The organism is uncultured Victivallis sp., assembly GCF_944391105.1.
In the GTDB taxonomy this organism is placed as follows: domain Bacteria; phylum Verrucomicrobiota; class Lentisphaeria; order Victivallales; family Victivallaceae; genus Victivallis.
In genome coordinates, this window is sequence record NZ_CALXSK010000023.1 from 1 (window position 1) to 53,019 (window position 53,019).

Consider the following 53,019-nt stretch of genomic DNA (forward strand, 5'->3'; position numbering starts at 1 on the left):
TTATACACGTGACCATCGGAATGGGTTCCCTCCTCTGGGCATTTGTGACCCCAAATGTGACCCCAAATGTGACCCCAAATGTGACCCCAGATTATGCCGTAGCGGGAAAAAAGACGCATTCACACGAAAATACTGGAAGGGGAAAATAAAAATGGCATCTCCAATGGGAGTCGAACCCATGTTGCCGGGATGAGAACCCGGTGTCCTAGGCCACTAGACGATGGAGACGCATCTCTCGTGATGTCCTTTAATATAGCCGGATTCCGGCGAATGTCAACCCCGGTTGTGGAAAAATTTCGTTTTTTGCGCGGAGTTGCCCCGTTCCCGGTCGGAATCGGTTGCATTCACACGCTCCCGGCTGTACATTAATGAGAATCGAACATCGTAAAAATTAACCCGGGAATCCATTATGTCCGAACAAACCGTCAGAACCAGATTCGCTCCGAGTCCGACCGGATTCATGCACGTCGGTAACCTCCGAACCGCCCTCTACGCCTTCCTGCTTGCACGCTCGCAGAAGGGAAAGTTCATCCTCCGCATTGAGGATACCGATCAGGCCCGTTACGTTGACGGCGCCGTCGACGTCATCTACAAAACCCTCGCCGCCGCCGGGATCTCCCACGACGAAGGCCCCGATGTCGGCGGCGATTACGGTCCCTACGTCCAGAGCGAACGCAAACATCTTTACCTCCCGTATGCCGAGGAGCTCGTGAAGAAAGGCGCCGCCTACTACTGCTTCTGCGACAAACACGAGCCCGCCGAGCCCGCCGATGCGGAGGGCGTGGTCTCCTCCGGTTATGACGGCCACTGCCGCAACCTCGACCCCGAAGTCGTCAAGGCGAACCTCGCCGCCGGAAAACCCTACGTCATCCGTCAGAAGATCGACAAGGAGGGCGTCTCCACCTATCATGACGCGGTCTTCGGCGAGATCACCATCGAAAACAAGGTGCTCGACGATCAGATCCTCATCAAACGCGACGGAATGCCCACCTACAACTTCGCGAACGTCATCGACGACCATACCATGGGCATCACCCATGTCGTGCGCGGCTGCGAATACCTTTCCAGTACGCCGAAGTACAATCTGCTCTACCGCGCTTTCGGCTGGGAGATCCCCGAATATGTCCATCTGCCGCTCATCATGGGGCGCGATGCCGACGGCAATGTCTCGAAACTCTCGAAGCGGCACGGTTCCGTGAGCTTCGAGGGGCTCGTCGCGGACGGATACCTCCCCGCCGCCATCGTGAACTACATCGCGCTGCTCGGCTGGTCGCCGAAGAACGACCGCGAGATCTTCCCGCTTTCCGAGCTTGAGGAGATCTTCAACGTGCGCGGTCTCAACAAATCTTCGGCCGTTTTCGACTACGACAAGCTGACCTGGATGAATGGAGAATATCTGAAAGCGCTCTCCCCCGCGGAGTTCGCGCGCGTCTCCCAGCCGTTCTCCGGCGTCGCGGGAACGGAACTGGAACCGAAGTGGCCGCTCATCGCGCCGCTGCTTCAGCAGCGCGTCGGCCGCCTCACCGAGATTCCGGAGAAGATCGGCTTCCTGCGCGAGCAGCCGGAATACACCTCCGAACTCTTCTGCAACAAGAAGAGCAAGTCGAATCCCGAGACCGCAAAGGCCGCATTCGCCGCGCTGATTCCGGAATTCGAGGCGCTCGCTGATGCCGACTGGGACGTCGAGGCGCTCAACGCGATCATGACCCGTTATGCGGAAACACTCGGGGTGAAAATCGGCCAGCCGATGTGGGCGATCCGGATCGGCGTCTCCGGCCTCGCCGTCACTCCCGGCGGTCCCGCCGAGATCATGGCGATTCTCGGGAAAGAGGAGTCGCTGCGCCGCCTGCGCGAGGCTGCCGCGAAATAATCCGCGTCTCACGGAAAGAACATCACTGCCGCGCCGCTCCGGGAGTCCGGAAGCGGCGCGTTTTGCATCGGTCAGGCGGCAGTCAGATGTTCGAGCAGGATCTTGAGGCCGATGAGCACGATCGCCGTGCCGCCGACCATGAGCATGACGCGCTCACCCGCGAGTTTGCCGAGTTTCCGCCCGAGCAGCACGCCGACGATCGAAGCCGCCGCAGTCACGACCCCCATCGCCGCCGCCGGCAGCAGAATCGGGCTGCGCGCGAATGCGAGCCCCGCTCCCACAGCGAGAGCGTCGAGGCTCGTCGCCACCGCCGGCATGAAAAGCGCTTTCGGTGCGAAGAAGTCCGCGTCTCCCCCGTTGCCGTTTTCTCCGGACTCCGCCTCCGCTTCTCCGGATTCTCCCCTGGCTCCCTCGTAAATCATCTTGCCGCCGACGATCCCGAGCAGAACGAACGCGAGCCAGTGGTCGAGCACCTCAACCAGACCGGCCAGCTGCGTAGCGGCGAAATAACCGATGAGCGGCATCATGACCTGAAATCCACCGAAAAACAGCGCCGCATGCAAGGCGTTGCGCCATTTGCGGCCCGTGCGGTCGCCGAGCGCACCGCCGACCGAGACCGCGAACGCATCGATCGATACGCTCACCGCCAGAACCAGAATTGCAAAGAGTGACATCGATTTCTCCGGAAAACGGCAAAAAAAGGAGCGGCTTTTTCAAACCGCTCCCGGAAGGTTATTTCATCAGCAGACTCATGACCGCCTTCTGGACGTGCAGCCGGTTCTCGGCTTCATCGAAGACGATCGACCGCTTCGGGTCGTCCATGACCCCGGCGGCGACCTCCTCCCCGCGGTGAGCGGGCAGGCAGTGCAGAAACTTCGCGTCGGGTTTCGCGACCGTGAAGAGCTTCTCGTTGACCTGGTACGGAATGAAGAGCTTCATGCGCCGTTCACGCTCCTCCTCGAAGCCCATGCTGACCCAGACGTCGGTGTAGAAGTAGTCCACATCGCGCGCGGCCTTCATCGGATCCGGCTCCCAGGAGATGTTCGAGTATCCCTGGTAAAGCGACACTTCCGGCTGCTCTTCGGCCGGGGCGCACAGCACGAGTTCCATGCCGGTCAGCCGCGCCGCGAGGATCAGGGAGTTCGCGATGTTGCTGCGGGCGTCGCCGTAGAACGCCATCTTGATCGAGCCGTCGATGCGGCCGGAGTACTCCTTGATCGTGAGCAGGTCCGCGAGGATCTGGCAGGGATGGTACTCGTCGGTCAGCGCGTTGATGACCGGAATCGTCGCTTCCCGTGCAAGCTCCTCGACTCCCGCGTGGGAGAACGTGCGGATCACGATCCCGTGCAGATAGCGGCTGAGTACTTTCGCGGTATCAGCGACCGTCTCGCCGCGACCGATCTGCATTTTGCTCTGGTCGAGATAGAGCGGCCGTCCGCCGAGCTCGCCGACTCCGACCTCAAACGAAACGCGCGTACGCGTCGAAGACTTCGCGAAAATGAGCCCGATGCTCTTGCCCGCGAGCGGCGTGAACGCGACTTTGCCGCGCTCGGCCTTCAGCTTCGAGGCCAGTTCGAAAATATTCGACAAATCATCCCGGGTGATGTCCCGGAGGGTCAGCAAATCTTTCTTCATTTTCTCATCCCTTCTGTATGAGCGTGTTGAGCTCTTCGAGCGCGGCGCTGATCCGGGCGATCCCCTCATCGGCTTCGGCGCGGGTGAGGTTCAGCCGCGGCAGCAGCCGCAGGACCGTCTCCCCGGCGGTCAGTACCACGAGATTCTGTTTGAGGCAGAGTCCGGCGAGAGTCGCGGCTTCCCGGTCAAGCACGACGCCGATCATGAGCCCCATGCCGCGGACTCCCTTTACAAACGAATATTTTTTACCGATTTCGGCGAGCCGCGTGCGGAGGTATTCCCCCTGGATCCGGCAGTTCTCAAGCACGTTCTCACGGTCGAACGCCTCCTGTACCGCGAGCGCGGCGGCGGAGACGAGCGCTGTTCCGCCGAATGTGCTTGCGTGAGTTCCGGGCGTCAGCGTTTCGGCGTATTTGCGTTGCACAATGAAGCCGCCCATCGGCAGTCCGTTCGCAATCGCCTTGGCCATTGAAAACGCATCGGGTTCCACGCCGAAGCTCTGCCACGCGAATCGCGTTCCGAGCCGGCCCATGCCGCACTGGACTTCGTCGAAGAGCAGCAGGATCCCTTTTTCGTCGCAGAGCGCACGGACCTGCTTGAGGTATTCCGGGTCGGCGGGCAGAATGCCGCCTTCGCCCTGCACGGGTTCGAGCACGACCGCACAGGTCTTCTCCGTGATCGCGTTCCGCAGCGCGTCGATGTCGTTGAACGGAACCTGTTTGAAGCCCGGCATATCCGGCTCAAAACCTTTCCGGTATTTCGCGCGTCCGGTCGCGGCGAGCGTCGCGAGCGTCCGCCCGTGGAAGGAGTTGTCCATCGAGATGATCTCGTTGCGTCCGGTGGCGTTGCCGATTTTGCGCGCGAACTTGAACATCCCCTCATTCGCCTCCGCTCCGGAGTTTGCGAAGAAGACCACCCCGTCGAAGCAGTTCGTGATGAGTTTTTCGGCGAGGCGGGGCATGACTTCGTTCATATAGAGGTTCGAGACATGCACGAGCGTGGCCGCCTGTTTCTGAATCGCGGCGGTGACGCCCGGATGGCAATGTCCGAGGTTGCATACGGAAATTCCCGTGGCGAAGTCGAGATATTCGCGCCCGTCCGCATCCCAGAGTCGCGCGCCTTCGCCTCGCACGAAGAGAATCTTCGGGGCGTAGGTGGGCATCACATACTTCCGGTACCGTTCGACGGTCGCCTCATACAGGTTTTCCATGATTGTTCGACTCCTATGTTTGAAAACCCCATCGCTATCGATGTGGAAATTGTTACTATATCACGCTTTTGAAAAAATGCAAATCGCGCGCGAAGAAATTTTGGGAGGAGAAAAGTTTTCCCTCCCCTTGCGTTTGTTCGAACAGCGGTTATATTACCTTGAACCCCCCGGAGTTTCCGGTAATTTAGACAGGGAAAGGATGTTCCGCCATGCATGGAGAAGAGAGTTCCGCCGCAATGTCGCCGAAAATGATGCTCAGTCGTTTCGCCATTCTGCTTCTGGTCAGCATCGGGGTGGGGGTCGCCGGCGGGACCACCGTGCTCGAGGCGCATCAGGCGACGGCGGTGGGGGTGTTTCTCGCGATCATCATGGGGACGCTCTTCTTCTGGAGTTTCCGGCTGGCGATCGCGTTTCTCGGGCTGGCGGTGCTCATCTGCACGAATTCTCTCTCCGTGGCGCAGTTCGTGCAGTCCTCGGCGCTGGAGGTGATCCTGTTTCTGGTCGGCATGATGATCGTGGTCGGAGCGCTGCGGGACCTCGGATTCTTCACCTGGGTCGTGCAGTTGATCGTCTCGATGCCGAACATCTCAGGGAAAAAGTTCATCGCGGTGACGGCGGTCGCGTCGGCTCTGCTCGCGTGCGCGGTGGACGAGGTGACTTCGATCATCTTCATTTCGACCCTGATCTTTCAGGTGTGCGACCGACTGAAACTCAATCCGACCCCTTACATCCTGATCGCGGTTCTCGCGACGAACGTCGGTTCAGCCGGGACGATGATGGGCAACCCGGTCGGCATCTACATCGGGACGAAAGGGGGATTGACGTTCGGTGATTTCATGCTCTGGTCGTTCCCGCTTATGCTGCTTGCGCTCGCAGTGACGATCGCGTTTCTGCTCTACTGCTACCGGAAAGATCTGCGGCAGTTCGACATCAATCTGCAGGAGCGGTTGAGCCGGAATCTGTCGCTTGCGCCGGTGGTGGAGGTGCCGTACAAGCGCGGGCTGGCGCTGCTGATCTTCACGATTTTCGCGATCGCGTCGCACCATCAGCTTGAGACGCTGCTCGGACTCGGTCGGAACAGCGTGCTGCTGATCGCTCCGCTGGTCTGCGCGGGGCTGGTCATGATTCTGCGTCCGGAGCGGGCGCGCCATTACGTCGAGCGCGAGGTGGACTGGTGGACGCTGCTCTTCTTCATGCTGCTCTTCGCGATCGCCGGAACGCTTGAGCATACGCACGTCGACCGGGTGATGGCGGACTACTTTACGCAGGTCTGCGGCGGAAGCCCGGCGATTCTGATTCCGTTCATCCTCGTCACGAGCGCGATCGGTTCGGCGTTTGTGGACAATGTGATTTTCGTGGCGGCGTTCTGCCCGGTGATCGAGCAGCTCTCGGTCTCGGTGAAGGCGTTTCCGCTCTGGTGGGCGCTGCTGTTCGGAGCGTGCATCGGCGGGAACATCACGATGATCGGCAGCACCGCGAACATCGTTGCACTCGGCATGCTCGAAAAGAAAGCCCCGCATCAGATGGGATTTTTCGCCTGGCTGAAAGTCGGGGCGGTATCGGCGCTGCTCGCTTGCGGCGTGGTTTGGATCGGTTTGACGCTGACTTCGCCGCTCATGCCGGACCGGCCGTCGAAGGTCGGCTTCGATCAGCTGGAAAAGCGGTTCGAGAACAAGCTCGTGGAAATCGATGCGATCTGCGCGGCCATCAACCAGGTTGACGGCCGGGAGGAGATCCGGCTCACTCCGCCGGACGGGGAGAGTGAACCGGTGATCGTCGCGATTCCCGAGGTGCCTGTGGCGAAAATGGAACTTGCCCCGGGCAAGCGCGCGATTTTCCGCGGACTCCTCACGGGTGACGGCACGCAGGGCGAAGCGCCGACGCTGCGGCTTCAGGCCGCCACCCCGGTCGGGAAGTCGAAATAGGAACGACGTCACGGTTCCGGGATCGAGTCGGCGGGTTTTGTGCCCGGACCCTCTTCCGTCAGATAGAGGAGGGAAGGCGTGAGCTTTTCGGGCAAACCTTCTGGCGGGATTTTTTCTCCGGTGAGCGTCTCCGCTTCGCCGGCGGTCTCCCGGAGGCATTCGCTTCCCGTGCCGAACGCGGTCCAGAGAGCCGTCACGGCCCGTCCGTCCGGTCGAATCCAACGAGCCTGACGGAGTCGCCCGTCGCCGGTGATGACCGGCTTGGTTGAGCCCGGCGGCAGATTCCGGATCAAGCTCCGGTAGGCCAGTCTGGCGGGTTTGTCGATGAAGTCCCGGTGGAGAATTCCGAAATGCGCTTCGCGTCCGTTGTTCCACTCTCCGGCCCGGAAGCGGTAATAGAACACCTTTTCCACATCCTCGGAAAACGCCAGCAGCAGCTGACGCGGCAGCCGTTGTGTTTGCTCCAGCTCGGAGAAGCTGTCGGTTCCGGCGGAGTCGACCACGGCGATGATGTTCCCTTTCAGGTCGCTGTCCAGTCGGAAGAGTGCGGCTACCGGCATGCGATAGCTGCCGTTGACTCCCAATGCGATCGGGATCATCCGATCGTTTCCTTTCAGATTCTCCATGTTCAGAAACCGCATTCCGGGACGGTGGGTCAGGGTGAGCGAGGGGAATGCCTCCCCCGCTTCCGTCGCGGTGGTGGTGCGGGGAACTTCCGGTTTCACCCAGAACGCCTCCCAGCCCAGATGGAGTTTCGGCAGCAGAGCGTCGTCGATCTGGACTGTGCGGAACAGACCCTCTTCCTCCGATTCGCTGAAATCAAAGTAGAACGGGAGTCCGCCCGGCAGAATGAGCGTCCCGCCGCGCCGGACGTATTCGACCACCGCGTCGATTTGTGAGGCGGGAAAGCCCTCCCGTCCCGGCAGCGCCAGAATCGGGCACTTTGAAACGTCCAGAACCGCCAGATCCTGAAATGAAAGTTCTTTCCGATGTTTCCAGCCGGGGAGATAATCGTCAATGCTGCCGGTGCAGTAGAGTGTCGGAGTATCTGAAAGAACGCCGATGCAGTCCCGCTCCGGAGAAAATCCCAGCAGCTTCAGTGCGGCGGGAACCGTTTCCCGGGCGAGGAGAAACCGTTCCGGCGCGCTGGAGTCACCGATTTCCGTGATCCAGATCGGTTTGTCGATGCCGTATTTTCTCATCAGATTCCGCAGATCCCGGATGCGTAACGGCAGTTGCGACTCCGGTACGTTCCGCCACTGGTAGGGATGAAAATTCATCACATCGAAACAGTCGACCGCTCCGGCCCGGAATGCCTGCTCCACAAATTCCATCGGATTTCCGAAATCGGACATTCCGCTGAACAGAACCCGCGCATCCGGGTCGATGCGCCGGATCGTCCGGAACGTTTCGCGCAGCAGTTGCGCGTAGTTGGCCGGATTCGGCTTTTCGCCCCACGGCCGGTCGCAGTCGGCTTCGTTGATCACCTCGTAGGAGTCGATTCTCCCTTTGTAGCGGCTGACGCACTGTTCCACATAGTTGAGCCAGCGTTCCATATTGCGGAAGGGAGGTTTCCCGTGGGCCGGCAACTCCCCTCCGAGAATGGCCAGAACGGAGACCCCCTGTTTTTCCGCTTCCCCGACCAGGGCGTCCCAGCGCGAGAAATCCCACGTGCCCGGCTGCGGCTCCACCTGTGCCCAGTCCAGATCGGTTCGGACGAAGCCGATGCCGGTCGCCGCGATTCCCGCGAGTTCCCGGCGCATCTCCTCCTGCGGCATCCGGTTCAAATGGGCGCAGACTCCATAGGGGGATTCCGCCGCGGTCAGCGAGAGCGCGAGCGCGGCGAGTATCCCGGCGGCAAACGAACGTTTCATCTCGCGGAAAACTCCAACGTTGCTCCCGGCGCGGCATGGAAATACACGGGCGCGGTACGGGCCTCAAAGAATTTGTTTGAAAGTTTCGTCTCTTCGCCGCAGAGATCTTCGATCCGCACGGCCTCCCCGGAAAATTTCATCCTGCGATCACCCGAGAGCGACCAGACGGCATAGATCCTTTGACCTCCGGGCTGCTGCCAGACCGCCGTCCGGACCCCGGTGGCAGGTTCGGAAATCGTGACCTGACCCGATCCATCCGGATACAGCCGCGTCAGGGTCTGAAAGGCCCCAGCTGCAGGTTTCGGAGAGAAATCCCGGTGCAGAATGCCGAAATTCGCTTCGCGTCCCCGGTTCCATTCTCCTGCCCGGAAACGATAGTAGCAGATCCCCTCGACCCCTGCCGAGAGCAGCAGCAGATATTGGCGAACCAGAAGCGAAGCCTGCTGAATCTCACTGGAGCATTCGTTCATGACACCCGGAATCAGCACCAGATTCCCCTTGAGATCACTGTCGAAACGGTAGAGCGCGGCGACCGAAGCCTTGTACTCTCCTTTGACTCCGTAAAAAATCGGAATCATCCGGTCATTTCCTTTCAGGTTCGCCGCGGTCAGGAATCGCCCTGCGGAGAATTTCCGGGGCGAAAGCTCCGGGAACTCTTCACCCGGAACGACCTCCTGCGTCTCCGCGGGAACTCCGTTCCGCGTCCAGGAGGCCTCCCAGCCGAAATGCAGTTCTCCTGGGCACTGACGGGTGAGCCAGGCGTTCGTGAACATGCCGTCCGACTGCTTTTCCACATTGAAATAGAATGGAATGCCGCCCGGAATTACAACCGTACCACCCCGCTTGACATAATCGCGGACGAAACCGAACTGCCGCACAGGAAACCCCTCCACACCGGGCAGAATCACCACCGGACAAGCCTCCGGTTTGAGCGCGGGAAGTTCAATGAATTTCAGCGTGCGCAGTTTTTTCGCCTCCGGCAGAATCTCGCCGACCTGCATGTGGATGCCGTCGGCATACCAGAAATTTTCGTCGTCGCGTATGATTCCGATCGTCTGCGACGCCGGATCGATCTCCAGCTTTTTCAACGCGGCGCCGACGACCTCCCTTACGAAAGCGACGGGCTGTTCCCCGGAGGAGTTGCCGATCTCCGTGATCCAGACCGGTTTATCCAGGTTGTGCTTTTTCATCAGTTCGCGCAGTTCGGTGATCTTGTGGAGCAGTTGTGCTTCCGGTACGTATTTCCACTGGTAGGGGTGGAAATTGACTCCGTCGCAGGCGGAACCGGCGCCCGCGGCAAACGCCCGGTCGAGAAATCCATAGGGGTTCTGCACGAACGAAACCCCGGAGAAGAGCACTTTCGCCTCGGGATCGGCGGACCGAATCGTCTGCCGGCACTGCTTGAGCAGTTCCGCGTAATGCTCCGGATTCGGTTTTTCCCCCCACGGGCGGTCGCAATCCGCTTCGTTGATCACTTCATAGGCGAATATCTTCCCCCGGTAACGGGTGGCGCACTTCTCCACATAGTTCAGAAAATCCGGAAGATTCCGGTAAGGCGCCCGCACCGGTTTGTGAAGTTCGCCGCCGAGAATCGCCAGAACGGCGACCCCCTGTTTTCCCGCCTCTTCCACCAGCGCGTCCCATCGTGAAAAATCCCATTCGCCCGGTCGCGGTTCCACCTGTGACCAATCGAGGTCCACCCGGACCATCTGAACACCCCGGTCTGCCATCGCCGCAAGTTCGCGACGCATCTCCTCCGGAGACATCCGGTTCAAATGGGCGCACATCCCGAATGGCGAACCGGCCGTGACGCCGATTCCAATCGAACAAATCGCTCCCAGAAGCCATCGATACCATTTCATTTTCATTTTCCCCGAGTTATTCGTTTTTATTGATAGTAATGCGTGACGCCCATCGCCGAGGCCTCCAGCTCCGAGGCTCCGGAACTGGCTGCGTGCCCATCCATATACGCGGCGTTGGCGCGTTTGTTATGAATCAGATGGATACGGGACTGTTCCACATCTCCGCGCGGAGAATAGATGAAAAACGGCGCCTGATTGCTCAGATTGAACGTGTCAACCAGCATGATGAATTCCGTCGGGCGGCGGTTCCGAACCGTGCTGTAAAAGTAGTTGGTCCGGTAAAGCGTCGGATCTTCTCCGTCTGGGGTGAGCAGGAAATCTCCGAAATCTTTTTTGATGCGGATCGCGTAATCCCAGTTGTCGGTGCTGGCGTTCCCCAGGTAGGCTCCGTAGGTATGCGTCTCCCATATTGCGCTCTCCTGAGTCGCGGAACGGGCGGCGTCGGGGCTGGGATTCGAGGGGCAGCTCAACAACTTCCAATCGGAGAGATAACGGTTGTTGTAGAGCGCCCGGCCGAATATCTTGTTATCCGATCGGCCAACCATCAGGCCCCGGGAGTCGTCGCTGTAGAAAATCTGCGCTTTCATGATCTGTCCAAGGCCGTTGAGGCAGCTCGTGCTCCGCGCTCTTTCCCGCGCCTGATTCAGCGCCGGAAGCAGCATTCCCGCCAGAATCGCGATGATCGCAATCACGACCAGCAGCTCGATGAGCGTAAAATCAGCCCTGGTCATCGCCGGACCGCGGAGCGCGGAGCGTACGGTGGAGGTACTTTGCCGCACCTCCCGCATCCGGCCTGCGTCTGGCCGAACTGTCGACACCGGGAGCATCGCAATCTTCTCCGCGGGATTTCCCTCTCGGAATCTTTCATCTGCCGGCCGGGTCGGAGCATTGCCGCTCAGCCGAACCCTTAGTGAGGAAACGGAGCAACACGCGGAACCGGTTGGTCGAAAAGCAGAATGGACCGTTCGATTCATTTTTTTTCTCCTTGCAGTTGAGTTTGATTGAACAGGATTGACGCATAACCGTAGAGCAACGGCAGAATTCCCGCTCCGGTGCAGCGGGATATGTCGATGGTCTCGAGAAGTCGGTTCACCCTGTCAATCAGCGAAGTCGGACATGGATGTTCGTTGCAGAGCGCAATGGTGGCCAGATAGTTGCCGATTCCTCGCAACATCGCGTTCGGATGCGCATATCTTTCCCGGAAAACCGGATTCAGATAGCTCAATCCGCCGAACAGAGCGGAGCTGCCGTCCGGAGCGATTGTCTCCGGAGTCGCTTTCATGGGCAGGTATCTCCAGTTGTCGTACAACGCTCCCCAGTCGCCGTCGAAAGCTTCCGCCTCTTCCAGCAGCGGCATCAGGCGGGTTTGGGCGATCGACGCCGCCATGCGCATGGCCTGGCGGATTCCCTCTTCCAGTTCCGGTGCGATGCCGCTTTCCCGGAAGAAGTTTAACGAGAGCTGCATTTGAATGACCGGCATATCCCACCAGTCCGCTTGCGGATCCATCGTCAGGGTCTGTTTCAGGCCGGTTGCCGCATAATGGCGCATCCATTCGCAGTAACAGGGCTCTCCCGTGACGACAGCGGCAATTCCGTAGATCATCGGCAGCCTCATCGCTTCATGAGGTGCACAATGCCACATTGTTGAAACGATTGCCGGTTTCTCGTCAAGACGCAACAGATTGTAGGCGTTGGCGGGGGTGACGGTTTTTCTGCAGTATTCCGCGACTGAGCGGAGAAATGCTTTCCCGTCGCGTTTCAGACCGGCATCCGGAGATGGATATCCCGTCAGAAACCGCCACATGCCGTAGGTCGCCAGAGTGAACTGGTCGCGTGAGGAGTTTCCGTAGCAGCTGCGTCCGTCGTGCGGACTCAGACCGCGGGCCACAAAACCGGTTTTCCCGTGAACGTTGCCGCATCGAATCAGGCCTGCCGCCGCAAGCCGGGCAAAGTCGGTGTCCGTCTCTCCGCGGAGACGCAGCAGGTCGAGCAGAAACCCGCCGTTCAGCGCGCAGTCCTCCATCCCGGTGCTCCAGCCGCACGGATTCGGGAACGAAAGCGAAATTTCCTCCACGGAGGGGAGATGGGAAAAACGTTCCTCCGGGTCGTCTGCCGTTATGTAGTCATAGACCAGGCCGGTTCCTGGATGAAAAAACACCCGGGTGATCCGGTCCCATGCTTTTTTCTGCCAGGTGATTTTCGCCATGTTCCTGCCTCTCTTCCAAAACTGTAACTTGATTTTTATTTTCTCTTATAGTATAGTGAAATGAACATTTAAAAACAATATTGAAAAATGTTTTTATATTTGAAAAAAAAGAAAAAACATTTGAAAAACAACCATTATGAAACAACTCAATGATCTTTCTCCCTTCCGGTGGAATCCGCTGCCGCCGCCGAATCATTATCACGAGATGGAGTTCTATCACCACCGTTCCCGGCGTTTCTATCGGATGCGAAACTTGTCCCCGGGAGTGCGGGAGGATCAGTTGCGGATCGAGTGCATCTGCGAGGTCGCGTTGCTGCGGCAGGCGCATTATTTGCGTCGCAATGCTCCGTTTCTGTCGATCGAATATGTAAAAAGTGGTTCTCTGCTGGTGCGCCAGCGGGAGTGTGCCTGTGAGTTGGAACCCGGGGAGGTTTTTCTGATGCAGCCGCAGCTGGAAAGTGAATTCCTTTCCGGAGAAGGTGGTTGCCGAAAAATTTCATTGATGGTTTCCGGAATGCTGCTGATCCCTTTTCTGCAGGGAAGCGGTCTGGGGGAAAAGGATATCGTGACCGGCCTGGACAGTCGGTGCATGGAACGAGTTCTGCAGGAGATCGGGGAATTGGCCGACGAAACTCCCGATGTCGGTTCCATTCGCAATACACTGCTTTGTTTTGAGATTCTGCAGCTGCTTCGCGGGAGGCCGGACATCGTTAGTTTACCGCCAGCGCTGGCGGAGCTGCGCATATCGCTTGAACAGCACCCGGAATATGCATGGACGCAGTTGGAAATGGCGCAGTACTGCAATTGTTCTCCCACCCATCTGGTTCGGCTTTTTCACTGCTATTTTCACACGACGCCCCGGCAATATCTGCTGGATCTGCGAATCCACCGGGCCCGACGGCTGCTGGCGGATGAAACATATTCCATCAAGGAAATCGCTGCTGCGGTTGGTTTCGGGAATGCATTGAATTTCTCGACCTGTTTCCGGCATCGTCAGGGAATGTCGCCGCGCGAGTATCGAAAACAACTGACATACTTCTCGTGAAGCAGGTGTTGCGGAAAGACAAAAAAAGAAGGCAGGTTGTATCCACTCGTCAATTACAGTGTACAATAAGCTCAAAAGAGAGCCCGATGCAAATCTTATTCCGAGTATGACCTGCCTTCTGGTATTCACTATATACCTTCTTGCTCAAAAGTCAAGCTTCGTGAGCGGAAAAACTCGGCAATTGAAGCAAAGTTCCGCTTTTTTTGGAAAAAAATCCAAAAAGCATTTGAAAAATGAAAAAGACGCGGTATCTTAAGGAGCTGTTGCCGTCGGTTTTCCGGTGGGTTGATAGCTCAGTCGGTAGAGCATCGCCCTTTTAAGGCGGTGGTCCCGGGTTCGAGTCCCGGTCAACCCACCATTTTTATTGAATAAAAATTGGTTTTAACGATAGAAGCCGACCGGCCGTTTGCGGTTCGGGTCGGGGAAATGAGGAACAAAATGAGCAAAGTCTGCGAAATGTGCGGGAAAGTCAAGGCCAACGGCGGCTGCATCACCCGCAAAGGTCTGGCCAAGAAAGCCGGCGGCATCGGTATGCACGTGGTCAAGAATGTGAAGCGCACTTTTGAAGTGAATCTTCAGAACGTCAAGATCAACGCCGGCGGGACGGTCAAGACCGTCAAGATGTGCACGCGCTGCATCCGCACCGGCAATTACGAAAAAGCGTAAGATCCGTTTTTCGGATTTTTGTCGATATATGAGAGCGGGCGAGTGCGGTTACTCGTCCGCTCATTCTTTTGTAATCCTAAATCTATGCGGTGGAATAAGATGTTCGGACTGGGTGACTTGCAGATCGTTGCCGCGTTGGCGGGCTGTCTCGGGATCACGCTCTTCGGGGTCGTCTACGGAAGCGTGAACTGGAATCGGGGGGCTGATCCGCGCCGGGAAGAGGCGATAATGCGGGCACGCCGCCGTTCCCGGGCGCGCCGCCGCAGAATCGCGGAGGAGCGGCAATGACTCTCTTCGCCTCCGCCGCGGAGAACGGGATGAACGTCTGGATTCTCGGGGCGCTGATCGTGGTTTACATGCTGCTGGTCGGCTATCTCGGCTATCGCGGATTCCGGAAAACCACATCGAACAAGGATTATCTGCTCGCAGGCCGTTCGGTCAATCCGTTCGTCATGGCCATGAGCTACGGCGCGGCGTTCATCAGCACTTCGGCTCTGGTCGGTTTCGGAGGGGTCGCCGGACAGTTCGGAATGGGACTCATGTGGCTGGTCTTCATGAATATCGCGATCGGGATCGTCGTGGCGTTCATCTTCTTCGGGCCGCGGACGCGCCGCATCGGGCTGGCGCTGGATGCGCATACGTTTCCGGAGTTCATGGGGAGGCGGTTCGATTCGAAGTACCTCAAGGTGTTTCTTGCGGCGATCATCTTTCTGTTCATGCCGCTTTATTCGAGTGTGGTGTTGATCGGCGGGGCGCGGTTTCTGCAGGAGGTCATGATGATCGACTACGGCTGGGCGCTTGGAATTTTCGCCGTGATTGTGGCGCTCTACGTCGTCTTCGGCGGACTCAAGGGGGTTATGTACGTCGATGCGATGATGGGAACGGTCATGATCGCGGGGATGCTTTCGCTGCTCGTGATGTGTTACTGGAAGCTCGGCGGAGTGGTCAGCGCGCATCAGGCGCTGACGGATATGGCGCCGCTGGTGGCGGAGCGGCTTCCGGCCGAGGCGGCACTTGGCCATCAGGGGTGGACCTCGATGCCGAAGTTCAACTCGATCTGGTGGTGGACGCTCGTATCGAGTCTCATGCTCGGGGTCGGCATCGGCGCGCTCGCGCAGCCGCAGCTGGCGGTCCGTTTCATGACGGTCAAGAGCACACGGGAGCTGAATCGCGCGGTGGTGATCGGTTCGGTCTTCATTCTCTGCACGGCGGGGGCTGCCTACATGGTCGGGGCGTTGTCGAATGTCTTTTTCTACCATGCCGACAAGGGGATCGCCGAAGGGATTTCCGGGAAACTCGCGATCGAAGCGGCGGGCGGGAATCCGGACCTCATCATTCCGCTCTTCATCCGGCAGGCGCTGCCGCCGGTGGTGCTCTATGTGTTCTCTCTGACGCTGCTTTCGGCGGCGATGTCGACGTTGAGTTCGCTCTTTCACGTGACCGGATCGGCGATCGGGCACGATCTGTTCCGCAACCTCTCGAGCGTGAAGCGCGACAGTGTTCTCGTCACGCGGCTGGGGGTGATATTCGGGATCGTGGTCAGCGTGATCCTGGGGATTGTGCTTCCGCCCGGCATCATTGCGCGCGGGACGGCGATTTTCTTCGGTGTCTGCGCGGCGGCGTTCCTGCCGGCCTACTGTGCGGCGCTCTACTGGCGCGGGGCGACGCGCTTCGGCGTGTGGCTCTCGATTTCGGTCGGGGTGGGGGCGAGTTTGTTCGGGCTGCTGTTCCTGCACCGCAAGGAGTCGGCGGCACTCGGCATCTGCCAGATGCTGTTCGGGCGCGGCGAGTTGATTTCGGCGTTTCCGTGGCCTTATGTGGATTCGCTGGTTTACTCTCTGCCGCTTTCGGTGCTGGCGCTGGTGATCGGCAGCAGGGTTTCCTCGAAGCTCTCCGAGGCGCATCTGAAAAATTGTTTCGAATCTTTTAAAATAGACGGGTGACCCCAAAATGGCTTTCAAAAACATCTCGAATCAGGTTCATTTTCCGGAGCTGGAGTGCGAAATACTCGAATTCTGGCGGAGTTCCGACATCTTCAAGAAATCGCTCGATCAGCGTCGTGGCGGACGGGAGTTCGTGTTTTACGACGGGCCGCCGTTCGCGACCGGGCTGCCTCACTACGGCCACCTGCTGGCCGGGACGATCAAGGATGTCGTGCCGCGTTATCAGACCATGCGCGGCAATTACGTCGAGCGGCGGTTCGGCTGGGACTGCCACGGACTCCCGGTTGAGAATGAGATGGAGAAACAGCTTAATTTGAGCAGCAAGCGCGACATCGAGGCCTACGGCATCGACAAGTTCAACGAGGCGTGCCGCTCGATCGTGCTTCGCTACACCGCCGAGTGGGAAAAGGTCGTGAACCGCATGGGGCGCTGGGTCGATTTCCGGAACGGTTACCGGACGATGGACCGCAGTTTCATGGAGTCGATCTGGTGGGTGTTCAAGACGCTGTGGGATCAGGGGCTGGTCTACGAAGGGTACAAGATCCTGCCGTACTGCCCGCGCTGCGCGACGCCGCTGTCGAATTTCGAGGCGAATCAGGGGTACAAGGATGTGGTCGATCCGGCGATCACGCTGCGTTTCCGGGTGAAGGGCGGGGAGAACGCCTACTTCCTCGCGTGGACGACGACGCCGTGGACTCTTCCGTCGAACCTTGCTCTGACGGTCGGTCCGGAGATCGACTACGTGAAAGTGAAAGACGGAGAAGACTTTTATTATCTGGCCGAAAGCCGCCTCGGAGCGTATTATCGCGAGACGCCGGAGATCGTCTGGCGCGGCAAGGGGTCCGAACTGGTCGGGATGCGGTATGAGCCGTTGTTCAGCTACTTCGCCGATCTTGCCGACGAGGGGGCGTTCCAGGTGCTGGGCGGCTCGTTCGTGAGCACGGAGGACGGCACCGGGATCGTGCACACCGCGCCGGGCTTCGGCGAGGACGACAACGCGGTCTGCAAGGCCGCCGGACTTCCGGAGGTGTGTCCGATCGACGAGGAGTGCCGTTTCACCGCGGAGGTCCCCGATTACGCGGGGCGTCCGGTGAAGTCGGTGGACAAGGAGATCATTCAGCGGCTCAAAGAGGAAGGCAAGCTCATTCATCGCGGGCAGATCAAGCACAGTTATCCGCACTGCTGGCGGGACGACGGGCCGCTGATCTACCGCGCGATTTCGACCTGGTTTGTGAAGGTGGAAGCGATCAAGGATAAGATGATTGCGAACAACCGCACGATCAACTGGGTGCCGTCGCACCTGCGCGACGGCCGGTTCGGGAAGTGGCTCGAAAATGCGCGCGACTGGGCGATCAGCCGCAACCGTTACTGGGGCACTCCGCTGCCGATCTGGCGCAACGCCGAAGGCGAGGTGATTGTGGTCGGGAGCGCCGCGGAACTGGAAAAACTCTCGGGCCGGAAGGTCGAAGACCTGCACAAGCATTTCATCGACAAGATCGAAATTCCGTCTCCGACCGGAAAATCGCCGCTGAAGCGGGTCACGGAAGTGTTCGACTGCTGGTTCGAATCCGGTTCGATGCCGTATGCGCAGCAGCACTATCCATTTGAGAACAAACAGCATTTCGAGGAGAATTTTCCGGCGGACTTCATTGCCGAGGGGCTCGATCAGACGCGTGGATGGTTCTACACGCTGGTGGTTCTCGCATCGGCGCTCTTCAACAAGCCGCCGTTCCGGAATGTGGTGGTGAACGGTCTTGTGCTCGCGGAGAACGGGCAGAAGATGTCCAAGCGGCTGCGGAATTATCCCGACCCGATGGATGTGATCGACCGCTGCGGTGCGGATGCGCTGCGGCTGTTTCTGCTCGGGTCGCAGGTGGTTCGCGCGGAGGATCTGAAGTTTTCGGAGGCGGGGGTGCGCGAGGTGCTGCGCGGAATCATGATTCCGATGTGGAACGCGCTGTCGTTCTTCGTCACCTACGCGAATGTGGACGGCTATGAGCCGGCGCCCGGGGAGGTGAAAGCTCCCGCGAAACCCGCGAATGTGCTCGATCGCTGGATTCTCTCTTCCGCGTCGCAGATGGTCGAGGAGATCCGCGCCGAGATGGATGCGTACAATCTGCAGAAGGCGGCGAACCGGTTCAGCCGGTTCATCGACGACCTCACGAACTGGTACATCCGGCGGAGCCGCCGCCGTTTCTGGAAGTCGAGCGACGACGCGGACAAGAAGGAGGCGTATGCGACGCTGCATTATGTCCTGCTGACCTTTGCGAAAACGGCCGCGCCGTTCATTCCGTTCACGACCGAGGCGATCTACCGGGTATTGCGGACGGCGGAGATGCCGGAGTCGGTGCATCTTTGCGACTATCCGGAACCGGACGCCGCGAGCCGCGACGAGTATCTTGAGCGGCAGATGGAGCTGACGATGTCGGCGGTTTCGTCGGGACGCTTTCTGCGGACGGCGAACAACCTGAAGGTGCGCCAGCCGCTCGCGAAGGCGGTGCTGGCCGCTCCGGACGCCGCGTCGCGCAAAATGCTTGAGGAGACCGCGTGGATCGTCGCCGAGGAGCTGAACGTGAAACAGGTCGAGTTCTGCGACGATGAGGAGGCGCTTGTGAAGCGCTCCGCGAAGGCGAACTTCAAAGTGCTCGGCAGCCGTCTCGGAAAGAATATGAAGGAGGCCGCCGCGAAGATCCAGGCGCTCTCCGGGCGCGAAATCGGCGAAATTCTCGCCGGGAAGCCGTACCGCCTTGCGCTGGCCGATGGGACGACCGCGGAGATTTCCGCCGGCGACCTTGTGGTTCAGCGTGAGGAGAAGCCGGGGCTGGTTGCCGCGAGCGGGGACGGCATCACGATTGCGCTTGCTACCGAACTGACGCCGGAATTGGAAGCGGAGGGATTTGCGCGCGAGTTTGTGAGCAAGATCCAGAATCTGCGCAAGGAGAACGGCTTTGACGTGGTCGACCGGATCCGGATCGAATACCGTGTTCCGGAAAAGTGGAATGCGGCCATCGAGTCGAATCTGGCGTACATCTGCGAAGAGACGCTTGCAAAGGAGCTTGTGCCGGGAGAGGCGGCCGATGGCGTTGACGTCGATGTGAACGGCGAAGCGTGCCGTGTCCGGGTGGAGAAGGCGTAAGATGATGACCGGCCGTACACGGTTCGGAATTGCGCTCGCGCTGCTGCTGCTCGCGGGGATGCTGCTTCTGGTGCTTCAGCTGCTGCACCGGGTTTCGGAGCGGAACACGCGGTTCGATCGGATTTTCCCGGTTATGGGAACGGTGGCGGAACTCACGTTCTTCACTTCGCCCGGGAATGCGCAGAGTGCGGCCGACGCCGTGGTCGACGTGTTCGACGAAGTGACGAACCTCTGCAACGTCCACGATCCGGAGAGCGAACTTTCGCGGTTGAATGCGACGGCGGCGGAGAAACCGTTTGTCTGTTCCCCCGAACTCTGGTTTCTGCTGCTGGAGTCGCGGAAGGCGTATGCATTTTCGGACGGGGCGTTCGACATTACCTCGAAGCCGCTGATGGATCTCTGGGGATTCTATCAGAAGCGGGGCGGCTCGCTTCCGACGGAGCTTGAGATTGCCGAGGCTCAGTCGCGGGTCGGTTTGAACAAGGTGATTTTCAACGACGATGACCGGAGCGTTAAATTCACGGTTCCAGGGATGAGTTTCGACCTTGGAGGCATTGCGAAGGGGTACGCGGTCGATCGGGCGTTCGAGGCGGTTTCGAAGTTCGGGATTCGGCGCGGCGTCATCAATCTCGGCGGCAATCTGCGGCTGTTTCCGGAGCCGCCGCCCGGGAGAAATGCCTACCGGGTCGGTGTGAGAAATCCGGAAAACAAGAGTGAACTCCTGGAGGAGACGCTGGAATTGTGCAATGTATCGCTCTCGACCAGCGGGGATTACGAGCGTTTTGTTACGATCGGCGGCGTGCAGTACGGGCATATCATGAACCCGGTGACGGGCCGTCCGACTCAGGGAACGCATTCGGTGACGGTGATTGCGCCGTCGGCGCTGTTGGCGGACTGGCTTTCCACGGCGATTTTTCTTCAGGGGGAAGCTCTGGCGCACCGGGCGGAGAGCTCGTTCGGCGGCGTGGCGGTGCTTATCGCCCGGCCGACCGACAAAAAACCGTGACGGAAGTTCGCCGGAGAAGGCGGAGGGGGAAACAGGCCATGCATCCGGTTCTGATGTTCATCGCTTCCGGCTGGGGATTCTGGTGTGGTCTGGCCGTGCTGGCAGTCGCGATCCCAGCCGGGCTGCGGGGACGGAGCGGGGCGACGCTCTCCCTGACCGTGACGGCGACGGTGCTCGGGATTCTGCTGGTCGCGCTCTCCTCGACTCCGGTTTCCGGCTGGATCATCTGGCCGCTGTTTGCTGCGGCGTTGGCGATGGTGGTGACTTTACGGTTCGAGACGCCGTGGCGGTACGGCGCTGCGGCTCTGACGGCGGCTCTGGCCGTTTCGGCGGCCGTGCTCGAACTGCCGTACTGGCTGGAGCCCGAACCGCTGGTGTGCCGCGGGAAACTCTGGATCCTTGCCGATTCGATCAGTTCCGGCATCGGATTTGAGGAAGAGACGGTCTGGAGCGAATTGCTGGAACGGGAACATCCGGGGCGGATCGCGAACCGGGCGGTGCCGGGGAGCAAGGTGGGCTCCTCGCTGCGGATTCTCGAGGAGCGCTTCGACTTTTCCCCCGGCGATGTGCTGCTTATTGAACTGGGCGGCAACGATCTGCTCGGAGGGGTTTCCGGCGATGAATTCGCCCGGAAACTGGATGAACTGCTTTCTGCGGTCGCGGCTCGGGAGGTTCCCGCCGTGATGTTTGAGTTGCCGCTGCCGCCGTTTCGCGGGGCTTACCTGCGTGCGCAGCGGTTTCTTGCGGAAAAATACGGAGTGCGGCTGATTCCGCGCCGCCGGTTTGCCGCGGTTCTTCGCGGGAGCGAGTCGGTGGTGGATGGAGTGCATCTTTCGAATTACGGACACGAAAAAATGGCGGAAGTCGTGCGCGGGGGCGTCCGGTTTGACGAACCGCACCGGGCGGCGCCGGAACAGAAAGGGGATTGATATGCGGAATTTCAAGTGGGGATTTTCGACGCTCAGCTGCCCCGCGAACACGCTTGCGGAGGCGGTCGCGCTGGCGGACGAGTTCGATTTCCGCTATCTGGAACTCCGGGCCGTGGAGGACTCGATTCAGCTGCCGCGGGTGTTCGCCGCGCCGGAGAAACGCGTCTTGCTCGTGAAGCTCGGGCAGGAGGGGCGGATCCGGGTGTTCGGCAGTTCATTCGGATTGGCCGCGTCCGAAAACGACCGGGAGGAGCTTGAGGCGCTCGGGCGTCTGGCGGACGAGGCGGGCGTGCCGTATCTGCGGGTGTTCGGCGGCTTCGATTTCCGGGAGGAGTTTTGCGAGGAGAAGGCGGAGACCGCACGGCGGAATCTCGACTGGTTCCGGTCGCTCGGTCTCCGGTCGCAGCTTGCCCTGGAGACGCATGACGGCTTCAGCTCGGCCGCTCGCTGCCGGAAACTTTTTGAACAGCTCGGCGAGGCGTTGCCGGTGGTCTGGGATGCGCACCACACCTGCCGTTTTGCGGGCGAGACTTTCGCGGACAGCTGGGCGATGCTGGCCGGGCACGTCGTCGACGTTCACGTGAAGGACAGCCGCCTGGAGTCAGACGGCAAACTGGTCGCAACGGTTCCGGGGGAGGGGGATCTTCCAGCAGGAGAGCTGCTTGACCTTCTGGAGAAGGCCGACTACACGGGGCCGGTTACGCTCGAATACGAAAAGCTCTGGCATCCGTATCTGCCGGAGTTGCGTGTGGCGCTCGAAGCGGTCAACCGCGTCTGGCGGTGAATGTTCCCCTTTTTCCGTAATTGATGTCGCATAGACGGAACGCGGGTTCCGGGAGGGATTCCCCGTTCAGGAACGCTTCGATGAGTGTGCACGGATCGGGGTCGCGCCCCGCCTCGAGCCAGTGAATTTTGTGTCCCTCGCGTTCGAGTTTGCGGAAGAAGATGTCCTGCCGTTTCGCGAACTGGCGGATGCGGGCGAGCAGAGTGTTGCGCATTTCCGAGAGCGTGCACTCTTTCTTGAGATAGCGCGCGACTTCGCGGTATTCGAGTCCGAAGAATTCGAGCTGCTCCCAGGAGACCTCATTGATTTCGTGCAGGCGTTTCACCTCGTCGACGAGCCCGTCCGTGATGCGGCTGTCGAGCCGGGATTCGATGCGGGCGTGGACTTCGTTGCGCGGATAATAGACGCCGAGCAGCAGCGCGTCGAGTTCGAACGGCGGTTCGAACGAGGGTTCTTCCTCCGGGTTCTGACGGACGCGCGCAACTCCCTTTTCACGCGGCGGAAGGGCTCCGCCGGGGAGGTGATAGCCGTCGATGAGCGCCGCGAGGTAGAGCGCGGTTCCGCCGCAGAGAATCGGCAGTTTGCCGCGTGCGGCGATCTCCCATACGGCACGGTAGGCGTCGCGCAGGAAGCGCGCGAGGTTGTAGACTTCGCGCTGCGGGTCGGCGATGTCGATGAGATGGTACGGAACTTCGCCGTATTCGTCGAGATCCTTGCCGGTGCCGATGTCCATGCCGCGGTAGACCTGGCGCGAGTCGACGCTGACGATTTCCGCCGGGAAGATGCGCGCGAGCTTCACGGCCAGAGCGGTTTTTCCGGTCGCGGTCGGGCCGGTGATGACGACGGTTTTGATTTTTTCAGCCATAAATCCCTGCAAAAAATTGTACAAACGCGGTTTTGCGTATTATATTATGCCCGTGAAGCGAAAAAATCAATCTTGAAAGCGGATGATTCGATGGAAAAACAGCAGACAGTCGTCAATTCGGCCGAATATTCGGGGATTGCATTGCACTCCGGCGCCCGTTCCCGGGTGCGGATTCACTCTGCGCCCGAGAACACGGGGATCGTGTTCCGGCGGGTCGACCTCCCCGGCAAGCCGGAGGTGCGGGCGCTCGCGTCGAACGTGGTTGACGTGCGGCGCGGAACCACGATCGCAAACGGCAACGCCGTGGTGTTCACGGTTGAACACATCATGTCGGCTCTGCACGCGTTCCATGTGGACAACTGCATTGTGGAGATGGACGGCATGGAGCCGCCGATCGGCGACGGCAGTTCACTTCCCTACTGCCGGATGGTGCGCGAGGCGGGCATCGTTCAGCAGGAGGCGGAGGCGAAGGTGTTCACTCCATCGAAGCCGCTCTATGTCGAGGGAGGGCATACGCGGCTTGTGATCGTTCCGGGGGATGTGCTCCGGGTCGTCTGCACGACGAGTTTTCCCGGCTGCCCGATTGATCCGCAGTTCTACGAGTTCACCGCGACCGATCCTGAAGCCTACGAGACCGAGATTGCGGGCGGGCGGACATTTGTCGATTTCCGCGATCTTCAGCAGCTCCTGGCGATGGGGCTTGTGAAGGGAGGCAGCCTCGACGCGGCGGCGATCATCCACGACGGCGCGATCATCTGCAAGGAGGCTCTGCGCTACCCGAATGAGATTGTCCGCCACAAGATTCTCGACGTGGTCGGGGATCTCTATCTTTCCGGCTGCCGGATCACCGGGACGGTCATCGCCGTCAAGCCCGGCCATCCGAAGAACGTCGAACTCGCCGGGCAGCTTCAGAAAGAGATCATGGCAGCGAACAACGCATAAGAAACAGACAGAGGGAAAAGAATGGGTAAGTTTTTTGGACTCCGCGAAATCCGTGCAATTCTTCCGCAGCGCTATCCGATGCTGATGCTCGATCGCGCGGAGCAGATTTCCGATACGCAGTTCGTCGGATTGAAGAATCTTTCGATCAATGAGAACTTCTTTCAGGGGCATTTCCCCGGGCATGCGATCATGCCGGGCGTGCTTCAGCTTGAGGCGATGAAGCAGCTCGGCGAACTTGCGGTGCGTCCGCAGCTCGATCCGGCCGGAGAACTCGATGTCTACATGCGGGTGGTCGAAAAGGTCAAATTCCGCCGCCCGAACAATCCGGGCGACCGGGTCAAGGTCGAGGCGGAAATCCTCTCCGTCGAGAACGGCGAGGCGGTTGTGAAGGCGCAGACCTCGAACAACGGCGGACTCACCTGTGAGGCGAAGATCACGCTTGCGACCCGTCCGAAAAACGGTCCGGCCGCCATGCCGGAACTTCACAACGAGTTCGACAAGTGCGACGCGACTCCGATGGACGTCGAAAAGATCAAGTCGCTGATACCGCACCGTTATCCGTTTCTGTTCATCGACTACATTGCGCGGATCGAGGGGGATCACGTCTTTGCGGTGAAGAATCTCACCGGGAACGAGGAGATCTTCTCGCAGGCCGGGGATTACGCGGTCATGCCGGAGTCGCTGCTGTGTGAAATCACGGCACAGTCCGGTTGCGCGCTCGTGCTGGCGCGTCCGGGCAACGAGGGGAAACTCGGGTACTTCATGTCGATCGATCGTGCGGAGATTTTCGAACCGGTCTATCCGGGCGACCAGTTGATTGTGGATATCGAGCTGCCGCCGGCGAAGGGGCGGTTCGGCAAGGGAACCGGCTGCATCAAGGTCGGTGACAAGGTGGTTTTTCAGATTACGCTGATGTTCGCGATCGTCGACGCGTAACGGAAGTCTGGCATTGAGGAGGCGAATGGGCAGAGAGCCGTCTGTCGTATCTGCGGCGGAGGCCGTTGCGGCGATTGAATCCGGAACGTCGGTTTATCTCGGCAGTTCCGGTTCGGTTCCGCGGATTCTCGTGGAGGCGCTCTGCGCGCGCGGCCGCAAAGGGGTGCTGCGCGATGTCACGCTCCGGCACATTCACACGGGGCGGACGGAGGATTACGCAGCTCCGGAATTCGAGGGGGTGTTCCGTTCGGAGTCGTTTTTCATCGGTGACAACATGCGGCGGCAGGTTCAGCGTGGCGCCGCTGATTACATCCCGATCTCCCTGCATGATACGCCGCAGCTGATCCGGAGTGGTGTGGTCGGCTGTGATGTGGCGATGATCCAGGTTTCTCCTCCGGGGCGGCGCGGGAGGGTTTCTCTCGGGATCTCGGTGGATGTCGGTCTTGCCGCGATTGAGACGGCGAAACTTGTCATCGCGGTCGTCAACCGCAACATGCCCTACACCTACGGGGACGGCGAGATCGATCTCGACCGGATCGACTATCTGGTCGAAGATGACTCCCCGCTTGACGAGACTCACTTTCCGCTGCCGAATGAGATTGAGCGGGCGATTGGCCGCAACTGTGCGGAACTCGTTGAGGACGGCTCCTGTCTGCAACTCGGAATCGGAGCGATTCCGAACGCGGTGCTTTCGCAGCTTTCCGACCGGAAGGATCTTGGAGTTCATACGGAAATGTTTGCGGACGGGCTTCTGCCGCTGGTCGAGGCCGGTGTGGTGAACGGGGCGCGCAAGCGGATTGACCGGGGGAAGATCGTCGCCTCATTTCTGATGGGGTCGCGTCGGGTATACGATTTTGTGAACCGCAATCCCATGGTGCGCATGCGTGAAGCCGCCTACACAAACGATCCGTACCGCATTGCGCGCAATCCGAAGGTGGTGGCGATCAACTCCGCGATTCAGATCGATCTGACCGGGCAGGTGTGTGCCGATTCGCTTGGGATGCGCATGTATTCCGGAGTGGGAGGACAGCTCGACTTTATTTACGGCGCGTCGCGTTCGGAGGGGGGAAGACCGATCATCGCGATGCCGTCGCGCACGACGAAGGGGGTCAGTAAAATCGTGCCGGTGCTTGATTCGGGTGCCGGCGTGGTTACGCCGCGCAGCCGGGTGCATTATGTCGCGACCGAATACGGCGTGGTCGACCTTTATGGGAAACCGCTTCAGCAGCGTGCGCGGCTGCTCATCACAATTGCGCATCCGGATTGCCGCGAGGAGCTCGAGCGGGCCGCCTTTGAGCGGTTCGGCCGCCATTTTCTTCACTGGAAATAGGGGAGAAAAGAGAGAAGAGGAGAGGGGAAGAAAATGAAATTTACGAAAATCGTCGCTACGGTGAACGCATCGACCTGTACGCGGGAATTGCTTCTGGCGCTTTACAAGAACGGCATGGATGTGGTACGCTTCAACACCGCGCACATGGAAATTCCGGATCTGGAACGGGCGGTTGCGCTCGTCCGCGGAGTGTCGGACAAAATCGCGATCATGGTCGATACGAAGGGACCGAATATCCGGACCGGAAATGTTGATGCTCCGCTTCCGCTTGCGAAAGGCGAACGGATCGGTGTGACGGGGAGTCCCGCTTCGGCCGGTCCCCGGGTGGTTCTGGTCAATTATCCGCCGTTCGCCGAGGAGGTTCCGGCCGGCGCCCGTATCGTCTGCGACGACGGTGCGCTCGAACTGCTCGTGCGCGGTCGGAAGGATTCCGTGCTCGAGTGTGAAGCGGCCCGCGAAGGCGTCCTGAAAAATCATAAATCGATCAACGTTCCGGATGTTGAGCTCAACGCCGAGACGCTCACGGAGAAGGATCGGCGTTTTATCGACTACGTGGTCCGGCATGAGATCGACTACATCGCCCACTCATTCGTTCGGAATGCGGAGGATGTGGCAGCGGTGCGCGCGTTGCTCGATGCCGGAAACAGCCCGTGCCGGATCATCGCGAAAATCGAGAACCGGCAGGGGGTTCGGAACATCGCCGGAATCCTGAAGGCCGCCGACGGCATCATGGTTGCACGCGGTGATCTCGGGATCGAGATTCCGCTGGAAGAGGTCCCTTTGATCCAGAAGGAGCTGATCCGTTCCGCCCGCAAGGCGGGGAAGCCGGTCATCACGGCGACGCAGATGCTCCAGAGCATGGAGGAGAGTCCCCTTCCGACCCGTGCCGAAGTGAACGATGTCGCGAACGCGGTTTACGACGGTACGGACGCGGTGATGCTGTCCGGAGAGACCGCGCAGGGACGGTATCCGGTTGAGGCGGTCAGCATGATGACCCGGATCGTCGAGGAGGCGGAGAAATCCTCGCGCAGTTTCTTCAATCAGATCGACGTCGTCGATACCGACGGCGACCGTGAATACGATTTTGTGATCCGTGCCGCGGTCGGAGCGGCGGAAGCGCTGGATTTGCGGGCGATCGTCTGCAACACGGGCGAGGGCAAGTCGGCACGCTGCTGTGCGGCTTACCGGCCGCTTGTGCCGATCTACGCGTTCTCGTATCGGAAGCACGTGGTGCGCCAGCTCGCACTCGTTTACGGGGTCTACGCCGAATACAATGCGTTTGTCGAGGAGATGCTTGAACTCGGGCATGAGACCGCGCGTCGGCTCATCGACGGAAAACGGCTGCGACCGGAGGAGAAGATCGTCATGCTCTCGAAGAACTCTCCCGCGCGCGAAACGAACAATCTGATCTGCCTCGGCGAAGTCCGGGAATTCATCTGACCGACAGGGCGTTCCGGCGCAGCCGGAAGAGCGTGACGGCGTCGCAAATCGCGCGGATCAGCACGGCTGCAAATCCAAGCGCAAGCCAGTAGCCGTTTCCGAAGAGGTAGAGCACGCTGCATCCGGCGAGAAATGCGCCTGCCGGTTTGCTCAGCCGGAACGTCATGGCGATTCCGACGGCCATCGCGGCGATTCCGGCCAGCGTGACCCACGAAAGGTCTCCGAGCCGCCAGAGCATCCGGTACGGCGCGGAGAGATACCAGGCGTAACTTCCGTAAGCCGCGTTCGGAATGCAGAGAATCCAGCCCGCAAGAACCGGAATCGTCCACAGGAAGTCACGGGGTTTGAGTTTTTCCCAGACTTGACACGCCGCGATCGCGAGGAAGAGCGCGGGGTAGGTCGTCAGGATGAAGCGGATCGGGTCGTCGGTTCCGTGGCTGTATCCGTAGAAGAAGAAAATCACCGGAATCGTCCAGAGTGCGAGAATGAGTCGCAGTTTCCGGTCGCGCAACCAGAGGAGCGCGAGAATCGCCGGAATCCATGGCAGCTGGTTGACCGTGCCGTAGAACATGCTGTTGAGCTCGACGAAGATCCAGTCGAGATAGGTGTGGGCGCCTTCGGTGTAGTTCGTATAGGAGAATTTCAACGGATTGTCGAAGAACTTCCAGTTCACCAGCAGTTGCGGGAGGAACCCGGCCAGGAACAGCGCCGCTCCGGTCAGGAAGTATCGGAGGGTTTCCCGGACGGAACGAAAATACTCCGGACGCCGAAGCAGGCAGATTGCGCCGATGGCTGGGACGAACATGATGTTGTTGATCCGGAAGAGACAGGCGACGCCGAAGAGAAACGCCGCCGCCGCCACCGTCCGGTACGACGCTTCCCGGCAGATGAGCAGCGCGAACACCGCAAGCATGAGAAAGGTCGACGGCGTATCGCTCATGGCCGAGAAGCCGCAGCCGATCAGATTGATGTAGTGGCGGTAGGAGAACTCCGCGCTCGGGAATTCAAAGAATGCAATGAAGAGTCGATCCGTAAAATCCGGCCGGTGATGCCAGACGAACGGCAGCACCGCCCAGGCGAACATCGCGAGAAAGGCCTTCCGGTCGCTGCCGGTCAGTTTTCTCCCGATCACATATCCCAGCCAGAGCGAGCAGGGCGCGATGACGAAACCTTCCACCCAAGAGAGCGGAATCAACAGATCGATGAGATTCCGGGTCCCGGAGAGAAGTTCAAACGGCAGATAGAAGAGCGACGTTCCGATGGTGAAATGCCACCGTTCGGAGAAATCCCAGTTCAGGATTCCAAGCAGATTCCGGTAATATCCGGTTTCGTCGGCGGGGGCTGCGATGATGTTCTGCGCCTGGTTCACCAGCAGGATCAGCAGGAACATGCGCAACAGCACCGGCACAAGTCCGATTTCGATCCAGCGCCATGGATCGGGTTCCTTCCGTTTTTTCCAGAGGATCGCGACGAGCGCGGCGAGCGCTCCGCCGATGAGAGCTGCAAGCGGGTAGCGCCAGAACTCCACCACGTTCCCGATTTCGAGCTGCCCGTCCGGATGGAGCAGTGCGGCCGGATGCACATAACCGGTTCGACCGTCGGGAAGACGCACCTCCGTCATCCGGAAATAACGGGCCAGCGGATGGGATTTGATGAGGAACAACCGGGTTTTGCCAGTCGTTTCGAGGTTGGTCGGCTCGGTCGCAACGGCGATGATTTCGCCCGGCATCTCCGCCTCCCGGAAGACGGGAGTTCCCGGTTCGAGTGCGATCGTTCCGGCAAGGGCGGAACATGCCGTGAGAATCGAAAGGAGCTGCAGGAGCCGTTTCATCATCGGATCAGTTTCGAAACGGTTTTGAAGGCCGGGTGTTTCGCGTCACGCAGCAGCAGGAAAAGAATCGACTCCACCGGGAGCACATGTGCTCCCGCCGTCCGCATTTCCGCGAGCGCGAGTTCGCGGTTGGCGGCGCTGCGGCTCGTGACCGCGTCGGCACAGACGATGACCTCGTATCCCGCCTTCCGTGCGTCGTAAACGCTCTGGAGCAGACAGACGTGGGTTTCAATTCCGAGAAATATGAGGCAGTTCTTCGATTTTGCCTTCAGGGCGATGCGGAATGCCGGTTCGGCAAAGACGGAGAATCCGGTCTTGGCAATCGGGGCGCATCCGGGGGGCAGGAGTTCCGCAATCTCCGGAACGGTCGGCCCGAGCCCCGCGGGATACTGCTCGGTCACGATCACGTCGAGTTCAAGAGCGTTTGCCCCTTTGAGCATGAGTGTGGCACGCTCCTGCACGGCGGAATAGTTGTCCATCACGGCCGTGAGTTTCGTCTGGAGGTCGACGACGACCAGCGAGGTGGAATCGATTTCAGGAATGTTCATGAGGAAAGCTCCTTGCCGTTCGCCAGCCTGCCCGCGAAGATCCGGACGGCGGCTGGATTCGAAAGATACGGTTTCAACGTTTCGCAGAATTCCTCGCGGCGGATCGCGCGCAGTTCCGCCTCATGATGCAGACTCTCCATTAGCGGTCTTCCGTAGTGCAGCGAAAGCAGCGAGGAGATCAACAGATTTCCGGTCGATTCGGCACTGCGCGCCGCCGAAAAGGCGGCTCCTTCGAGCGCGGAGTCGAACTCCTCCGGCGACAGCCCCTGTTCAGCAAGGCGGCCGATTTCGGTTTCGAGCAATGAGAGCGCGCGTCTGGCGGATTCGGCCGTGGTTACCGCGTAGAACAAAAGCCAGCCGGGGTGGAATCCGCCGCAGAGCCGCATCCCGGTCGAATATGCGAGTGAATTCTCCTCGCGCACGAGCTTGAATACAGGACTCGAGAGCCCGTTTTCCGCCTGAAAGAGGATTTCGCACAGAGAGAGCATTTCTCCGTTCAACGCCGGTCCGGGCAGCGCGCAGAGCACCATCGTCTGTTCGCGGGGAAGCGGGATCGTCTCAAATTGCGGCCCGGTCGGAAAAACCGGTTTCGGAGGCAGTTCGATCCGGCGGCTGCGCCACGGAACCGCTTCGCTCAATTCGTCGGTCCACTCCGCCGCCTCGGCATCCGAACAGTCGCCGCTCCAGCCGAAAATCGCCTGTTCCGGCACGAGACGGGAGAAATAAAACTCGGCGAGGCGGTCGCGCGTGATATTGGCAAGCTGTTCGATCGTTCCGGTCGTTCCCCATCCATACGGGTGGCTGCCGAACATCAACTTCCGGCAGCGGTCCTCGGCGGCGGCGCGAGGAGAAAGTCTCCGGCTTTTGAGCAGTTCGAGACGGTTCGCCTTCTCGCGGTCAAATTCCGGGAGCCCGAAAGCCGGTGCGGAGACAATCGCCTTGAGCAACTGGAAAACCGCCGCGCGATGACGGCGCGGAAACGTGCATTCGATCGTGAACGAATTGAGTCCGGCGTTGACCGAGAAGTTTGCGCCGCCCGCATCGAGCCGGGTCAGCAGTGCGCTCTCTTTCCATTTGCCCGCCCCGGCATTCAGAAGATCGGCAGTGAGTGCCGAAACGCCTCCGAGTTCCTGCGGTTCGAAGATCGCTCCGCCCGGCAGCGTCAGCGCGAAATCCACAAGCGGGAGCCGCCGGTCGGAAAGCGTCACGAGCCTTGCGCCGTTGCCGAGTCCGGTCAGCCCCGGTTCCGCCCGGAGAGGCCTGGTTTTGCGCACCGTATTCCGCTTCCGGTCTCCGGACGTTTGCCGGACAATGCTGAAACGTTCCGGCGAGAGATAGGTCGCTGCGATCCGGTTCAGATCGTCGAGTGTGAGGCGCCCGAGCTGTTCGAGATAGGCATCGCTGAGGTCGGGCGCCCCGTTCGCGATCACGCCGCCGCCGATGTTCGCGGCAATTTCACGGATGCTGCGCAGTTCGCGCAGATGGTCGGCGTACTGCTGGGTTTTTTCGCGTTCGACTTCGGCCCGCGTGAGCGCGCCGTTGCGGATCGCATCGAGTTCGCGCATCAGGGCCGATTCGAGCTGTTCGAGTTTGCCGGGTGCGGCGGCGGCAGTGACCGCAAGCACTCCTCCCGCTCCCTGGCTGTAGCTGAAACTGCGCAGCGTTACCGCGAGCTGCCGGTCGAGTTCAAGTGCGCGTACGAGTCGCGAGCCGTCCCCCATTCCGAGGATTCCGGCGAGCACGTCGCATCCGGCCACGTCGGCGTGGGAGATTTCAGGAATCCGGACGCCGACGGCCAGACGGGCGAGCGGATCGGCGAAAGAGAAGCCGTCACTGCGCGCAACGCACTGCGCCGGTTCCGGTGGAATCGCGATTTCCTCCAGATTCCGCCGTTCCCAGCCGGCCATTTCGCCCTCGACCAGATCGAACGCATGTTCCGGCTCCACATCGCCGACGATGACCCAGAAACAACGGTCCGGTGTGTAGCGCTCCTCATAGTACCCGGCCATGATGTCCCGGGTGACCTTTCCGATGAGCTCGCGATAGCCGATGATCGGATGGCGCAGCGGATGATTTCGGAAAATCGAGCCGTTCAGGTGCTGGTAAAGCAGCCGGTCGGGATTGTCGCGCCCCATCTCCTCCTCGCGGAGAATCACCTCGCGCTCCTCGGCAAAACGAGTTTCCGGAAATTCCGGAAAACGGATCATGCGCGAAAGAATCCGTACCGCTTCGGGCAGATGCCGCCCCGCGAGGTTCGCATGATAGGCGGTGTGATCGTAGCTCGTATAGGCGTTCATCGATCCGCCGATCCGGTCGATCGCATCGGCCGCAGCGGTTCCGGGATAGTCGCGGCATCCCTGGAAAAGCATGTGTTCCAGAAAATGGGAGAGCCCGTACCCGAGATGCCTCCCCTCATGGATGCTGCCGGTCCGGATGAAGCACTCGACCTCGACCGCCGTCCCCGGCTGAGGGAAGATGAAGATCCTGACGCCGTTATCCAGCGTTCTCGACTGTACGTTCCGATAAAATTGCATGGTTCCTCTCTTACAGCGCCGCAGCGGGCGGCATCAATCGATTTTCGGGGGAAATGCTTGCTGCGTCCCCGGGGCGACGGGAGGATCGGCCAGTTTGAAATCCACTTCAAAATCCTCCGGCGCGTCATCTTTCGAGGCGGAGAGCAACCCGGAACCGATCAGCAGATAGACGATCCTTCCGACGTCTGATGCACTGCGGATTCCCCACTCATAAAGCACTTCGTAGGCGAGCACCCCGAACTCCTGTTTCGCATAGTCATGAACGCCGCCGAGCAGTTCGAGCGCCGAAACGTGGCGATGGGACGGCAGACGCCCGACCGTGAACGTCACGGCGTTGGCGACGAAGGCGTAGGCCTCCTCGGAGAAGCGCGGTTCCCGCTGCATGATCTCCCTGATTTTTGCCTGGATTTCCGTCGGGGTCATCGAAATCGTTCACTCCATTTGAAATTGCTGTTTTTTCTTGCCGGAGACGATCGAACTCGGATCTTCGGAAAGCGAGTCGGCCAGTTCGGTCAGGGCGTCGAGTGTCTGATTCAGCTTGGTCAGGGTATTGGCCAGTTCGTCCTGGCTGAAGGTGATCGCGTTCGACGCGTCCCGGAAGGCGGAGGTGCTCTCGGGAATTTTCGCCTCACGGGTCTCGTTGATGAGCTGTTCGGTCAGGTGATTGACCTTTTCCAGATCCTCCTCCAGAAGCCCCATGAGCCGGTTCAGCCGCTCTTCGCTGAATACGCGGGAGATGGTGCGGCTGCCGAGTTCGAGGTTCTCCGAGGCCTCGTTGATGCGCGCGATGGTCGACTTCAGCGCCGGATCTGCGAGCAGTCCGGAAAGTTCGGACAAACTTCTTTCCAGCCCGTCGGAGATCTCCTCGAACCGGATTCGCGAGATGCGGTCGAGGGAAGTCCCGATCGCCTTGAGAATGTCCCGGAACGGCGACGGTACGGCCGGAATGTAAAGCGCTCCCGCATCAGGGATTCCCGCCGGCGGTTCCGGCAGCGTTTCTCCGGGGGTCGCATAGTAGTCGAAGTCGATGTAACGCATTCCGGTGATTCCGGCATATTCAAGCCGGCAGCGCATCCCCTGTTCGAGTTCGGAGCGGAAAAAGTTCCGGAAATCACTCCGCTGCTGTCCGTGATCTCCCGCCGAGACGAAGTGACGCAGTTCGACGGCCATGTCGACCTGCACAAGTTTATCCGGCACGCGGATCGAGATCTTCGTCACGCTGCCGATCGGCACGCCGCGGTATTTCACTGCCGATCCGACCGTCAGCCCCTGGACCGATTCGCTGAAACAGGTCTGCACCGTCGCTTTGTTCGTGAAGATGTCGGTCATCCCCAGAAAAAAGAGGATCGCCACAAACAGCACGATTCCGCCCGTGACGAAAAGCCCGAGCTTGATTTTTTGTGTGGAGTCATTTGCCATGATTCTGTTTCCTCCGTTATCCGCGCGCCTCGCTGCCGGTCATCTTGAGTCCGTCACGGGTCAGGAATGCGCGCACTTTCTCGTTCGGAGAGGTGTCACGCAGCAGAGCTGGAGGTCCGTTTGCAATGATCGATCTGGTCTGTTTGTCGAGCATGATGATCCGGTCCGCAATCGCAAAGACGCTGTCGAGTTCATGGGTGACGATGACGATGGTCGCGCCGAAGCGGTCGCGCAGCCGCATCAGCAGCCGGTCGAGCTCCGCCGAGGTGATCGGGTCGAGCCCCGCGGAGGGTTCGTCGAAAAAGAGCAGCTTCGGATTCAGCGCCAGCGCCCGCGCGAGCCCCGCCCGCTTGGCCATGCCGCCCGAGAGCTCGGCAGGCATGTAGTCCCCGAATCCCGCAAGGTCGACAAGCCGCAGCTTCGCCTCGACGGTTTCGGCGATCTCCTTCGGCGTGAGGCGGGTATACTCTTCCAGCGGCAGGGCGACGTTTTCGGCGACGCTCATCGAACTGAAGAGCGCGCCGCCCTGATAGGTTACGCCGAACCGGCGCATGATTTCGCGCCGATGGTGTTCATCGGCCTGCACAATGCTGTCCCCCTGGATGAGAATGTCTCCGCTGATCGGTTCATAGAGCCCGATGATGTGCTTGAGCAGCGTGCTCTTTCCGCAGCCCGAGCCGCCGAGAATGCAGAAGATCTCTCCGGAAGCAACCTGGAAGTTCAGGTCCTTGAGAACGATATTTCCGCCGTAACCGATGGTCAGATTCCTGACTTCGATCTCCGGTCTGGTTTTCTTCTCCATGCTTCGACTCCGTGTCAATAACCGATAAATGAGTACAGTATCGTGATGAACACATCCGCCACCACGATGAGAAAAATCGAACTGACCACCGCTTTCGTCGCGCCGCGACCGACTCCCTGCGAGTTGTTTGCCGCGTTGAATCCGCAGTAGCACCCCGCCAGCGTGATGAGCAGCGCGAACGGGACGCTCTTGGCCGCCCCGAGCAGGAAGGTCGTCACATCGAGCGATTCGAGTGTTCTCGTCCAGTAGGCCACGGGCGGAATCCGCATGCTCGTGACCCCGATGAGCATCCCCCCGAGAATCCCGGCCGCATCGCCGAAGATCGTCAGAATCGGCATCGAAACAAGCATCGCCGTGAGCTTGGGAAAGACCAGAAACGACTCCGGACGGATCCCCATCGTTTCGAGCGCGCTGATCTGTTCGTCAAGTTTCATCGTCCCGACTTCCGCCGCAAACGCCGACCCTGCCCATCCGGTCATCACCATCGCGACCATGAGCGGGCCGAGCTCCTTGACCACCACGAGCCCGACCGCGTCGGCCACAAAAATCTCCTGCCCGAGTTTCGAGAGCTGAATCTGCCCGTTGACCGCCATGACCATCCCCATGAGCAGACAGATCAAAAGCACGATCGGCAGCGCCTGAACGCCGCACAGATCCAGGTAGTAACGCAGGTCCCGCTTCCGCATCCCGTTGCGAAGCAACGAAGGTACCTCCGCCGCGATCCTCCCGATGAATTCAAGCGGGCGGGTTCCGTCCTGCAGAAGCGGGCGGAAGCGGCGGCTGATCGCCTTGAGCTGTTCCACTCCGGGATTCAAAATCTCAATACATCCTCTGCTGCACTTTCTGCGGCCTCACTTTCGGCTCTTCCATATAAAGTGCGTACCAGTTGTCGCCGAATCCGGCGTTCGAAAAGTGTTTGTTCCGGCCGTTGACCAGGTTGTCGTAATTGGCGAGCAGCACGGCGTTGTCGGAGTTCTTCTTCGCTTCGACCAGCGCTGCGAGCGCTTTGGCGGCATCGTTCTGCTTGAGTTTGATCCAGGCGTAGACGCAGCTCAGGAACGCTCCGTCCTCGCCCTTGAAGCGGCGGCACTTCTTCCGGTAGAAGGTGTCGAGTTTCGGATCTTCCTTCTTGTACATCCGCACGAGCTTGATCGCAAGAGAACGCGCGTCGAAGAGCAGGCACTTGGGCATGAGTTTGTCGGCCGCGGCAAAATCCTTCAGCTGGAAATAGAGCTGCATCTTCATCGTATTGATCTGTTTGGCGAGCATCCAGTTCCAACGGTAAAACGGGTCGAATGCGGTGGTCATCCGCAATGCCTCATGCAGGGCGTCGTTCTGCATCGATTCGAGTTTCTGCTGCATCATCTTCGGACTGCCGACGGGGCGTTGCTGGAAATTCTGCACCTGCCGGGCGATCCGTGCCTGGGCGGCCTGCATCGTCTGCTGCATGCCGAGCTGGATGCGGTTGAGTTTTTTGCGCAGAATGAGCATGATGACCAGCTGCGAAATCAGAAATGCGCCGATTCCGCAGACGATTCCCCATGTCACTCCGAGATCCCGGCTGGTGAGCGCACCGATCGCAGCTCCGACCACCAGGGAGATAATCATGCTGTACACGAGACTGACTCCTTACCGTTTTTTGCGCTGTTTCGCGCGCTGTTTCTTTGCGAGTTTTGCGAGCCTTTTCTTTTTCTCCTGCTCCTTGCGGGAGAGCGGGGTCGGGCCGCCGAAAAGTCCGCCGAACGAGCCGGGAACTCCGTTGCTCTCCGGAAGCGAACCGCCGGAGAGAAGCCGTCCGAGCGGGCCGCTCTGCTTCATCATCTTGCGCATACCCTCGAACTGTTTTACGAGTCCGCTGACCATTTCGACCGGCACGCCGGAGCCTTTCGCGATGCGCTTTTTGCGCGAGAAGTTCATGAGTTCCGGATTTGCGCGTTCCGCCTTCGTCATCGAGAGGATGACCGCTTCCATGCGCATGAAGTGGCGCGGGTCGACCTCGCTCATGGCGCTGGCGATCTGGCGGCCGCCGGGCAGAAATTTGAGGATGCTCTCCATGCCGCCGAGTTTTTTGATCTGGCGCAGCTGGGCGAGGAAGTCGTCATAGTCGAACTTGTTGGCGCGCAGTTTCTCCTGGAGTTTTCTGGCCTCTTCCTCGTCGATCTCCTCGGCGGCCTTTTCGACGAGGGAGACCACGTCGCCCATGCCGAGGATACGCCCGGCCATGCGGTCGGGGTGGAACACCTCCAGACTGTCGAGTTTTTCGCCCATGCCGATGAATTTGACCGGGCAGTTCGTAACTTTGCGGATCGAGAGCGCCGCACCGCCGCGCGCATCGCCGTCGAGCTTGGTGAGGATGAACCCGGTGAGGTCGAGCGCCTGGTGGAAGTGTTCGGCCACCGAGACCGCCTCCTGACCGAGGGCGGCGTCCGCGACGAGCAGCACTTCGTCCGGATGGACCGCCTGGCGGATGCGGACGAGCTCCTGAACCATCGTGTCGTCGATCTGCAGCCGGCCGGCCGTGTCGATGATGACCACATCGGTTCCGGCGGCGCGCGCCTGGTCGACCGCGTTGGTCGCGATTGCCGCGACATTCACGCTCGTGCGTTCGGCGTGAACCGGAATCCCGATTTCGCGGCCGATGATTTCGAGCTGATCGATGGCGGCGGGGCGGTAGACGTCGCCCGCGACGAGCTGAACTTTCTTCCCCTGCCGTTTCAGCAGCAGCGCGAGTTTGCCCGCGGTGGTGGTTTTGCCGCTGCCGTGGAGACCGACGAGCATGATGACGGTCGGTTTCGATTTGAATTCGAGTTCCGAGGCGCCGCCGCCGAGGAGTTTCACAAGTTCGTCGTGGACGATCTTGACCACCTGCTGCCCCGGCGTCACGCTCTTGATGACCTCCTGTCCGAGGCATTCGCTCTTGACCGCCTCGATGAATTCCGAGACGATTTTGATGTTCACGTCCGCGTCGAGCAGCGCGAGCCGGATCTCGCGCATCGCATCGGTGATGTTGGCTTCCGTGAGCGTGCTTTGTCCGCGCAGTTTGCGGAATACGTCATGCAGCTTGTCGCTGAGCGATTCGAACATACCTTCCTTCTTTCTTCCTTATATTAATCCCATTCTTGAACATAACATCGTTTAATATATCTTGATTCCCGTTCAACTTCAAGAGAACGTTCAAAAAATCCGTAACATTCGATTGCTTTCCCGTCATTGGAATGGTATTTTATGACAACGCAACATGCATTTGAAGGAGAGTAACCATGCGCAGCGATATCATGAAGAAGGGGCTCGAGCGCACGCCGCACCGCAGCCTCATGCGGGCAACCGGGCTCAAGGACGGGGATTTTGAAAAGCCGTTCATCGGCGTCTGCAACTCCTACACGAACATCGTTCCCGGTCACTGCCATCTGAAGAAGGTCGGCGAAATCGTCTGCGAGGCGATCCGCGAGGCAGGCGGCGTCCCGTATGAATTCAACACGATCGCGGTCTGCGACGGCATTGCGATGGGTCACACCGGCATGAAGTATTCACTTGCGAGTCGCGAAATCATCGCCGACAGCGTCGAGACGATGGGTTCGGCCCATCCGTTCGACGCGATGATCTGCATTCCGAACTGCGACAAGGTGGTTCCGGGCATGCTGATGGGCGCGATGCGGCTGAACATCCCGACGATCTTCGCTTCCGGCGGGCCGATGCGCGCGGGCCACACCCCCGGCGCCGCGCATGACACCGACTTCAACTCGATCTACGAGGGAGTCGCCGCCCGCGTGGTCGGCAAGATCGATGACGAGCAGCTGCATGAACTCGAATGCACGGCGTGTCCGGGCGCCGGATCCTGCTCGGGGATGTTCACGGCGAACAGCATGAACTGCCTCTGCGAAGCGCTGGGAATCGCGCTTCCCGGCAATGGCACGATCGCAGCGGATTCGCCCGAGCGGATCGACTTCTGGCGCCGGGCGGCGTTCCGGATCGTAGAACTTGCGAAGATGGAGAATCCGCCGCGCGCGAAGGATTTCGTGACCGCGAAGTCGTTCCGCAACGCGCTCGTGCTCGACATGGCCATGGGCGGTTCGTCGAACACGGTGCTTCATACGCTGGCGGTGGCGAACGAGGCGGGCTTGAAGGTCGATTTGAAGGATCTCGACGCCATTTCGCGCGAGACGCCGAACATCTGCCGGCTTGCTCCTTCGCGCGGCGAGTTCCACATTGTCGAACAGTGCAACAAGGTCGGAGGAATCATGGCGATCTTAAAGGAGATCGCGAAGAAGCCGGGGCTGATCGACGGCTCCGCGCCGACGATTTCGGGCCTGACGCTCGGCGAACAGCTCGCGGCCGCTCCGGATGCGGACGGCACCGTGATCCGCACGCTCGACAATGCGTACAGCGAAAAGGGCGGGCTGGCGATTCTCTTCGGCAACCTCGCTGAAAACGGCTGCGTGGTCAAGGCCGCCGGCGTCGATCCGAAGATGCTGACCCATCGCGGCCCGGCCGTGATCTTCGAGAGCCAGGAGGAGGCGTGCGAAGGCATTCTCGGCGGCAGGGTGAAGGAGGGCGACGTGGTCGTGATCCGTTACGAGGGGCCGAAGGGCGGTCCCGGCATGCAGGAGATGCTTGCTCCGACCTCGTACATCATGGGGCGCGGGCTCGGTTCATCGGTCGCGCTCATCACGGACGGTCGTTTTTCCGGGGCGACTCACGGCGCCTGCATCGGGCATGTGAGTCCCGAGGCGGCGGCGGGCGGGCTGATCGGCCTGGTCGAACCCGGCGACATGATCGAGATCGACATCCCGAACCGTTCGGTGCGTCTGGATGTTCCGGATGCGGTCCTTGCGGAGCGCCGCGCAAAGTGGCAGCCGCGCGAGCCGAAAATCAAGACCGGTTATCTTGCGAAGTACGCCTCGCTCGCGACCAGCGCCGATACCGGCGGCGTGCTGAAGGTTCGCTGAGGCGGTTCCGGAAGAGCGCGGTGAAAGCCGCGCTTTTTCTTTGCCGTTTCGCGGAAATTCTGAGGTGTGATGGCTGAATATTGCAAATCGGCAATTGAAATTTTCCGGAGAGGAGGTATATTAATCGACTGGTGCTTTTGATTTTTTTACGGCGGGCGTCGGAACCGGCCCGGAATAAGTTGCCTTTAACTGGAGTTGGAAACTTAATATGTCATTGTTCAGCAGCGGAAAGTACTCCACCTTGCGGATGCCCGCCCACGGAGAACGGAAAATGATCATCCCGGACGGGTCGTGGGTGAAATGCAAAAGTTGCGGCCAGACCCTCTATACCGACCGGCTCGAGGACAATCTCCAGGTCTGCTGGTATTGCAACTGCCATTTGCCGATGAACGCGCAGACGCGCATCAAAACCCTGACCGATCCCGACAGTTTCGTCGAGATGGATGCGGCTTTGCGCAGCGTTGACCCGCTCGGTTTTGTGGACAGCAAACCCTACGGCGCGCGCCTCGAGGAGAGCGTGAAGAAGACCGGGCTTGGCGACGCGATCGTCTGCGGTTCGGCGACGCTCGGCGGGAAACCGTTCAAGCTCGGCGTGATGGACTTCCGGTTCATGGGAGCCTCGATGGGTTCCGTGGTCGGCGAAAAGATCGCGCGTCTCGTGGAAGCCGCGACCGCGGCGAAGGAGCCGGTGGTGCTCGTGACCGCTTCGGGCGGCGCGCGCATGCAGGAGGGAATCCTTAGCCTCATGCAGATGGCCAAGACCTGCGGGGCGCTCGCGCGCCACAGCGAGGCGGGGCTGCCCTACATTGCGATTCTGACGAATCCGACCTACGGCGGCGTGACCGCGAGTTTCGCGGCGGTCGGGGATGTGATTCTGGCCGAGCCGGGCGCGATGATCGGTTTCGCCGGGCCGCGCGTGATTCAGGAGACGACCAATTCGAAGCTGCCGGAAGGGTTCCAGACGGCGGAGTTTCTGCTCGACAAAGGGTTGATCGACCGCGTGGTTGAGCGCAAAAATCTGAAAAAAGAGCTTCAATTCCTGCTTGAAATTTTCTGAAAACAGGATATACTATAAAACGCGATACGAATTTTGCCGCCGGGTTGGACCTCGTGCGTTGTCAAATGGGTATACCGAGTCAGGTGGGGAACCAAGCAGCTCAATACATGCTTTTGACAAGCCACGGGTCATCTGATCCGGCGGCTCTTTTTTTGTCTTTTTCAGAACACTGCCGCTGAAGGAATTTGCAATCCCTGAATTGCGGGGGTATGGTATTCTTGGGAGCAGAAAGCGATTGATTCGGCTGACCGGTACCGGGAGGTTGTGAAATGAGAATCGAGTGTTCGCATGGGTCTGAAGTCCGGAAGAGTCTCGTACCGGGCATCATACGGAATCTGTTCATCTTCTTTTTCTTGACTGCCTTTTTGATGCCGCTTCCGGCGGCTCCTGCGGCAACGGCTTTGACGCAGGAGAGGAAGGTTTCCCGCAAAGAGGTCATGGGTGTGGTCGATCCCCCGAATCCGTTTACGGGTTCCGCAATCTGTTATTCTCTGAATACGAGGCAGGCCGGAGAGAGTTTTACCTTCTCGAAATGGCAGACTTTCAAAAACCACGCCGACGGCCTCGCGGAATTCAACCGGGTTTCCGCCGGGCTGGAAACGCATTGCAAGGTCAAGGGGGAAAGGACGTTGTCGAACGATCCGACGATGGTGTTCCGTTTCAGCAACGGCAGGGTCGTATTGAAGCTGAATTGCGATTCTGAATCCAGTTCGCTGGAAATCCGGGGGGATTTGACGGACCTCGAAGAGCCCGGGAAAGCCATGGGGCTGTGACGAGGAAGGAGGCGCGATGCCGAAATTTGGACAACGGGCGACCTGGCTGCTGAAACAGCCGTGGTTCTGGATCGTTCTGCTCGATCTGATCTGGGAGTTTCTCCTCTGGCCGCTTCTTGATTCCCCGCGGATTCTTTATCCGGTTCTGCCGGTGAGCTGGTATGACCACTGGGAGGAGTTCGCGGCTTTCCGGCTGTATGGATTTCTGGCCATCGGGTCGGGTTTTCTGGTGCTTTCCTCGCTCGCAATCACCATTTCCGCCTTGTTTGCCCGGAACGCGCGCGACTGGAAGAAGGCGGGGATCGTGTTCGGCTGTATCTGCCTTGTGCTTTTTACTTTCATCGCCGGAATGCCGCCGCTGGGGCGCGCCACGGAACGGGCTCGGCGTATCTCCTGCCGGAGCAATCTCAAGCAGATCGTTCTGGCTTTGTCCTGGTATGCCGACGAGAACGGCGGCGCATATCCTCCCGATCTGCGAACGCTCTCCGATACGGGCGTTCTGTCGGACGAGGCCATCTACCGCTGTCCGAGCCGGTGGCGCCCGAATCCGGAGTGGAGCGACTACGAATACTTCGGGCAGGGGCATCGTTCCGATGAAGCGCCGTTCCTCATTCTGCGCGACCTCGCCGGAAACCACCCCGGAGCTTATCGCAATCTCATTTACTCCGATCAAACCGTCTCCTCCGGGCGGGGCGAGAAGAAGTAACCCGTTTCGTCCGGCGGCGGAGGGCGCCCGGCTTCGTTTCCGGGTCGCGAAAAAGCGCGGGTTTTTCCCGTGCGCCATTTGTAATAAGGCCGGAGAGAGCATATATTTATCGACGGCCCGGAATCGGAGAATCTGCCGGGCGTTTCGAAATCATTCACCGTTTTTTTTGAGAGGGAGACTCTTTTACCTATGACACGCATCGACGGCCGCGCTCCGGATGAGCTTCGCAAGATCATCATTCACCCGAACTATCTCTCACACCCGCTCTCTTCGGTTCTGATCGAGTGCGGCGGAACCCGGGTGATCTGCGCGGTTACGGTCGAAGCGAAAGTTCCGCCGTGGATGAAGGCGCAGAAGGTCCCCGGCGGCTGGGTCACCTGCGAATACGGCATGCTCCCGGCGTCGACTCACGAGCGCATGCGGCGCGAAGCCTCCGCCGGGAAACAGGGCGGACGCACGATGGAGATCCAGCGGCTGATCGGCCGCTCGCTGCGCGCAGTGGTCGATCTGAACGAACTCGGCGAAAACACCGCCAGCATCGACTGCGATGTGATCGACGCCGACGGCGGCACCCGCACCGCGAGCATCACGGGTGCGGCGGTCGCACTCGGACTCGCGTGCCGCAGCGAATGGGGACGGGCGAATTTCGCGGGCTGTCCGCTGCGTGAGAACGTCGCGGCGATCAGCGTCGGAATCGTCGGCGGCGTGCCGATGCTCGACCTCTGTTATGAGGAGGACTCCTCCGCCGAGGTCGATATGAATGTGGTTATGACCGAATCCGGAAAACTCGTCGAAGTTCAGGGAACCGCCGAGGGAGCGCCCTTCTCGCGGAAACAGCTCAACGAACTCATCGATCTGGCCGAACACGGTTTGAAACAGATTTTCCGGATTCAGAATGAGGTGATCGCTTCCGTCGTGCCGCCTCTGACCGCGGCCGAAGCGACCGGTGACCTGTTCGGGGAGTTTTAAGCGATGAGCGAATATCAGGTAATCGCCCGGAAGTGGCGTCCGCAGTGTTTCGCCGACGTGGTCGGGCAGGAGCATGTGGTGCGGACGCTCGAAAACGCGATCCGCAAACAACGGACCGCGCATGCGTACCTCTTCGTCGGCCCGCGCGGCGTCGGCAAAACCACACTCGCGCGCATTTTCGCCAAGGCGATGAACTGTCTTGATCCGCAGGACGGCGAACCGTGCTGTAAATGCGCCTCCTGCCGCGCGATCATGGAGGAGAGCAGTCTCGACGTGATCGAGATCGACGCCGCCAGCCGCAACTCCGCCGCCGATATGCGCGAACTCGCCGAGGATGTGATGCACCAGCCTGTCGCCGGGCGTTACAAGATCTACATCATCGACGAAGTCCACATGCTGACCGCGCAGGCATGGAACGCGCTGCTCAAAACCGTCGAGGAACCCCCCGCCCATGTGAAGTTCATCTTCGCGACGACCGAGGTGCACAAGGTGTTGAAAACCATCATCTCGCGCTGTCAGCGGTTCGACCTGCTGCCGATCCCGACCCGCCGGATCGCCGAACGGCTGCGGCTGATCGCGGACCGCGAGGGCGTCGCGATCAACGACGACGCGATCAACGCCATCGCGCGCGCGGCAGAAGGCGGCATGCGCGACGCGCAGTCTCTGCTCGATCAGATGATCGCGTTTTTCGCGCAGGGGGATGGGAATGCGATCACGGGCGAACAGGTGCTTTCGCTCTTCGGGTTGACCGACCGCGCGGATCTTGATGCGATTCTGCTGGCGATGCTGCGCAACCAGCCCGGCGAAGTTGTGAAAGTCATCGCGAACCTGTCGAAGAAGGGGAAGAATCTGGAGACGCTTTTCGACGATCTGCTCGAAGCGTTGCGGGCGGTGCAGCTCTGTGGAATTCTCCCCGATCCGGGCGAGGTGCTGAACGAGGCGCCCGAGACGATCGAACACTACCGCAAACTTGCGAAGATCGTCCGTCCCGATACGCTGCAGATCCTGCTTGAAACCGTCGCTCCCGTCGGCCGCGTCCTGCATGATGCGCTCAATAAACAGGTTTATCTTGAGACGATTCTGCTCAAGGCGATGCGCGAGGCGCATGCCGTTCGGATCAACGATTTGCTCGCCCGACTGAATCAGCTGCGCACCGCGGGCGAACTCAAGTTTCTCGAACAGCTCCCCGCCGAGATCAAACCCGCCGCTCCCGAAGTCGTGGTGATCGAGCGCCCCGTGGCAAAGGCGGAAGCCGTGCCTGCGCCCGCTCCTGAGCCGGAAGCAGTGGCCGAACCGGAGCCTGCGCCGATCTCTGAGCCGGAGCCTGCTCCGGAACCGGAATCAGCGCCTGAGCCGGAAGCTGCTGCTCCGGAACCGGAATCAGCGCCTGAGCCGGAAGCTGCTGCGCCGGAACCGGAATCAGCGCCTGAGCCGGAAGCTGCTGCCGGGAGTGAACCTGTCGCGCCATCCGCCACCGGGGATGAGGCGATGCAGGAGTTCGATGCATCGACCGGAGAGACGGTGGAAATTCCGCTTGAGATGCCGTTGCTGCCCGAGGAGGACTCCGCGGAGAAGCTCGCTCCTGAAACGAAGCCGGGCCGCCGCAAACGGCGCAGCATTGCAAACGACAATCCGAAAGCGCTCGAAGATGCGCTCCAGGATCCGGTCGTTCACGAGATCGTCGATCTCTTCGGGGGCAAAGTCGTGGATATTCACCGTCCGGAGCCGTAACTCCGGCTCCGGGATCGGACGCGGAGAGCGCGTTTTGTTCAGGAACGCGCGATCATCGCCTCAATCGGTTTGACGGCCTCGCGCAGGATCTCTTCGGAGAGTTCGATGCGCGGGGCCATATTTTTCAGGCAGTCGCGGACGTTCTCGAGCGTGATTTTCTTCATGTCCGGGCAGATCATCTCCGGCTGGAGCGGATAGAACTCCTTGCCCGGATTCTCCTTGCGCAGACGGTGCAGAATCCCGGATTCCGTGCCGATGATGAACGCCTTGTCAGACGACTCCCGGACGAATTTCAGAATTCCGCCCGTGCTGAGCGCCTGGTCCGCGGCGGCGACGACCTCCGGCGTACATTCCGGGTGAACGAGCACCTTGGCTCCGGGGTGGGCGGCGCGCGCTTCGGCGATCATCTCCGGGGTAACGCGGTCGTGCGTCGGGCAGCAGCCGGGCCAGAGATCCATTTTGCAGTCGAGTTTGCGGTTCATATTGCCGCCGAGATTGCGGTCCGGCAGAAAGAGGACCTCCTGTCCTTCCGGCAGCTCGGAGATGATTTTCTCGGCATTGCCGGAGGTGCAGCAGAGATCGACGTGCGCCTTCACGTCGGCGGTGGTGTTCACGTAAGCGACGAGAAACGCCTCCGGATGCGCGGCGCGATAGGCCGCAACCGCGTCCGCCGCCGCCATGTCCGCCATCGGACAGCCCGCGTCGGGATTCGGCAGCAGCACGACCGAGTCGGGAGAGAGCAGCTTCGCGGTCTCGGCCATGAAGCGGACGCCGCAGAAGACGATTGTCTCGGCTTTCACGTTCTTCGCCTTGATCGAGAGTTCGAGCGAGTCTCCGGTGAAGTCCGCAATCTCCTGAAGTTCGGGGCGCACGTAGTTGTGGGCGAGAATGACCGCGTTGCGTTCGGTCTTGAGCTGTTTGATTTCTTCGATCAGATTCATCTGTAAACTCCTGATGTGGTTGAAATGTTGAAAGGTTTCCTCCCGTCTATTCCGGGGAGAAGCAGCGACTGCAGCGCCAGAAGGTTTTGCCGTCCGGCAGTTCGATGAGAAGATCCGAACCGTAATGGTCGGCCAGACTCCGGGCGACTGCGCCTGTTCCGCTGTGCTCGAGCGCAAAGATGTCCTCGACGGCGGCGAGCCGGATCCGCAGCAGAGCGTACCGCCCGCTTGCGAGGTGAAGTTTCAGCGCTTCCCGGAGCTCGGCCGGGTCGGAGAATTCGGCCCTGCTCCCGATTTTGACCGGCTGATCCTTCGCGAAGTCGAGCGTCAGAACCGCATTCGGTGCGTAGTCCGGCTTCGCATGGGAACGTTCGGCCTGGCAGTAGACCCCGGCTTTTGCGGCGCTGCGGTCGAACGGGCGGAACGGTTCGGGGGGGCTCTCCGGCTGTACGGCTTCGACGAAGGCGATGCCGGGCGACCAGTCGGCATCCTCTTCGAGCGGTTCGACCGGGAGCGCCTTGCCGTCGAACTCCGCCCCCGGCATGAGCCACGGGGAAGTTGCGGAAGCGACTTCAAATGTGCGCGCCTTGAGCTCCGCAAGCAGAGCTGCTTTCCCCGCTTCGTCGAGTTTCGACCGGAAGAACGCGAAAGGCTCTTCCTGCGCTTCGAGCGGAATCATCGACCAGAGTTCCCCAGAACACGTGAGCACAAGCAGCCGCGCGGGCTGTCGCCGGCGCTCGAAAAAGCGGCTGCATTCACCGTTCAGGAGCGCAACTTCGCGGAACGGCGCACGCAGTACGCGCGGCGTGCCGACTGCGAGGGCGTCTCCGTAGTCGCAGACGGGGATGACCAGCGCCCTGGACTCCTCGCCGAGCTGGTATGCGAGCGCACGGGGCGCCTTTTCCGACAGAGCCGGCCCGGTCGGAAAAAGCGAACAGCCCGCAGCCAGCAGGGCGACGGCGAACGCGGTGGACAACGTATTCAAAACTCTCATAATTTTTCTGCTTTCGATGTTGATCGGGATGACGTGTTATTAACATAATATGGAAAGTTTTTTTTTCAAACCGTGAACTGTTTCCGCCGGGGCTTCCTGCGATAAGGAGCGAGGCCCGGCCGGAGACCGGAAGGATCCAAACCGGAAAATTTCAAAAAAAATGCGGTCCGATGCTTGCATTTTTCAGAAGCGGTTATATATTGTACAACGTTGAAAACGAAAAGTGCGAGTGTAGCTCAGTTGGTAGAGCATCACGTTGCCAACGTGATTGTCGCCGGTTCGATTCCGGTCACTCGCTCCATTTTTCGAATTCACACAGGTGCGAGTGTAGCTCAGTTGGTAGAGCATCACGTTGCCAACGTGATTGTCGCCGGTTCGATTCCGGTCACTCGCTCCATTTTTTTTCTCTTGTTTCCAGATTCCCGCGATCCCGTGTTTGAACGGAAAGGTTGACATCTCATCTGTTGTCATGATTCCACTACGCACGGAGGTGAACCATGATTGCAGAGAATCTTTACCACGCGAACCTGAAGATCACCGGCGACGGTCTTGTCACACTCGAAAGTGCCTGGCTTCTCGCTCTCGCCGAACCGGCGGAATCCGCCGGGCAGCTGCTTGAGGAAGCGCGCGCCTGGGCGGGCGCGGTGGGTGATCCGTTCCGGGTGCCGCTGCCGGACGGCTCGTATGAATTTTCCACGCAACTGTCGGTCGCGGCGATCGAATTCAACCCGGTCAACGCCGGAACCTGCCGCGTGATCTATTCCGGCACCGGATTCGCCGCGGCGGGGGAGGGGGAAGGGGGAGAAGAGACCGGGCCGCTTCTGCCTGTCGCCGTGGGGGAGACGGTCGATACGTTCGGAGCCGACGGTTCTCTGCAGCGGCGCCGCCGGTTCCGCCTTCCCGCCGGAGCAGACAACTCCCTGATTCCCCGGCCGGGCACGCTGCTTGAATGGGAAGGCGGCGCTTTCGTCTGCTCCGCCTGCACCTTGACCGATCAGGGCGTGGCGGGGTGCGAGTTCGAGGTGACTGCGCGTGAAACAACGACCTTCCAGCTCGGCCTGCCGGAGCACGGTTTCGACGATGACGGTTTTGAAACCTGTTCCGTCGTCTGGTTCGTGAGTTCCGAAGCGTTCGACTCCTTTCTTGCGGCCCATCCGGTCGGCGAGCCGGAAGCGTGGGCAGGCGAAAAATTCCTGCTGGTCTCGGCTGCTTCAAAACCCTTCGGAAAGGCCGGATACGAGGTTACGCTGCTCGCCCGCAAGGTCGAGACGCGCTGCATTTCGAAAGTCCGCACGGAGTCGTTTGCGGGGACGACCCGGGCCGGGACGATCCGGCGGAAGATCGTCTGGAACGCCCGCTGGCGCGTCGCTGCGGAGGAGCTCTCCTCGTTTCTCGGGCTGACCGGCACCGCACCGGCCGACTGGCCGGAGGCGAACTGCCTGATTACGGACATCGTACCGAAACAGCTTTCTTCGATGGAATACGAGGTGGATGTCGAGGTGCAGCATCGGAACAATCCCGGGCTGTTCGAGCGATATTCCGTCGACGATCGTTCCGACCTGTCGACGCGGACGGATATCTCCGTGGATATGGCGGATTTTCAGATACAGGCGCAGATGGCCGGATATCAGCTGCTTCCGAGCGGGAAATATATGCCGATCCCGAATTGGAACAGCACTTACGAGTGTCCGCTTCAGACGGACGGCTGGCTGCCGATCTGCATGATCAACGCCACGTACCGCTGTCTGATCCTGACCGTGACCACGTTCAAACGTGGTGACACGAAATCCCAGATCGACGATCTCATCGAGTGGGCGAGCGTCCGCGTGCAGCAGATGTCGGTGGAGGGCATCAACGGCTCTTATCTGCGGATCCGCCAGTCCAGCCGGGAAGTTTTCGACGATGAGGGGAATCTGTACACGCGCATCACCCGCAGCTATCAGCGCGCGCCGGGAGGTTTCTCCTGGAATCCGAACTACTGGGAAGAGCGTTGACATGGCGCACTCCTTCCGCAAGACTCCGGCGCAGCGCCGGGCGTTGAAACTGCTCGGCGGAGGAAGTCGTTACGTGCTTTTGTTCGGCGGGTCCCGTTCCGGAAAAACATTCATCCTCGTCTACGCGCTTCTGGTTCGCGCATTGCGTGTTCCGGGCAGTCGCCATGCGATTCTGCGTCTGCACTCGAACGCGGTTCGGCAGTCGGTGCTGATGGATACGCTGCCGAAGGTGGTTCGCCTGGCATTCCCGCAGCTGCGTCTGAAGGAGTCCGCGCGCGACCAGTTCGTGCGGCTGCCGAACCGCTCGGAGATCTGGTTCGGCGGACTTGACGCGGGGGAGCGGGCCGATAAGATTCTCGGCAAGGAGTTCAGCACGCTCTACTTCAACGAGTGTTCCGAGATCGGATATGAGGAGGTCAATACGGCGCTGACCCGCCTCGCGCAGAAAACGTCGCTCGTGAACAAAGCCTATTTTGACTGCAATCCCTCCGGCAAATCTCACTGGAGTTACCGGCTGTTCATGGAGAAGATCGATCCGGAATCGAATCTGCCGCTTGTCTTTCCGCGACAGTACGCGTCGATGCTGCTGAATCCTGCGGAGAATGCGGAAAATCTCCCCGCCGGATATCTGGAGGAGACGCTTGCCGGACTGCCGGAACGGCAGCGGGCCCGGTTTCTCGAAGGAGCCTGGCTCGACGACATGGCCGGAGCGCTCTGGTCACAGCGGCTCATCGACCGGAATCGTGTGGCGAACGCTCCGGAACTCGACCGGATCGTCGTCGGAGTAGACCCCGCCGTGACCGGCAACCCCGCGAGCGACACGACCGGGATCGTCACAGTCGGACGTTCGAGGGACAATCACTTCTACGTCCTTTCTGACGCAAGCCGCCGGGGGCGTCCGCTTGAATGGGCTGCGGCGGTCAATGCGGAGTACGAACGGTTTCAGGCCGACCGGGTCATCGGCGAGGTCAACAATGGAGGAGAACTCGTGGAAACCGTTCTCCGACAGGTCAACTGGAGTCTGAGTTACAGCTCCGTGCGCGCCACCCGCGGGAAAATCGCCAGAGCCGAACCCGTTGCGGCGCTTTATGAACAGGGCAGGGTGCACCATGTCGGCCGCTTCCCCGAACTGGAGGAGGAGATGACCGGATTCACGCCTGCGAGTTCGGCGAGTCCGGATCGGCTCGATGCGCTGGTCTGGGCGGTCACGGTGTTAAGTTCCGGGAGCGGCGCTTCCCGTCTGATTCCCGCCTGATTTGTTGTATCCGGGAGTGGTAATCCACGTCAAGAAGCTGTACATTATCGGAAAGTCAGGATGGAGATTCGGATTATGAGGTTTTTTTTCTGTATTCTGTCGCTTCTGGGATTGTTGCACTATCTGCAGGTGACAAATATGCTTGCGCTCTTTTGCGGGAGTCTTGCATGGAACGAATTCTGCTCCCGGCTGCCGTTGTCTGAGATGCCGGTTCCGAAATTTCTTTGGTATATTGCGCTTTTCGTCATTCCGCCTTTTTTTTATCTTTCCTGTCTTACGACTCATTGCGTGCGCCTTTCGCGGCTGGTTCGGAAACGGCTGTTTATCGGCGCCTGCGTGGGCGTAGCGCTTTTCATGCCGCTGCTTCTGAGGAGTTTTCCTGCGATTCCGCGCGATATTTGCGTGCTTCTGGTGTTGTGGGCGATTTCGCTGTGGTTTGAGCGGAAAGCGGTCGCCGGCACGCCCGAAGGCGGCGGTGAATCGGAACATGACTCATTCCGTCAATGAACACGAAATGCGCATTCTGCATATCAGGGCGCGGTTCGAGCCGTCCGCCGGGATTACGAACTTCCGTTCCGCCTTTTCCGGAACTCTCCCGGCGTGACACCGCACTCGCGCGTGAATTCGCGGTTGAAATAGAACTCGTTGCTGAATCCGACCGCCGCAGCGACCTCCTTGAGCGGCATTTTGGTGGATTCAAGCAGATTGCGTGCACGCCGGATGCGTTCCTGCCGCAGCAGAGTGTGGAAGGGCCTGCCGAAATGATACTTGACGACATGGCAGCAGTGCGAGGGGGAGAGATGCATCGCCGCCGCGAGTTCGGCCAGCCCGACGTTTTCATGCGCATGTTCTTCGAGAAAGCGGCGGATCTGGTTGCTCTGCCCCTGCGGTGCTCCGGCGCGGTGGCGACAGAGATCGGCGTAATATAAGATTCCCTGTCCGAGCAGTTGCAGCTCGAGCGCGAGATTTTCGTCGAGCAGCTCATCCGGGGAGGGGAGTGTTTCGAAAAGTGTTCTGAGTCCCGGCGTGAGGTCATCCGGAGGAGTCACCCCGGGCGTTCGGAACACCCCGGCATAGAGCAGCAGTACGGGCGAGCCATTGCGCTCGAGTGGTACGATCAATTCAGTCACACCTTTCCAGCAGTGGTGCAGAAACGGTTTGCGCAGCCGGTCTCCCGCCGCTTCCACCCGGAGCATGCACTCCTCATGGCAGCGCCGGTTCCAGCCGGGGAGTTCGAATCGCCCGGAAATGCAGTAAGGGTGCATGTGCATGCCGCGATCGGGAAAGAAGGCGCGTCCATCCTCATGGCAGAGGAGTCCGCGGCAGTCGTGGAGCGTCAGATGGATTCCGCGCCGCCTTTCCAGCGCCCGGAGTCCTTTCCGGAGCATTTCCCCGGGAGAATCAGGATCGATTTTGGGAAAGTTTGTCATAATATTCCGGTTAAAAACAATTTTCTATAAAGATACAGCTTTTTTATGCATTTTCAAATGGATCATGTCCGGGTATACTATATTCCGGAACAAGGGAGGCTTGGAAATCATGACGGATTATGATGTGATCGTGGTCGGCGGCGGTCCCGCCGGAGTCGGAGCTGCCTGGATGGCAGCGGGTTGCGGGGCAAAAACTTTGTTGCTCGAACGCACCGGGCGGCTGGGTGGAACCGCAGTGCAGTCGGTGGTCGGACCGTTGATGGGCGGCGTTGAAAGCCTGGTGGTGGATTCCATTCTGGAACGGATCGGCGGCCATTGCGTCGACTTCCGGCGCGTCGATGTGGAGCTTTACGATCTTTTGCAAGAGCGTGGGGCTGAAATTCTGCTTCACGCATCGGTCAGCGGAGTTCTCCCGGACGGAAACCGGGTGAATGGAGTGGAAGCCGAGTGCCGCGAAGGAAGACGCTCGTTCCGCGCCCGCTGCGTGATCGACTGCACAGGGGATGGGGAAGTTGCGTTCCGGGCGGGAGTGCCGTTCGAGATCGGGCGCGCCGGAGACGGCCTCATGCAGCCGGTCAGCATCATGTACCTGATTGCGGGTGTCGATCCCGTCCGCCGTTTTACCTGCGGCTCCGAGGAGGAGGCGCGCGCAGTGAAGGTGAACGGACGGACATGGGAAGAGGTGGTGCTGGAAGCGCAGGCGGCCGGCCGACTGCCGGAGACGGTCAGTGTGGTTCGTCTTTACGCTGCGGTGCGGGACGATGAAAACATCATCAATGCGACTCAGGTAAATTACATCAACGGGAGCTCGTCGGCGGATTTGACGCGGGCAGAAATCGTGGGACGGCGTCAGGCGTTTCAGATCGTCGACTTTCTGCGGAAATCCCTGCCGGGTTATGAAAATGCGTTTGTGTCACAGATGCCAGCCGCAATCGGAGTGCGGGAGACGCGACGTTTCGAAGGCGTGGCCCGCCTTGAGAAAGCGGATTGCATCGCGGGGCGTATATTCGATGATGCAGTGGTTCACGGTGCCTGTTTCGCGATCGACATCCACAATCCGGCTGGTGGCGGGCAGGCGGCCGGGCGCGATGAACATGAGGTCGGTACGGCCGAGCGTGCAAGGCCTTATGACATTCCCTACGGTGTGCTTGTTCCGAGCCGGGTAGACGGACTGTTGTTTGCCGGGCGCTGCATCAGTGCTTCGCACGAGGCGTTGGCGAGTTGCCGGGTCATGTGTATTGCGATGGCGCTTGGCGGAGGTGCAGGAGCCGCGGCCGCATATGCGGCGAAGAACGGATGTGAGTTGCGTGATGTTCCGGTTTCAAAGATTCAACCGCTGCTGTTTCAGCGAAAATCTTCATAAAAATTGCGAAAAAGTTGTAATTTGAGCTTGAAAAGAGAGGGATGGTGGATTATTTTAAGAATCTGTTGCGTCCCTGCTGAGACGCGGTTGATGAAAAAGCGGGATTGAACCGGTTGAAAAAA

The 53,019-nt window shown here is 60.0% G+C and carries 44 protein-coding genes, 4 tRNA genes and 1 other RNA gene; 28 read left to right on the plus strand and 21 right to left on the minus strand.

The features are described 5' to 3' along the window. Positions 1 to 152 precede the first annotated feature (152 nt). Positions 153 to 228 (minus strand) — tRNA-Glu (locus Q0K10_RS08545). A gap of 181 nt (positions 229 to 409) precedes the next feature. Here Q0K10_RS08545 and gltX point away from each other — a divergent pair. Continuing rightward, on the plus strand, positions 410 to 1,870 hold the full coding sequence (gene gltX, locus Q0K10_RS08550; RefSeq protein WP_294505879.1) for a glutamate--tRNA ligase: 1,461 nt from the start codon (positions 410 to 412) through the stop codon (positions 1,868 to 1,870). A gap of 71 nt (positions 1,871 to 1,941) precedes the next feature. Here gltX and Q0K10_RS08555 read toward each other — a convergent pair whose 3' ends face one another. Genes Q0K10_RS08555 through Q0K10_RS08565 form a run of 3 tightly spaced genes read right to left on the minus strand, consistent with a single transcriptional unit; the run spans position 1,942 to position 4,715 of the window. After that, complete coding sequence (locus Q0K10_RS08555; protein WP_294505882.1) at positions 1,942 to 2,544, minus strand: manganese efflux pump MntP family protein; 603 nt, start codon at positions 2,542 to 2,544, stop codon at positions 1,942 to 1,944. A gap of 58 nt (positions 2,545 to 2,602) precedes the next feature. Further along, entirely contained in the window at positions 2,603 to 3,505 is a 903-nt protein-coding gene (gene argF, locus Q0K10_RS08560) for an ornithine carbamoyltransferase (RefSeq protein WP_294505886.1), read from the minus strand. A 4-nt stretch (positions 3,506 to 3,509) separates the two neighbouring features. Next, complete coding sequence (locus tag Q0K10_RS08565) at positions 3,510 to 4,715, minus strand: aspartate aminotransferase family protein (protein WP_294505889.1); 1,206 nt, start codon at positions 4,713 to 4,715, stop codon at positions 3,510 to 3,512. Positions 4,716 to 4,924: 209 nt separating this feature from the next. Here Q0K10_RS08565 and Q0K10_RS08570 point away from each other — a divergent pair, with 209 nt between their 5' ends. Beyond that, entirely contained in the window at positions 4,925 to 6,640 is a 1,716-nt protein-coding gene (locus Q0K10_RS08570) for an SLC13 family permease (protein ID WP_294505892.1), read from the plus strand. An 8-nt stretch (positions 6,641 to 6,648) separates the two neighbouring features. Here the strand turns inward: Q0K10_RS08570 and Q0K10_RS08575 are convergent, their stop codons facing one another. The 4 genes from Q0K10_RS08575 to Q0K10_RS08590 form a co-directional block, all read right to left on the minus strand. Continuing rightward, complete coding sequence (locus Q0K10_RS08575) at positions 6,649 to 8,514, minus strand: beta-galactosidase (RefSeq protein ID WP_294505895.1); 1,866 nt, start codon at positions 8,512 to 8,514, stop codon at positions 6,649 to 6,651. Next, positions 8,511 to 10,376, minus strand: a complete 1,866-nt coding sequence (locus tag Q0K10_RS08580) for a cellulase family glycosylhydrolase (RefSeq protein WP_294505898.1) — start codon at positions 10,374 to 10,376, stop codon at positions 8,511 to 8,513. Before Q0K10_RS08580 ends, Q0K10_RS08575 begins: the two co-directional genes overlap by 4 nt. Before the next feature lie 26 nt (positions 10,377 to 10,402). After that, positions 10,403 to 11,155: a type II secretion system protein gene (locus Q0K10_RS08585; protein ID WP_294505900.1), complete on the minus strand. Its 753-nt coding sequence runs from the start codon at positions 11,153 to 11,155 to the stop codon at positions 10,403 to 10,405. 191 nt (positions 11,156 to 11,346) lie between these two features. Beyond that, positions 11,347 to 12,582, minus strand: coding sequence for a hypothetical protein (locus Q0K10_RS08590; RefSeq protein ID WP_294505902.1), 1,236 nt, complete (start codon positions 12,580 to 12,582; stop codon positions 11,347 to 11,349). 136 nt (positions 12,583 to 12,718) lie between these two features. Between Q0K10_RS08590 and Q0K10_RS08595 the strand changes: the two genes are divergently transcribed. From Q0K10_RS08595 to Q0K10_RS08635, 9 genes are all read left to right on the plus strand, one after another. Beyond that, positions 12,719 to 13,627, plus strand: a complete 909-nt coding sequence (locus Q0K10_RS08595; protein ID WP_294505905.1) for an AraC family transcriptional regulator — start codon at positions 12,719 to 12,721, stop codon at positions 13,625 to 13,627. 282 nt (positions 13,628 to 13,909) lie between these two features. Then, a tRNA-Lys gene (locus Q0K10_RS08600) sits at positions 13,910 to 13,985 on the plus strand. An 80-nt stretch (positions 13,986 to 14,065) separates the two neighbouring features. Next, positions 14,066 to 14,293 (plus strand): L28 family ribosomal protein, encoded by a 228-nt coding sequence (locus tag Q0K10_RS08605; protein ID WP_294505908.1) that lies wholly within the window; start codon positions 14,066 to 14,068, stop codon positions 14,291 to 14,293. A 99-nt stretch (positions 14,294 to 14,392) separates the two neighbouring features. After that, on the plus strand, positions 14,393 to 14,581 hold the full coding sequence (locus Q0K10_RS08610) for a symporter small accessory protein (protein ID WP_294505911.1): 189 nt from the start codon (positions 14,393 to 14,395) through the stop codon (positions 14,579 to 14,581). A gap of 29 nt (positions 14,582 to 14,610) precedes the next feature. Next, positions 14,611 to 16,236 carry a sodium:solute symporter family protein gene (locus tag Q0K10_RS08615; protein ID WP_366942983.1) on the plus strand — a complete coding sequence of 542 codons (1,626 nt, stop codon included), beginning with the start codon at positions 14,611 to 14,613 and terminating at the stop codon, positions 16,234 to 16,236. Between the two features lie 7 nt (positions 16,237 to 16,243). Beyond that, positions 16,244 to 19,372 (plus strand): isoleucine--tRNA ligase, encoded by a 3,129-nt coding sequence (ileS, locus tag Q0K10_RS08620; protein WP_294505916.1) that lies wholly within the window; start codon positions 16,244 to 16,246, stop codon positions 19,370 to 19,372. A 1-nt stretch (position 19,373) separates the two neighbouring features. Further along, positions 19,374 to 20,378, plus strand: a complete 1,005-nt coding sequence (locus Q0K10_RS08625; RefSeq protein WP_294505919.1) for an FAD:protein FMN transferase — start codon at positions 19,374 to 19,376, stop codon at positions 20,376 to 20,378. Positions 20,379 to 20,416: 38 nt separating this feature from the next. Further along, positions 20,417 to 21,307 (plus strand): GDSL-type esterase/lipase family protein, encoded by an 891-nt coding sequence (locus tag Q0K10_RS08630; protein WP_294505921.1) that lies wholly within the window; start codon positions 20,417 to 20,419, stop codon positions 21,305 to 21,307. Position 21,308: 1 nt separating this feature from the next. Further along, positions 21,309 to 22,091: a TIM barrel protein gene (locus Q0K10_RS08635; protein WP_294505924.1), complete on the plus strand. Its 783-nt coding sequence runs from the start codon at positions 21,309 to 21,311 to the stop codon at positions 22,089 to 22,091. Here Q0K10_RS08635 and Q0K10_RS08640 read toward each other — a convergent pair. Continuing rightward, on the minus strand, positions 22,072 to 22,956 hold the full coding sequence (locus Q0K10_RS08640) for a tRNA (adenosine(37)-N6)-dimethylallyltransferase MiaA (protein WP_294505927.1): 885 nt from the start codon (positions 22,954 to 22,956) through the stop codon (positions 22,072 to 22,074). The two genes, Q0K10_RS08635 and Q0K10_RS08640, sit on opposite strands and share 20 nt — an antisense overlap. A gap of 90 nt (positions 22,957 to 23,046) precedes the next feature. Here Q0K10_RS08640 and lpxC point away from each other — a divergent pair, with 90 nt between their 5' ends. From lpxC to pyk, 4 genes are read left to right on the plus strand one after another with little or no spacing between them, the layout of a single operon-like run. Further along, entirely contained in the window at positions 23,047 to 23,898 is an 852-nt protein-coding gene (gene lpxC, locus Q0K10_RS08645) for a UDP-3-O-acyl-N-acetylglucosamine deacetylase (protein WP_294505929.1), read from the plus strand. A gap of 21 nt (positions 23,899 to 23,919) precedes the next feature. Continuing rightward, positions 23,920 to 24,834, plus strand: a complete 915-nt coding sequence (gene fabZ, locus Q0K10_RS08650) for a 3-hydroxyacyl-ACP dehydratase FabZ (RefSeq protein ID WP_294505931.1) — start codon at positions 23,920 to 23,922, stop codon at positions 24,832 to 24,834. 25 nt (positions 24,835 to 24,859) lie between these two features. Continuing rightward, the gene (locus tag Q0K10_RS08655) at positions 24,860 to 26,164 is read left to right on the plus strand and encodes an acetyl-CoA hydrolase/transferase C-terminal domain-containing protein (RefSeq protein ID WP_294505933.1); all 1,305 of its coding nucleotides are present in this window, start codon (positions 24,860 to 24,862) and stop codon (positions 26,162 to 26,164) included. Between the two features lie 33 nt (positions 26,165 to 26,197). Then, the gene (gene pyk / locus Q0K10_RS08660; RefSeq protein ID WP_294505935.1) at positions 26,198 to 27,604 is read left to right on the plus strand and encodes a pyruvate kinase; all 1,407 of its coding nucleotides are present in this window, start codon (positions 26,198 to 26,200) and stop codon (positions 27,602 to 27,604) included. On the opposite strand, the gene Q0K10_RS08665 is transcribed toward pyk, so the two are convergent. From Q0K10_RS08665 to ffh, 9 genes are read right to left on the minus strand one after another with little or no spacing between them, the layout of a single operon-like run. After that, positions 27,597 to 29,438, minus strand: coding sequence for a hypothetical protein (locus Q0K10_RS08665; protein ID WP_294505937.1), 1,842 nt, complete (start codon positions 29,436 to 29,438; stop codon positions 27,597 to 27,599). The two genes, pyk and Q0K10_RS08665, sit on opposite strands and share 8 nt — an antisense overlap. Next, positions 29,435 to 29,983, minus strand: a complete 549-nt coding sequence (locus tag Q0K10_RS08670) for an isochorismatase family protein (RefSeq protein WP_294505939.1) — start codon at positions 29,981 to 29,983, stop codon at positions 29,435 to 29,437. The genes Q0K10_RS08665 and Q0K10_RS08670 overlap by 4 nt, the downstream gene beginning before the upstream one ends. Continuing rightward, positions 29,980 to 32,517 carry a pitrilysin family protein gene (locus Q0K10_RS08675; protein WP_294505941.1) on the minus strand — a complete coding sequence of 846 codons (2,538 nt, stop codon included), beginning with the start codon at positions 32,515 to 32,517 and terminating at the stop codon, positions 29,980 to 29,982. Before Q0K10_RS08675 ends, Q0K10_RS08670 begins: the two co-directional genes overlap by 4 nt. 33 nt (positions 32,518 to 32,550) lie before the next feature. Further along, positions 32,551 to 32,940, minus strand: a complete 390-nt coding sequence (locus Q0K10_RS08680; protein ID WP_294505942.1) for a Minf_1886 family protein — start codon at positions 32,938 to 32,940, stop codon at positions 32,551 to 32,553. A gap of 9 nt (positions 32,941 to 32,949) precedes the next feature. Continuing rightward, on the minus strand, positions 32,950 to 33,936 hold the full coding sequence (locus tag Q0K10_RS08685) for an MlaD family protein (RefSeq protein WP_294505944.1): 987 nt from the start codon (positions 33,934 to 33,936) through the stop codon (positions 32,950 to 32,952). A gap of 16 nt (positions 33,937 to 33,952) precedes the next feature. Further along, positions 33,953 to 34,738, minus strand: coding sequence for an ATP-binding cassette domain-containing protein (locus Q0K10_RS08690; protein WP_294505945.1), 786 nt, complete (start codon positions 34,736 to 34,738; stop codon positions 33,953 to 33,955). 14 nt (positions 34,739 to 34,752) lie between these two features. Then, positions 34,753 to 35,553, minus strand: a complete 801-nt coding sequence (locus tag Q0K10_RS08695) for an ABC transporter permease (RefSeq protein ID WP_294505948.1) — start codon at positions 35,551 to 35,553, stop codon at positions 34,753 to 34,755. Positions 35,554 to 35,557: 4 nt separating this feature from the next. Next, positions 35,558 to 36,355, minus strand: coding sequence for a hypothetical protein (locus tag Q0K10_RS08700; protein WP_294505951.1), 798 nt, complete (start codon positions 36,353 to 36,355; stop codon positions 35,558 to 35,560). Between the two features lie 12 nt (positions 36,356 to 36,367). After that, the gene (gene ffh / locus Q0K10_RS08705) at positions 36,368 to 37,822 is read right to left on the minus strand and encodes a signal recognition particle protein (RefSeq protein ID WP_294505954.1); all 1,455 of its coding nucleotides are present in this window, start codon (positions 37,820 to 37,822) and stop codon (positions 36,368 to 36,370) included. A 176-nt stretch (positions 37,823 to 37,998) separates the two neighbouring features. Between ffh and ilvD the strand changes: the two genes are divergently transcribed. From ilvD to dnaX, 7 genes are all read left to right on the plus strand, one after another. Beyond that, positions 37,999 to 39,684 carry a dihydroxy-acid dehydratase gene (gene ilvD / locus Q0K10_RS08710; protein WP_294505956.1) on the plus strand — a complete coding sequence of 562 codons (1,686 nt, stop codon included), beginning with the start codon at positions 37,999 to 38,001 and terminating at the stop codon, positions 39,682 to 39,684. A gap of 208 nt (positions 39,685 to 39,892) precedes the next feature. Further along, on the plus strand, positions 39,893 to 40,741 hold the full coding sequence (accD, locus tag Q0K10_RS08715) for an acetyl-CoA carboxylase, carboxyltransferase subunit beta (protein WP_366942982.1): 849 nt from the start codon (positions 39,893 to 39,895) through the stop codon (positions 40,739 to 40,741). 42 nt (positions 40,742 to 40,783) lie between these two features. Next, positions 40,784 to 40,882: signal recognition particle sRNA small type (gene ffs / locus Q0K10_RS08720), an RNA gene on the plus strand. A gap of 128 nt (positions 40,883 to 41,010) precedes the next feature. After that, on the plus strand, positions 41,011 to 41,514 hold the full coding sequence (locus tag Q0K10_RS08725; protein WP_294505958.1) for a hypothetical protein: 504 nt from the start codon (positions 41,011 to 41,013) through the stop codon (positions 41,512 to 41,514). A gap of 16 nt (positions 41,515 to 41,530) precedes the next feature. After that, positions 41,531 to 42,220, plus strand: a complete 690-nt coding sequence (locus Q0K10_RS08730; RefSeq protein WP_294505960.1) for a DUF1559 domain-containing protein — start codon at positions 41,531 to 41,533, stop codon at positions 42,218 to 42,220. 189 nt (positions 42,221 to 42,409) lie between these two features. Continuing rightward, positions 42,410 to 43,189, plus strand: coding sequence for a ribonuclease PH (rph, locus tag Q0K10_RS08735; RefSeq protein ID WP_294505963.1), 780 nt, complete (start codon positions 42,410 to 42,412; stop codon positions 43,187 to 43,189). A 3-nt stretch (positions 43,190 to 43,192) separates the two neighbouring features. Beyond that, positions 43,193 to 44,920 carry a DNA polymerase III subunit gamma/tau gene (gene dnaX / locus Q0K10_RS08740; RefSeq protein WP_294505966.1) on the plus strand — a complete coding sequence of 576 codons (1,728 nt, stop codon included), beginning with the start codon at positions 43,193 to 43,195 and terminating at the stop codon, positions 44,918 to 44,920. A gap of 38 nt (positions 44,921 to 44,958) precedes the next feature. Here dnaX and nadA read toward each other — a convergent pair whose 3' ends face one another. Further along, complete coding sequence (nadA, locus tag Q0K10_RS08745; protein ID WP_294505968.1) at positions 44,959 to 45,861, minus strand: quinolinate synthase NadA; 903 nt, start codon at positions 45,859 to 45,861, stop codon at positions 44,959 to 44,961. 46 nt (positions 45,862 to 45,907) lie between these two features. After that, positions 45,908 to 46,855 (minus strand): hypothetical protein, encoded by a 948-nt coding sequence (locus tag Q0K10_RS08750; protein WP_294505970.1) that lies wholly within the window; start codon positions 46,853 to 46,855, stop codon positions 45,908 to 45,910. Between the two features lie 225 nt (positions 46,856 to 47,080). Between Q0K10_RS08750 and Q0K10_RS08755 the strand changes: the two genes are divergently transcribed. The 5 genes from Q0K10_RS08755 (at position 47,081) to Q0K10_RS08775 (ending at position 50,611) form a co-directional block, all read left to right on the plus strand. After that, positions 47,081 to 47,156, plus strand: a tRNA-Gly gene (locus Q0K10_RS08755). Between the two features lie 20 nt (positions 47,157 to 47,176). Further along, positions 47,177 to 47,252: transfer RNA gene (locus tag Q0K10_RS08760), tRNA-Gly, on the plus strand. Positions 47,253 to 47,352: 100 nt separating this feature from the next. After that, complete coding sequence (locus tag Q0K10_RS08765) at positions 47,353 to 48,849, plus strand: hypothetical protein (RefSeq protein WP_294505972.1); 1,497 nt, start codon at positions 47,353 to 47,355, stop codon at positions 48,847 to 48,849. A gap of 1 nt (position 48,850) precedes the next feature. After that, positions 48,851 to 50,104, plus strand: coding sequence for a phage terminase large subunit (locus tag Q0K10_RS08770; protein ID WP_294505975.1), 1,254 nt, complete (start codon positions 48,851 to 48,853; stop codon positions 50,102 to 50,104). 75 nt (positions 50,105 to 50,179) lie between these two features. Then, positions 50,180 to 50,611 carry a hypothetical protein gene (locus tag Q0K10_RS08775; RefSeq protein ID WP_294505978.1) on the plus strand — a complete coding sequence of 144 codons (432 nt, stop codon included), beginning with the start codon at positions 50,180 to 50,182 and terminating at the stop codon, positions 50,609 to 50,611. Between the two features lie 53 nt (positions 50,612 to 50,664). Here the strand turns inward: Q0K10_RS08775 and Q0K10_RS08780 are convergent, their stop codons facing one another. Further along, positions 50,665 to 51,534 carry an AraC family transcriptional regulator gene (locus Q0K10_RS08780; RefSeq protein WP_294505981.1) on the minus strand — a complete coding sequence of 290 codons (870 nt, stop codon included), beginning with the start codon at positions 51,532 to 51,534 and terminating at the stop codon, positions 50,665 to 50,667. A 109-nt stretch (positions 51,535 to 51,643) separates the two neighbouring features. Between Q0K10_RS08780 and Q0K10_RS08785 the strand changes: the two genes are divergently transcribed. Beyond that, positions 51,644 to 52,897 (plus strand): FAD-dependent oxidoreductase, encoded by a 1,254-nt coding sequence (locus Q0K10_RS08785; protein ID WP_294505986.1) that lies wholly within the window; start codon positions 51,644 to 51,646, stop codon positions 52,895 to 52,897. The last annotated feature ends 122 nt before the right edge of the window (positions 52,898 to 53,019 follow it).

Coding starts and splice junctions, on each gene's coding strand:
- gltX (WP_294505879.1), top strand. CDS start 410: ATGTCCGAACAAACCGTCAGAACCAGATTCGCTCCGAGTCCGACCGGA.
- Q0K10_RS08555 (WP_294505882.1), bottom strand. CDS start 2,544: ATGTCACTCTTTGCAATTCTGGTTCTGGCGGTGAGCGTATCGATCGAT.
- argF (WP_294505886.1), bottom strand. CDS start 3,505: ATGAAGAAAGATTTGCTGACCCTCCGGGACATCACCCGGGATGATTTG.
- Q0K10_RS08565 (WP_294505889.1), bottom strand. CDS start 4,715: ATGGAAAACCTGTATGAGGCGACCGTCGAACGGTACCGGAAGTATGTG.
- Q0K10_RS08570 (WP_294505892.1), top strand. CDS start 4,925: ATGCATGGAGAAGAGAGTTCCGCCGCAATGTCGCCGAAAATGATGCTC.
- Q0K10_RS08575 (WP_294505895.1), bottom strand. CDS start 8,514: ATGAAACGTTCGTTTGCCGCCGGGATACTCGCCGCGCTCGCGCTCTCG.
- Q0K10_RS08580 (WP_294505898.1), bottom strand. CDS start 10,376: ATGAAATGGTATCGATGGCTTCTGGGAGCGATTTGTTCGATTGGAATC.
- Q0K10_RS08590 (WP_294505902.1), bottom strand. CDS start 12,582: ATGGCGAAAATCACCTGGCAGAAAAAAGCATGGGACCGGATCACCCGG.
- Q0K10_RS08595 (WP_294505905.1), top strand. CDS start 12,719: ATGAAACAACTCAATGATCTTTCTCCCTTCCGGTGGAATCCGCTGCCG.
- Q0K10_RS08605 (WP_294505908.1), top strand. CDS start 14,066: ATGAGCAAAGTCTGCGAAATGTGCGGGAAAGTCAAGGCCAACGGCGGC.
- Q0K10_RS08610 (WP_294505911.1), top strand. CDS start 14,393: ATGTTCGGACTGGGTGACTTGCAGATCGTTGCCGCGTTGGCGGGCTGT.
- Q0K10_RS08615 (WP_366942983.1), top strand. CDS start 14,611: ATGAACGTCTGGATTCTCGGGGCGCTGATCGTGGTTTACATGCTGCTG.
- ileS (WP_294505916.1), top strand. CDS start 16,244: ATGGCTTTCAAAAACATCTCGAATCAGGTTCATTTTCCGGAGCTGGAG.
- Q0K10_RS08625 (WP_294505919.1), top strand. CDS start 19,374: ATGATGACCGGCCGTACACGGTTCGGAATTGCGCTCGCGCTGCTGCTG.
- Q0K10_RS08630 (WP_294505921.1), top strand. CDS start 20,417: ATGCATCCGGTTCTGATGTTCATCGCTTCCGGCTGGGGATTCTGGTGT.
- Q0K10_RS08635 (WP_294505924.1), top strand. CDS start 21,309: ATGCGGAATTTCAAGTGGGGATTTTCGACGCTCAGCTGCCCCGCGAAC.
- Q0K10_RS08640 (WP_294505927.1), bottom strand. CDS start 22,956: ATGGCTGAAAAAATCAAAACCGTCGTCATCACCGGCCCGACCGCGACC.
- lpxC (WP_294505929.1), top strand. CDS start 23,047: ATGGAAAAACAGCAGACAGTCGTCAATTCGGCCGAATATTCGGGGATT.
- fabZ (WP_294505931.1), top strand. CDS start 23,920: ATGGGTAAGTTTTTTGGACTCCGCGAAATCCGTGCAATTCTTCCGCAG.
- Q0K10_RS08655 (WP_294505933.1), top strand. CDS start 24,860: ATGGGCAGAGAGCCGTCTGTCGTATCTGCGGCGGAGGCCGTTGCGGCG.
- pyk (WP_294505935.1), top strand. CDS start 26,198: ATGAAATTTACGAAAATCGTCGCTACGGTGAACGCATCGACCTGTACG.
- Q0K10_RS08665 (WP_294505937.1), bottom strand. CDS start 29,438: ATGATGAAACGGCTCCTGCAGCTCCTTTCGATTCTCACGGCATGTTCC.
- Q0K10_RS08670 (WP_294505939.1), bottom strand. CDS start 29,983: ATGAACATTCCTGAAATCGATTCCACCTCGCTGGTCGTCGTCGACCTC.
- Q0K10_RS08675 (WP_294505941.1), bottom strand. CDS start 32,517: ATGCAATTTTATCGGAACGTACAGTCGAGAACGCTGGATAACGGCGTC.
- Q0K10_RS08680 (WP_294505942.1), bottom strand. CDS start 32,940: ATGACCCCGACGGAAATCCAGGCAAAAATCAGGGAGATCATGCAGCGG.
- Q0K10_RS08685 (WP_294505944.1), bottom strand. CDS start 33,936: ATGGCAAATGACTCCACACAAAAAATCAAGCTCGGGCTTTTCGTCACG.
- Q0K10_RS08690 (WP_294505945.1), bottom strand. CDS start 34,738: ATGGAGAAGAAAACCAGACCGGAGATCGAAGTCAGGAATCTGACCATC.
- ffh (WP_294505954.1), bottom strand. CDS start 37,822: ATGTTCGAATCGCTCAGCGACAAGCTGCATGACGTATTCCGCAAACTG.
- ilvD (WP_294505956.1), top strand. CDS start 37,999: ATGCGCAGCGATATCATGAAGAAGGGGCTCGAGCGCACGCCGCACCGC.
- accD (WP_366942982.1), top strand. CDS start 39,893: ATGTCATTGTTCAGCAGCGGAAAGTACTCCACCTTGCGGATGCCCGCC.
- Q0K10_RS08725 (WP_294505958.1), top strand. CDS start 41,011: ATGAGAATCGAGTGTTCGCATGGGTCTGAAGTCCGGAAGAGTCTCGTA.
- Q0K10_RS08730 (WP_294505960.1), top strand. CDS start 41,531: ATGCCGAAATTTGGACAACGGGCGACCTGGCTGCTGAAACAGCCGTGG.
- rph (WP_294505963.1), top strand. CDS start 42,410: ATGACACGCATCGACGGCCGCGCTCCGGATGAGCTTCGCAAGATCATC.
- dnaX (WP_294505966.1), top strand. CDS start 43,193: ATGAGCGAATATCAGGTAATCGCCCGGAAGTGGCGTCCGCAGTGTTTC.
- nadA (WP_294505968.1), bottom strand. CDS start 45,861: ATGAATCTGATCGAAGAAATCAAACAGCTCAAGACCGAACGCAACGCG.
- Q0K10_RS08750 (WP_294505970.1), bottom strand. CDS start 46,855: ATGAGAGTTTTGAATACGTTGTCCACCGCGTTCGCCGTCGCCCTGCTG.
- Q0K10_RS08765 (WP_294505972.1), top strand. CDS start 47,353: ATGATTGCAGAGAATCTTTACCACGCGAACCTGAAGATCACCGGCGAC.
- Q0K10_RS08770 (WP_294505975.1), top strand. CDS start 48,851: ATGGCGCACTCCTTCCGCAAGACTCCGGCGCAGCGCCGGGCGTTGAAA.
- Q0K10_RS08775 (WP_294505978.1), top strand. CDS start 50,180: ATGAGGTTTTTTTTCTGTATTCTGTCGCTTCTGGGATTGTTGCACTAT.
- Q0K10_RS08780 (WP_294505981.1), bottom strand. CDS start 51,534: ATGACAAACTTTCCCAAAATCGATCCTGATTCTCCCGGGGAAATGCTC.
- Q0K10_RS08785 (WP_294505986.1), top strand. CDS start 51,644: ATGACGGATTATGATGTGATCGTGGTCGGCGGCGGTCCCGCCGGAGTC.